Annotated in this window: 42 protein-coding genes and 3 pseudogenes; 25 read left to right on the top strand and 20 right to left on the bottom strand. The window is 66.0% G+C overall.

Annotation, left to right across the window (positions count from 1 at the left end):
* From AC1DWT_RS28055 to AC1DWT_RS28040, 4 genes are all read left to right on the top strand, one after another.
* On the top strand, window positions 1-329 hold a 329-nt coding region (locus AC1DWT_RS28055; protein WP_477923165.1), incomplete at its 5' end, for an isocitrate/isopropylmalate family dehydrogenase.
* A gap of 610 nt (window positions 330-939) precedes the next feature.
* A complete protein-coding gene (locus AC1DWT_RS28050; RefSeq protein WP_061699826.1) occupies window positions 940-1212 on the top strand; it encodes a hypothetical protein in 273 nt (90 codons plus the stop codon).
* 281 nt (window positions 1213-1493) lie between these two features.
* Window positions 1494-1703: a hypothetical protein gene (locus tag AC1DWT_RS28045; protein WP_061699825.1), complete on the top strand. Its 210-nt coding sequence runs from the start codon at window positions 1494-1496 to the stop codon at window positions 1701-1703.
* The gene (locus AC1DWT_RS28040; RefSeq protein WP_197487955.1) at window positions 1700-1858 is read left to right on the top strand and encodes a hypothetical protein; all 159 of its coding nucleotides are present in this window, start codon (window positions 1700-1702) and stop codon (window positions 1856-1858) included. Before AC1DWT_RS28045 ends, AC1DWT_RS28040 begins: the two co-directional genes overlap by 4 nt.
* A 308-nt stretch (window positions 1859-2166) precedes the next feature.
* On the opposite strand, the gene AC1DWT_RS28035 is transcribed toward AC1DWT_RS28040, so the two are convergent.
* The 3 genes from AC1DWT_RS28035 to AC1DWT_RS28025 form a co-directional block, all read right to left on the bottom strand.
* A complete protein-coding gene (locus AC1DWT_RS28035) occupies window positions 2167-3156 on the bottom strand; it encodes an NAD(P)H-quinone oxidoreductase (RefSeq protein ID WP_061699824.1) in 990 nt (329 codons plus the stop codon).
* 3 nt (window positions 3157-3159) lie between these two features.
* Window positions 3160-4818 carry a long-chain-fatty-acid--CoA ligase gene (locus tag AC1DWT_RS28030; RefSeq protein WP_477923162.1) on the bottom strand — a complete coding sequence of 553 codons (1659 nt, stop codon included), beginning with the start codon at window positions 4816-4818 and terminating at the stop codon, window positions 3160-3162.
* Window positions 4819-4913: 95 nt separating this feature from the next.
* Window positions 4914-6284, bottom strand: coding sequence for an MFS transporter (locus tag AC1DWT_RS28025; protein WP_477923161.1), 1371 nt, complete (start codon window positions 6282-6284; stop codon window positions 4914-4916).
* 199 nt (window positions 6285-6483) lie between these two features.
* On the opposite strand from AC1DWT_RS28025, the gene AC1DWT_RS28020 reads away from it, so the two are divergent.
* The 9 genes and pseudogenes from AC1DWT_RS28020 to AC1DWT_RS27980 all read left to right on the top strand — a co-directional run bounded on the left by AC1DWT_RS28020 (window position 6484) and on the right by AC1DWT_RS27980 (window position 13791).
* Window positions 6484-7125, top strand: a complete 642-nt coding sequence (locus AC1DWT_RS28020) for a TetR/AcrR family transcriptional regulator (RefSeq protein WP_317567774.1) — start codon at window positions 6484-6486, stop codon at window positions 7123-7125.
* A 238-nt stretch (window positions 7126-7363) separates the two neighbouring features.
* A complete protein-coding gene (locus AC1DWT_RS28015; protein ID WP_477923158.1) occupies window positions 7364-8173 on the top strand; it encodes an enoyl-CoA hydratase in 810 nt (269 codons plus the stop codon).
* Between the two features lie 46 nt (window positions 8174-8219).
* Entirely contained in the window at window positions 8220-9047 is an 828-nt protein-coding gene (locus AC1DWT_RS28010) for a crotonase/enoyl-CoA hydratase family protein (protein WP_477923157.1), read from the top strand.
* A gap of 47 nt (window positions 9048-9094) precedes the next feature.
* On the top strand, window positions 9095-10264 hold the full coding sequence (locus AC1DWT_RS28005) for an acyl-CoA dehydrogenase family protein (protein WP_477923155.1): 1170 nt from the start codon (window positions 9095-9097) through the stop codon (window positions 10262-10264).
* 10 nt (window positions 10265-10274) lie between these two features.
* Window positions 10275-11423: an acyl-CoA dehydrogenase family protein gene (locus tag AC1DWT_RS28000; RefSeq protein ID WP_477923154.1), complete on the top strand. Its 1149-nt coding sequence runs from the start codon at window positions 10275-10277 to the stop codon at window positions 11421-11423.
* Window positions 11424-11563: 140 nt separating this feature from the next.
* Window positions 11564-11647, top strand: a pseudogene (locus tag AC1DWT_RS27995) (3-hydroxyacyl-CoA dehydrogenase NAD-binding domain-containing protein); the annotation flags it as partial.
* 418 nt (window positions 11648-12065) lie between these two features.
* On the top strand, window positions 12066-12353 hold the full coding sequence (locus tag AC1DWT_RS27990; RefSeq protein ID WP_477923151.1) for a MerR family transcriptional regulator: 288 nt from the start codon (window positions 12066-12068) through the stop codon (window positions 12351-12353).
* Window positions 12354-12745: 392 nt separating this feature from the next.
* Complete coding sequence (locus AC1DWT_RS27985) at window positions 12746-12982, top strand: hypothetical protein (RefSeq protein ID WP_477923149.1); 237 nt, start codon at window positions 12746-12748, stop codon at window positions 12980-12982.
* 119 nt (window positions 12983-13101) lie between these two features.
* Window positions 13102-13791 (top strand): DinB family protein, encoded by a 690-nt coding sequence (locus AC1DWT_RS27980; RefSeq protein ID WP_477923148.1) that lies wholly within the window; start codon window positions 13102-13104, stop codon window positions 13789-13791.
* A 543-nt stretch (window positions 13792-14334) separates the two neighbouring features.
* Here AC1DWT_RS27980 and AC1DWT_RS27975 read toward each other — a convergent pair.
* From AC1DWT_RS27975 to AC1DWT_RS27965, 3 genes are read right to left on the bottom strand one after another with little or no spacing between them, the layout of a single operon-like run.
* Complete coding sequence (locus tag AC1DWT_RS27975; RefSeq protein WP_477923146.1) at window positions 14335-15759, bottom strand: acyl-CoA synthetase; 1425 nt, start codon at window positions 15757-15759, stop codon at window positions 14335-14337.
* 33 nt (window positions 15760-15792) lie between these two features.
* Window positions 15793-16614, bottom strand: coding sequence for an enoyl-CoA hydratase/isomerase family protein (locus tag AC1DWT_RS27970; protein WP_477923144.1), 822 nt, complete (start codon window positions 16612-16614; stop codon window positions 15793-15795).
* Between the two features lie 16 nt (window positions 16615-16630).
* Window positions 16631-17977, bottom strand: coding sequence for an SLC13 family permease (locus AC1DWT_RS27965; RefSeq protein ID WP_477923142.1), 1347 nt, complete (start codon window positions 17975-17977; stop codon window positions 16631-16633).
* Window positions 17978-18146: 169 nt separating this feature from the next.
* Here AC1DWT_RS27965 and AC1DWT_RS27960 point away from each other — a divergent pair, with 169 nt between their 5' ends.
* Window positions 18147-18908: an IclR family transcriptional regulator gene (locus AC1DWT_RS27960; RefSeq protein ID WP_477923140.1), complete on the top strand. Its 762-nt coding sequence runs from the start codon at window positions 18147-18149 to the stop codon at window positions 18906-18908.
* A 617-nt stretch (window positions 18909-19525) separates the two neighbouring features.
* Here AC1DWT_RS27960 and AC1DWT_RS27955 read toward each other — a convergent pair.
* From AC1DWT_RS27955 to AC1DWT_RS27920, 8 genes are all read right to left on the bottom strand, one after another.
* Window positions 19526-19720: a hypothetical protein gene (locus AC1DWT_RS27955; RefSeq protein WP_477923138.1), complete on the bottom strand. Its 195-nt coding sequence runs from the start codon at window positions 19718-19720 to the stop codon at window positions 19526-19528.
* Between the two features lie 280 nt (window positions 19721-20000).
* Window positions 20001-20354 carry a DUF6283 family protein gene (locus AC1DWT_RS27950; RefSeq protein WP_477923137.1) on the bottom strand — a complete coding sequence of 118 codons (354 nt, stop codon included), beginning with the start codon at window positions 20352-20354 and terminating at the stop codon, window positions 20001-20003.
* Window positions 20355-20359: 5 nt separating this feature from the next.
* Window positions 20360-20632: a hypothetical protein gene (locus AC1DWT_RS27945; RefSeq protein WP_477923135.1), complete on the bottom strand. Its 273-nt coding sequence runs from the start codon at window positions 20630-20632 to the stop codon at window positions 20360-20362.
* A 291-nt stretch (window positions 20633-20923) separates the two neighbouring features.
* The gene (locus tag AC1DWT_RS27940; RefSeq protein ID WP_477923133.1) at window positions 20924-21244 is read right to left on the bottom strand and encodes a hypothetical protein; all 321 of its coding nucleotides are present in this window, start codon (window positions 21242-21244) and stop codon (window positions 20924-20926) included.
* A gap of 175 nt (window positions 21245-21419) precedes the next feature.
* Window positions 21420-21749 carry a hypothetical protein gene (locus tag AC1DWT_RS27935; RefSeq protein ID WP_477923131.1) on the bottom strand — a complete coding sequence of 110 codons (330 nt, stop codon included), beginning with the start codon at window positions 21747-21749 and terminating at the stop codon, window positions 21420-21422.
* A gap of 371 nt (window positions 21750-22120) precedes the next feature.
* Window positions 22121-22642 carry a hypothetical protein gene (locus AC1DWT_RS27930; RefSeq protein WP_477923129.1) on the bottom strand — a complete coding sequence of 174 codons (522 nt, stop codon included), beginning with the start codon at window positions 22640-22642 and terminating at the stop codon, window positions 22121-22123.
* Window positions 22639-22899, bottom strand: coding sequence for a hypothetical protein (locus AC1DWT_RS27925; RefSeq protein WP_477923127.1), 261 nt, complete (start codon window positions 22897-22899; stop codon window positions 22639-22641). Before AC1DWT_RS27925 ends, AC1DWT_RS27930 begins: the two co-directional genes overlap by 4 nt.
* Window positions 22892-23923: a hypothetical protein gene (locus AC1DWT_RS27920; RefSeq protein ID WP_477923125.1), complete on the bottom strand. Its 1032-nt coding sequence runs from the start codon at window positions 23921-23923 to the stop codon at window positions 22892-22894. Before AC1DWT_RS27920 ends, AC1DWT_RS27925 begins: the two co-directional genes overlap by 8 nt.
* 464 nt (window positions 23924-24387) lie before the next feature.
* On the opposite strand from AC1DWT_RS27920, the gene AC1DWT_RS27915 reads away from it, so the two are divergent.
* Complete coding sequence (locus AC1DWT_RS27915; protein ID WP_477923123.1) at window positions 24388-24816, top strand: hypothetical protein; 429 nt, start codon at window positions 24388-24390, stop codon at window positions 24814-24816.
* A 275-nt stretch (window positions 24817-25091) separates the two neighbouring features.
* On the opposite strand, the gene AC1DWT_RS27910 is transcribed toward AC1DWT_RS27915, so the two are convergent.
* Both AC1DWT_RS27910 and AC1DWT_RS27905 read right to left on the bottom strand, forming a co-directional pair.
* Window positions 25092-25910 carry an SDR family NAD(P)-dependent oxidoreductase gene (locus AC1DWT_RS27910; protein ID WP_477923121.1) on the bottom strand — a complete coding sequence of 273 codons (819 nt, stop codon included), beginning with the start codon at window positions 25908-25910 and terminating at the stop codon, window positions 25092-25094.
* A 1159-nt stretch (window positions 25911-27069) separates the two neighbouring features.
* Window positions 27070-28068, bottom strand: a complete 999-nt coding sequence (locus tag AC1DWT_RS27905) for an oxidoreductase (RefSeq protein WP_477923119.1) — start codon at window positions 28066-28068, stop codon at window positions 27070-27072.
* 142 nt (window positions 28069-28210) lie between these two features.
* On the opposite strand from AC1DWT_RS27905, the gene AC1DWT_RS27900 reads away from it, so the two are divergent.
* The gene (locus AC1DWT_RS27900) at window positions 28211-30256 is read left to right on the top strand and encodes an acetate--CoA ligase family protein (RefSeq protein WP_477923117.1); all 2046 of its coding nucleotides are present in this window, start codon (window positions 28211-28213) and stop codon (window positions 30254-30256) included.
* A gap of 29 nt (window positions 30257-30285) precedes the next feature.
* Entirely contained in the window at window positions 30286-30687 is a 402-nt protein-coding gene (gene kal / locus AC1DWT_RS27895; protein WP_477923115.1) for a 3-aminobutyryl-CoA ammonia lyase, read from the top strand.
* Window positions 30688-30725: 38 nt separating this feature from the next.
* On the opposite strand, the gene AC1DWT_RS27890 is transcribed toward kal, so the two are convergent.
* Both AC1DWT_RS27890 and AC1DWT_RS27885 read right to left on the bottom strand, forming a co-directional pair.
* Entirely contained in the window at window positions 30726-32285 is a 1560-nt protein-coding gene (locus AC1DWT_RS27890) for a PucR family transcriptional regulator (protein WP_477923166.1), read from the bottom strand.
* 96 nt (window positions 32286-32381) lie between these two features.
* Window positions 32382-33884 (bottom strand): helix-turn-helix domain-containing protein, encoded by a 1503-nt coding sequence (locus AC1DWT_RS27885; RefSeq protein WP_477923113.1) that lies wholly within the window; start codon window positions 33882-33884, stop codon window positions 32382-32384.
* A 131-nt stretch (window positions 33885-34015) separates the two neighbouring features.
* Between AC1DWT_RS27885 and AC1DWT_RS27880 the strand changes: the two genes are divergently transcribed.
* The 8 genes from AC1DWT_RS27880 (at window position 34016) to AC1DWT_RS27845 (ending at window position 42049) form a co-directional block, all read left to right on the top strand.
* Window positions 34016-35494: an APC family permease gene (locus AC1DWT_RS27880; RefSeq protein ID WP_477923111.1), complete on the top strand. Its 1479-nt coding sequence runs from the start codon at window positions 34016-34018 to the stop codon at window positions 35492-35494.
* Complete coding sequence (locus tag AC1DWT_RS27875; RefSeq protein ID WP_477923109.1) at window positions 35491-36183, top strand: SDR family NAD(P)-dependent oxidoreductase; 693 nt, start codon at window positions 35491-35493, stop codon at window positions 36181-36183. The genes AC1DWT_RS27880 and AC1DWT_RS27875 overlap by 4 nt, the downstream gene beginning before the upstream one ends.
* Window positions 36183-36950, top strand: a complete 768-nt coding sequence (locus AC1DWT_RS27870; protein ID WP_477923107.1) for an SDR family NAD(P)-dependent oxidoreductase — start codon at window positions 36183-36185, stop codon at window positions 36948-36950. Before AC1DWT_RS27875 ends, AC1DWT_RS27870 begins: the two co-directional genes overlap by 1 nt.
* A complete protein-coding gene (gene speB / locus AC1DWT_RS27865) occupies window positions 36938-37915 on the top strand; it encodes an agmatinase (RefSeq protein ID WP_477923105.1) in 978 nt (325 codons plus the stop codon). The genes AC1DWT_RS27870 and speB overlap by 13 nt, the downstream gene beginning before the upstream one ends.
* Window positions 37916-37953: 38 nt before the next feature.
* Complete coding sequence (locus AC1DWT_RS27860) at window positions 37954-38826, top strand: polysaccharide deacetylase family protein (protein WP_477923104.1); 873 nt, start codon at window positions 37954-37956, stop codon at window positions 38824-38826.
* Between the two features lie 23 nt (window positions 38827-38849).
* The gene (locus AC1DWT_RS27855; RefSeq protein ID WP_477923102.1) at window positions 38850-40325 is read left to right on the top strand and encodes a sodium:solute symporter family protein; all 1476 of its coding nucleotides are present in this window, start codon (window positions 38850-38852) and stop codon (window positions 40323-40325) included.
* Window positions 40326-40551: 226 nt separating this feature from the next.
* A complete protein-coding gene (locus tag AC1DWT_RS27850; protein ID WP_477923100.1) occupies window positions 40552-40767 on the top strand; it encodes a hypothetical protein in 216 nt (71 codons plus the stop codon).
* Window positions 40768-41515: 748 nt separating this feature from the next.
* The gene (locus AC1DWT_RS27845) at window positions 41516-42049 is read left to right on the top strand and encodes a hypothetical protein (RefSeq protein WP_477923097.1); all 534 of its coding nucleotides are present in this window, start codon (window positions 41516-41518) and stop codon (window positions 42047-42049) included.
* 186 nt (window positions 42050-42235) lie between these two features.
* Here the strand turns inward: AC1DWT_RS27845 and AC1DWT_RS27840 are convergent.
* Window positions 42236-42415, bottom strand: a pseudogene (locus AC1DWT_RS27840) (YidH family protein); the annotation flags it as partial.
* A 129-nt stretch (window positions 42416-42544) separates the two neighbouring features.
* A pseudogene (locus AC1DWT_RS27835) lies at window positions 42545-42853 on the bottom strand (hypothetical protein); the annotation flags it as partial.

Genomic DNA, 42853 nt, shown 5'->3' with positions numbered 1-42853 from the left:
CCATCGGCGTGGCCCCCAGCGGAAACATCAACCCCGAGCGCAAGTTCCCGAGCCTGTTCGAACCGGTCCACGGATCGGCCCCCGACATCGCGGGCAAGGGCATCGCCAACCCGATCGGGCAGATCTGGAGCGCAAGCATGATGCTCGACCACCTCGGCGAGACCGAGGCCGCCACCGCCGTCATGACCGCAGTCGAAGACGTCCTCGCCGCCGGCGGCGACACTCTCACCCCCGACATCGGCGGCACCGCCACCACCCAACTTCTCGGCAACGCGATCCGCCGACAGCTCGAAACCAACACAGCTCGGTCCACTTCCTGGACCGGCTGAAATCCGAGTTCGGACGCCGCACACGATGTACCAGGCCACCGAACCGAATCCGTCACACACCGCGACCTGGGAGCGCCCGTGACGGTATCCGTTCACCCTTGGAAGCCACTACCCATCATTCGCGAGGGACAAGGGCCCCTATTTCTAACAGCCGGGACGACATGTCCCACGTGACCGGCGCACCGATATCGTCACGGACTTCGTCCGGATCGCCAGCGCTAGGGACCTTCCCGAATTCGCGCACCCGGGCAGAGATATTGGATGGGCCCGTCAGCTCCCTGGACGCACGTTCACAAGCCTTAGCTTAGCCCTTGGCATGAGCACCCAGCGAGCCGGAACTGACGCGATCCATCGCGGCTGGGCGGGCGACGCCCCGGTCGAGACGACGACTGCGCCGACCTACCCTCCGCTTCGCCGTCCCAGTCCTGGCCTATCGCACAGACATTCATGGGATATTGCCCCATAATTGTCTGTATGTGCCGATATGGATTCCGCCCTGAACCCCTTCAAACCCGGATCAGCCTGCGGCCCTCGGCGCTGGAGCGGGCCGGGAGCGACACGAATTCGATCTGCTCGTCGCCCGCAGCAAAGGCGCGACTACGACCGCGGCATGGTGGTCCCCGGCCTGCTCGGGGTCGGAACAACCACCCTGCTCAACAATTTGGCCGAGCGCGCCGAGCGGTACTGGTGTTTGATGATTAGCATCGAGGCCCGCCCGAACGAGTCCGGAATGGGGGCGGTTCGTGCCCGACTCGGCTACGAACTCGCGGTCGGCCTGCGCCGCTTCAGCCGCAACCATAAGCTGCACAAGGTCATCGACGTCTATGTGGTCACGGGTAACCGAACAATGTTGCCTTGGGTGGGTGGCACCTCGGGCGAGTGACCTTTCGCGTTCGTAGCCAACGGGGTGAAAGCGGGAGCTGGGTCACGGAATGGGCCGCGCGTATCGCGTTGCCGCCCTCTCCTGCGCGACCGGTGCGCTGTCCATCCGACGTTTGTTCAGATGCCCATACACCGTGGTGCGCGGAACCTTCAGCATGCCTGCGTTCTGGGCGACGGTGTGCTCGTTGAGTCGTTGAGCGAGTTCTCTTCATCCGGGCTGAGCTCTGACGATCGGCCGCTGTCCCTACGGACGCGGGCGGCAGCTCCTCGCGAGAGCGCCCGATGGATACCGATCACCAGTCAGAGACCGCCCGCAGAGCGGGTCCACAGCACACCGAGCACGGGTACGGCACCTACGAATGGGAGCCGCAGCACGGAGTGATCTTCCGCATGGACCTCGACCAGTTCGGCACCGTGGCCGGCGTCCAGATCAGCACGAAGCATCCGCCCCGATGGTTGCCCCAACACCACTCAGGGAGGATGACGCTGTGACTGACCGGACCACCGACGACCTCAAGCGTGAACTCGCCCTGCTTGCGAACGTGCGCGCCTACCTCCGAGACGCGGAAGGGCCGGACTTCTGTATCCCGACCACCGCCCTCGATCAGGTCCTCGACGAACTCCACAGCCACGATCGACGACACTGACCTGCGTCACCCACCTCTTCCGTTCTCAGCGACGATCCGGGTACCGCATCAGCTCTACTCCCTGCCCATCCCACACGGGGGTCGAATCGAGCGGTCCCACCTACCTGAACCTGCGCAAGTCCACCATCTACAGCGGATCGAGCGAAGTCCAGCGTTCGATCATCGCGCGCTCGATCATCGGACCGCGAGAAGAATAGAGAACGGTGAAGCGCTGATGGGGTGGCGGCGCCGAAGGCGTCCTGCTCGTACGCGTTCTATCGGCGCACTGTTGCTGGGAGGCGGACATCGGGTGCCAACCGTTGCTGGTACTACGACACCTTCACGAGTATTTTTCCGATCGTGTCGGGGGCGTCGAGCATCCGGTGCGCGGCAGCTACCTTTCCGATGGGGAGTACCGCGTGCACGACGGGTCGCACGGTCGCCTCGGCGATCATCGGCCACACGTGCTTCACAACGTCGCGGACGATGTCTGCTTTGCCGCTGCGTCCGGTGGTGGGGCGGCTGCGGAGGCTGGTGGAGTGCACGCCGGCGCGTTTGGCCATGAGTTGCGCGAGGTTGAGGGTGCCCTCCCAGCCTCCCTGCAGGCCGATGACCACCAGGCGTCCACCGTCTGCGAGGGCGGTGACGTTGCGGGCGAGATAGGCGGCACCCATGTTGTCCAGGACGACGTCCACGCCGCGTCCGTCCGTGCTGCCTCTGACCGCAGTGACGAAGTCGGTGTCGGTGTAGTTGATCAGAATGTCGGCACCGAAATCTTGGCAGGCTCGAAGTTTTTCCGAATATCCGGCGGTGACGGCGACGCGGGCTCCGAGCGCTGTGGCGACCTGAATCGCGTGGGTGCCGATGCCGCTACCCCCACCGTGGATGAGCACGGTCTCGTCCTGGCGCAGGTGCGCGGTGGTGACGAGGTTGGACCACACCGTGCACGCGGCCTCCGGCAGAGCCGCCGCCGTGTGCAGGTCGACGCCTTCCGGTATCGGCAGCACCTGTGACGCCGGTACCGCCACCCGTTCGGCGTATCCGCCGCCGGATAGCAGGGCGCAGGCGCGGTCCCCGATCTCCCATCCGGTGACCGCGGGTCCGACTTCGCTGATCACACCGGACACTTCCAGCCCGAGGATCTCGCTCGCCCCGGCGGGTGGTGGGTAGTGGCCCTGTCGTTGGTTGATGTCGGCGCGGTTCACGCCGGCGGCGGCGACGTCGATCACCACCTCACCGGCGGCCGGGACAGGGTCGGGATGTTCGGTCCACACCATGACCTCGGGGTCGCCGAACTGGGTCAAAGAGATCGCTTGCATGGGTCAGTGGTGTCCTTCTGATTGGTCAGTCCGGCAACGGTTTTGCGGCGGCGGTGCGTCAAGTTTGTTCTTGGCGATCTTGCCGACCGGCGTGCGGGGAAGTGCGGGAACGAATCGGTACTCGCGGGGCACCTTGTAGCCGACGAGGAAACGGCGGCAGTGCTCGTCCAGCTCCGTCTCCGCGACGGGCCGATCCGGATCGTGCACGAGGTAGGCGCACACCGTCTCGCCGCGATAGGGGTCGGGGACGCCGATGACGGCGGCCTCGAGAATTCCCGGATACCGGGCAAGGACCTGTTCGACCTCGGCCGGATAGACGTTAAAACCGCTGGTGACGATCATCTCCTTCTTGCGGCCGTCGATGTAGAAGTAGCCGTCCTCGTCCATGTGCGCGAGGTCGCCGGTCAGCAACCAGCCCTCGCGCAGCGCGGCGTCGGTGAGTGCGGGCTGGTTCCAGTAGCCGGTCATGACCTGCGGTCCGCGGATGATCATCTCCCCCACCTCCCCCACGGGAAGCGGGGTGGTGTCGTGTCCGTCGCGGTCGACGATCCGGACGTCGGTCAGCGGCATCGGGATTCCGATGCTGCCGACGCGGCGGTCGCTGAAGACGGGATTGAGGTGGGTGGACGGGGATGCCTCGCTGATGCCGAAGCCCTCGATGATCCGGCCGCCGGTCTTGGTTTCGAACTGTTCGAGCTGCTCGAGCGGGAATCCGGCTCCGGCGCTGTTGTAGATGGTGACCTGGTCGAGTCCGGACGCATCGACGCCGGGGGTGCGGCCCATCGCCATGTACATCGTCGGCACACCGGTGAAGACAGCGGGCCGCTGCGATTTGATGACCTCCAATACCGCCTTTGCGTCGAACTCCGGGATGAGGATCTGGTTCATTCCGCCGCGCACCGAGGTCAGCGTGACACAGGTCAGGCCGTACACGTGGCACATCGGCAGCACGTTGACGGTCTTGGCGTTGTCGGGGAGGTCGAACAGTGCGTAGGTAACCGCGAACCGTTGTTCGATGTTGGCGATCAGGTTGCGGTGGGTGAGCATCACGCCCTTGGCCGCACCGGTGGTGCCGCCGGTGTACTGCAGGACCGCGACGTCGGAAGAGTCCACCGCAACGGTCAGCGGTGGGCGCTGAAGGAAGTCGCGGACGGACCCGCAGGCGATGCCCCGCAGCCCCGCCGGATGATTCGGCTCGGTGTCCACCCGGATCACCGGGCGGCCGAGGAACGACTGCCCGTCCCTGGGGGCGCACCGGTCGAGCGTCTCGTCGGTGGTGATGACCATCGATGCGCCGGCGTCGTCGAGGATGCGGCGCATCTCCTCGGCCGGGTACCGGTGGTTGACCTGGACCACGATGCCGCCGGCGATCACCGTCCCGAACAGTGCGAAGACGTACTCGGGGCGGTTGGGAAGGATGATCGCCAGGCGGTCCCCGCGGCCGAAGCCGTGCTCGGCGAGCAGGTGCGCGAAAGCGTGCGACTGCACGGACAACTCGTCGAAGGTCCAGGTGCGGTCTTCGAAGGTCAGTGCGGTCTGGTCGGCATAGCGGTCCCTGCTCGAGTGCAGCAGGTCGATCAGGGACATCCCGGTCGGGATGTCGAGTTCGTCGACCGTGGCCGGGTACAGCGAGGTCCAGGGCTGGTCGTCGAGGGCAGACAATGCGGGTTCTCCTTGCAGGTGGCTCGGCGTGGGCGTGGGGGCCGTTCGCCGCGCGGGTCGTGAGTGTCGAGTGCGGGTGTGGGCTCGGTGGGCGCTCAGGTGTGGGATTCGGCGGCTGCTTCCCGGGCGGTGAGCTTCGCTTGGACGCGCGCCGCGTCCCGGGCGGGATGGACCAGCAGGAAGACGACGAGGCCGCCGACGAGGATGGACAGTCCGAAGATTTGGTAGGCGAGGGAGTATCCGGACAGCGGGTCGGGGGCGCGGTCGACCAGGATGCCGACCAGTGCCGGGGCGATGAGCCCGGACAGGTTCTGCACGGCGAGGAAGATTCCGAGGGTGCTCGACAGCTGGTGTGCCGGGGCGATCTGGGAGACGACGGCGTTCATCATCGGCAGGGCGACGCTGGCGCAGCCGTAGCCGAACACCAACACGGCGACGACCGCGACCGGGACGCCGATGAACGGAAGGCACGCCAGGGCGAGTCCTCCCACCACGAGGAACGCGGTCGTCGTCCACACCCGGGTAACGCGGGAGGAGAAGTTGCGGTCGGCGAGGCGGTCCGTGACGAAGGTGGAGGCGAACATCATCACCAGCGAGGCGATGCTGGGCAGGCCGAACATGAACCCGGAGGACAGCCGTGAGTACCCCAATCCGGCCTCGAAGTACGAGGGGATCCAGGTGATCGACGCGGACACCAGGCCGTACACGGTGAAGGTGCCGATGAGCGCACCGATGAAGGATTTGGTGAGCAGGATGTCCCGCAACGGCAGCCGCACCAGCTGATGCGGGGGTGTTTCGCTGTCGCCGGGGGCGGAAGCGCTATCCGCGTCGCCGGCACGGCGGGCGTAGGGTCCTTCCTTACCGACCAGCAGCCACACCCCACACCACACGAAGCTCACCACCGCCATCGTCAGGAAGCCGGCGTGCCAGCCCCAGGCGGCCACGATGAGCGTGAGAACAGGGGCGGCGGCGATCTTGGCGAACGAGGAGCCGGAGGTCACCAACGCCGAGGGAAAGGCCCGCTTTTCCGGTGGGAACCATTGGAAGACGGCGGTATTGGCCATTGCGGTGGCCGGTCCTTCGGCGGCGCCGAGTGCGATGCGGGTGGCCAGGAGAACGGCGAAGGTACCGGCGATGACGAGCGGGAACTGGATCAGGCCCCAGATCCCGGCGAGGGCGAACAGGATCCATCGAATCTGCACCCGGTCCCCGATCAAACCGACCGCGGCCCCGCTGATGCTGAAGAGGAAGAAGAAGGCGCTGCCGGCGAACCCGATCTGAGCAGAGGTCAGACCGAGTTCCTCCTTGAGCGGTTGAGCGACGACGCCGATCAGCGCCTTGTCCGCCCAGTTGATCGTCGCGAACATGACGATCATGGCGGTGACCGACCATGCCCGCGCGGACGGCCGCAGGGACCGCCCCGTCTCGGTGGGCTTGGGCGGCAGGGATGTCGCGGGAGAAGACATTGAACGAATCCTGTCATCGGAGTGTGGGGTGCGCCCGCTCGAGTTCTCCGACTCAAAAGCTAGCGCTGATAGTTGAAACTATAGACCGCAGAATTCGAGTTTGTGAAGGGGGTCACTCCGGGGAATCCGCCCGGACTCGTGCTTGCGTCCGGCGGGGAGTCGCTCGCGGCCGTCGGGGTGGCGTGACAAGCTGTTAACCATGGGACGACCTCGGGTACCGCTGCTCTCACGTGAGCGCATCGTCGGCGAAGCCATGGCGCTGATCGACGAGGAGGGCGTGGCTGCTCTCTCCACCCGTAAGCTCGCCGCCCGCCTCGGCGTACAGGGGCCCTCGCTGTACAACCATTTCAAGACCATGGACGAGGTGACCGACGCCGTCGTCGACGCCATTCTCGACACCGTCGACATCGAAATCTTCGATACCGCCGGCTGGCGCACCGCGTTGCCGATCTGGGCGCGGAACTACTGGTCTGCGCTGCAGCGCCACCCCGGCATCGTGCCGCTTCTGGCCCGCGGACCTGCAACCCGGCCGACCCAACTGCGCTTGGCCGACGCCTTCTACGGGAGCCTGACCAAGGGTGGCTGGCCGCCGCGCCAGGCCACCGAGGTGGCCATTGCCGTCCGCAACTACATTGCCGGCTCCGCGCTCGGCTCCTACTTCGCCGGCTTCACCGAAGACCCGGCGTTCTACGCCGGTCAGTACCCCCACCTGGGCCAGGCCCACCTGCTGCCGCAGCACTCCGAGCTCGACACCGCCGCCTTCGAGCGGGGCCTGTCCTGCCTGATCGACGGCCTGACGCTGCAGTACTCCGAGATCGTCGGACTCGGCGCCACGCGCTGATCCTCGGCCGCCCTCGGCGGCCCGATTCTCGACCTCTTTTTGCACGGGGGACCGGACTCTCGACTGTCTCCTTCACGCGGGGATTCCCCCGATTCTCGACCCTCTCCTTCGCCCGGGGGTTCCCCTGGGGCCGCCCTGCATGTACCTTTAAACATGCACTGCAAGTTTTAATGCGAGTTGAGGCACGACCCGGCCGGGTCGCCACTCGCCCATCACACATCTTTCAAGGGAGACGAACGTGGCTTACGACTACGTGCTGTACGAGATCGACGGTTCGGTGGCGACCATCTGGCACAACCGTCCGGAGCAGCGCAACGCCGAGAACAGCCAGTTGCTCGACGAGCTCAACGACGCGGTCGTGCGCGCCGGCGGCGACCCGCAGGTGCGTGCGGTGGTCTTCGGCGGCAAGGGCGGGCATTTCTCCGCCGGACACGACCTCAAGGAGGGACAGGTCGAGCGCCAGGACTTCTCCCCCGAGCAGCGGTGGGAGTACGAGTCCCGCTCGTACATGGACTACTGCCTCAACATCTTCAATCTCCCGAAGCCGACCATCGCTCGGGTCGACGGTGCCTGTGTCGCTGGCGGTTTCATGGTCGCGAACATGTGCGACATGATCGTCGCCGCCGACACCGCGTTCTTCGCCGACCCGGTCCTGCACACCATGGGTGTCAGCGCGGTCGAGGTGCTGGTGCACCCGTGGGTGCTCGGGCACCGCAAGGCCCGCGAATTCCTGTTCACCGGGGAACGGCTCTCCGCAGCGGATGCTCTGGCCAGCGGGATGGTCAACCGGGTCGTACCCGTCGACCAGCTCGACGAGGCGGTCGCGACGCTCGCGAACCGGGTGGCACTGGCACCGCCGTTCGCCACCAAGGTGCTCAAGCGGTCCTTGAACCGCACCCTCGAGGTGCAGGGGTTCCATGCCGCCCTCAACGCGCACTTCGACGGACACCAGCTCACCCACTTCAGCGACGAGGCCCGCCGCGCGAAGGCCGACGGCGGATTCTCCAAGTCCATTCAGCGCCACAAGGTGGGCACCTCGGTGCGCTGACCTCACGCACCACGACACCCCCGATTCATCGAAGGAAGGCAGCACCATGTCCAGCACCGAAGCCCCGGCAATCACCGAACTCGCCCTGCCCGCCGATGACCGGGTCGTCACCCGCCACCAGGTCGGTCACGTCTACCTCATCGGCCTCAACCGGGTGCCCAAGCGCAACGCATTCGACCTCGAGATGCGCGCCGAACTCGCGCTCGCATACGGCGAAATGGAGCGCGGCGACGATATCCGGGTCGGGGTGTTCTATGCCCACGGGGACCACTTCACCGGCGGACTGGACATGGCCAAGGTCGGCAACGCACTGCGGGAAGGGCGCGGCGGAATCCCCGAGGGCGGCGTCGACCCTCGCCAGCTCACCGGAATCCAGCGGCGCAAGCCGGTGGTCAGCGCGACCCAGGGCTGGTGCATGACCTTGGGCATCGAGCTGCTACTGGCCACCGACATCCGGGTGGCGGCCGAGGACGCGAAATTCTCCCAGATGGAGATCAGCCGCGGCATCTACCCGTTCGGCGGGGCCACCATCCGATTCCCCCGCGAGGTCGGCTGGGGTAACGCCATGCGGTACATGCTCACCGCCGAACCGTTCGGCGCCGCCGAGGCGCTGCGGATGGGCCTGGTCCAGGAGGTGGTCCCGGTCGGACGCCAACTCCAGCGCGCCTACGAGATCGCGCAGCTCATCGCCGCGCAAGCCCCTCTCGGTGTCTCGACCACGCTGACCGCCGCCCGCCGGGCCGAACGCGACGGTGAACGGATCGCCGCCGAACAACTGGTGCCGGACATGCTGCGACTGCTCGACACCGAGGACGGCGCCGAAGGGGTCGCCTCCTTCCTGCAGCGCCGCCCGGCCGAGTTCACCGGGCGCTGACGCGCAATGACCCCCTCCACACTCCCGCAGGCAGGACAACCAGCCCGATGACCTTGGCACTTTCCGACGACGACACCACCTTCCGCCACCAGCTGCGGCAGTTCTTCCGCACCGAGATTCCCGCCGAGATTCGCCAGCGGGTCGCCGACTTCGAAGAACCCGGCCGCGACGACTTGGTCACCGTGCAACGCATCCTCAACCGCAACGGTCTGGCCGTCCCACACTGGCCCACCGAGTGGGGCGGCCGCGACTGGACGCCGATGCAACTGACCATTTGGCGCAACGAGCTGCAACTGGCCGGTGTGCCCGAACCATTGGCCTTCAACACCAACATGGTCGGACCGGTCATCGCCCAGTTCGGCTCCCAGGAACAGAAGGAGCGATTCCTCCCGGCAACGGCGAACCTCGACATTTGGTGGGCCCAAGGGTTCTCCGAACCCGACGCCGGCTCCGACCTCGCCTCGCTCAAGACCCGGGCAGTCCGCGACGGCGACCACTACATCGTCACCGGCCAGAAGATCTGGACCACCCTGGCGCAGCACGCCGACTGGATCTTCACCCTGGTCCGCACCGACCCCGCCGCCAAGAAGCAGAAGGGCATCTCCTTCCTGCTCATCGACATGACCTCACCGGGGGTAACCGTCCGGCCGATCGAACTGATCGACGGCAGCTGTGAGGTCAACGAGGTCTTCTTCGACGAGGTCCGAGTCCGGGCCACGGGCCTCGTGGGCGAGGAAAACGCCGGCTGGGACTACGCGAAATACCTCCTCGGGCTCGAACGCACCGGAGTGGCGAAAGTCGGCTTCAGCAAACTCAAACTGTCCCAGGCCAAGGCCCACGCCGCCGCCGTCCCCGTGGGGGCCGGGGTGCTGCTCGACGACCCACTGTTCGCGGCCAAGGTCGCCGAACTCGAGAACGAACTGCTGGCACTCGAGATCGTGCAGGCAAAGGTCGCCCTCGATTCCGGCTCCGGCCGACCAAACCCGGTGTCCTCCCTGCTCAAGCTCCGCGGATCCGAGCTGCAGCAGGCGAGCACGGAGCTGCTCATGGACGCGGCCGGAATCGAATCCCTGCCCGTCGACGCCGACTCCACCCATCCCACACCGGGATCGGCACGAGCGGTCCCGGCCTACCTGAACCTGCGCAAATCCACCATCTACAGCGGCTCGAGCGAAGTCCAACGCTCCATCATCGCGCGCTCGATCCTCGGACTGTGAGGCAAAGACCATGAACACTGCACTGACCGACGAACAACAGCTGTTCGCCGCCACAGTCAAGGACCTGCTCGCCCGCCACTACAACCCCGGCTACCGTCAGGCGCTCGCGGCCTCCGAACTCGGGTGGAGCCGACAGATGTGGGGCACCTTCGCCGAGGTCGGGCTACTCGCGCTGACCATCGACGAGGACCACGGGGGCCTCGGCGCCGGACCGGCCGCGGTCGCGGCGGTCATGACCGAAATCGGCCGGGGCCTGGCCCTCGAACCACTGACCGACACCGTTCTCGTTCCGGCGCAGCTGGTCGCCGACACCGGGTCGGCCGCCCAGCTTGCGCAGATACTGCCCGCGCTCGCGGCCGGGACGCTGCTGCTGGCCTTCGCGCACCTCGAGCCGGGCGGAAGCTGGTCCTGCCCGGCGGTCAGCACGAAGGCGGAACACGACGGCGACCAATACCTCGTGCACGGCACGAAGAACGTGGTGCTGCGCGGAGACTGCGCCGACCGGCTGATCGTCAGCGCGGTCACCCCCGAGGACGGAGACCGGCTGGGACTGTTCCTGGTCGACGCCACCGCCGACGGGCTCACCCGCGAGCCCTACACCACCTACGACGGACTGCGCGGCGCGCAGCTCACCCTGACCCGCACCCCCGCCGAGCGGCTCGGCGCCACCGACACCGACACCGACGCCGCGATCCGGCGCGCCGTCATCGGCGGACAACTCGCCGTGTGCGCGGAGGCGGTCGGCATCATGGACCAGGCGCTGGCGCTGACCGTCGAATACCTCAAGACCCGCAAGCAATTCGGTGTGCCACTAGCCAGTTTTCAGGCACTCGCACATCGGGCCGCGGACCTGTACGTCGCGGTCGAAATGGCCCGCGGAATGTGCGACTACGCGACCGCCAAATTCGCCGACGGCGACGCCGACGGCGACGCCGACGAGATCCTCGCATCCCGCCTCAAAGTACAGATCGGTCGCTCCGCCCGTCACATCGGTCAAGAGGCCATTCAAATGCACGGCGGAATCGGAATGACCGCCGAACACGCCATCGGCCAGTACGTCCGCCGGCTCCTGGCCATCGAGCACACCTTCGGCAGCACCGACGAACACCTGCGACTGCTCGCCGCCGGGAGCCGCGATCAGGACCTGATCGAGCTGTAACACCACGCAGCGGTGACGGCCCGTCGGCGGACGCCGCGTGCGGTCCGGCGCATACCTGATCTCTGTGGTGGCTGCCGCTAAGTCCGCCGCCGGACTCTGAGTCGGCGGCGACTCACCGGAAGTTGAGGAGCACAACGCGGCTGAACCTGGGAGTTATCGGCGGCGGCACCATGGGTGCCGGCATCGCGGAAGTCGCCGCCCGTCGAGCGAGCGGCGCCGACGTAGACAGAAAAGTCGGCTGCCGTGTGTGAAATCCCTGGTCAGCCGCTCCAGAATTTCTGTAGTGGCGACTGTAGACATTGAGGGGTGACTGTTGTAGAGTTCCTCTCGTCGCAAGGAAAGAGTTCACGAGGTGCGGGAGAGAATGAACTGCCCGCAGAGCAGTACCGCAAGACCAGGATGTGCCGGGTAAGGGTTGATGTGAGTGTGTAAGGCCCCGGCACGTCCACCGGCGGCCGGGCAGCACGAGGGCCCGACAGCCGAAAGAAGTGCAGTGAACAAGGAAGTGAAACCCGCTCCGGCCCCCGGCGCCTCACGGCGCCGGGGGCCCTGTCCGTTGAAAGGTGTCACCCCATTCCGGAAGATTCGCCCGACCGTGACCCGGCCGGGAAGTTCGACGACGAGGACTACCCGGCCTACAGCATGGGTCACGCCGCCGAGATCCTCGGCGTGACACAGGCATTCCTGCGCAGCCTCGACGCCGCGAAGCTGCTCACCCCCGGACGCTCGGAGGGCGGCCACCGCCGCTACTCCCGATACCAGCTGCGTCTCGCGGCCCGAGCCCGCGAACTGATCGACCAGGGCACCGCACTCGATTCCGCGTGCCGCATCATCATCCTCGAAGACCAACTCGCCGAGGCCCGACGCATCAACACCGAACTCCAGCACACCCACCGCCCCAACTCGGATCCCGGCCCCGCAGCCGGCTGACACACCGCAGCCCCTTCCGAACACCAGTCGAGGTCCAGTCCGCGGAAGCCGCCCATCCCCTCGGCGACCTCCCCTCGAGCCTTCGCGAAAACGCACTATCCGCATCAGCCCACACCACACCATGCGAGGCGGCGGCGCGCGGTCCCGCTCAACCATCCGCTTCCGGCAGGTCAGACGCTTTGCAATCGGGACGATCCGTCGACCACGCCCTGCGGAACCGTGGAGGTCACCGTGTTCCGGGAGATCCTGCGACGCATCGGGGACTGGTTCGCTTGCTACACCATCAGCCACACCACCGACGCGTGCGGATCTTTCACCATCGTCCTCGGGCCTGCTGTCCTGGCTGCATCTGGGGCGACGTCCTGCTCCGGTACCAGCTCTGGCCACGGTCGATGACCCACCCCCCGTTCACGCCGCAGGACCAGACCGCGATGCTGCCGCTGGCGAAGATGGAGGAACGACGACCCGAAGAGACCGTCGACGTCGTCTTCACCCCGGAGGCCGACCGCCAACCTCTCGACGACGCGGACCGGACCGAGCCCGGCCCCAAACCCCAAGTAATCGCTGAACAACCCACAAGGGCAACAACTCCCGGAGCATTTGCCGCTGGGGAACCCCCGCCGCGATGATGGTGGCCTCCTACCGATGGCGCCGGATACCGGTAGCTATTCGACGATCGGTCCGCGCCCGATCCACCGGACCGCGGTCGCCGTCGGTGCCTGTCCGCACTATTGGCAGGGTGGCAATCATGCGGACTGCCGACAAGGACGTACTGGACCTGCTCGACCACGCTTGGGAACGGTTATGGAACCGGATGGCGGGACTGACCGACCGGGAGTGGTCGTGGCGGCCGGATGACGCCGACGACAAGATCACCATTCGGTGGCGGTTGTTTCACATCGCTGAAGTCCTGACCCAATCGCGCAACTGGACGTGGCTCGCGGTCACACCGCCGGAGGCAAAGATCGACAGAGGCGGCGCGGACTGCGCCCAGGATGCCCTGGCCTCGATGGATCTGGCGTACGCCGCCTTCCGCGAGCTCGTCACCTTCGAATCCGTCGACCTGGCCGCGGCGATCGGCCCGGCCGCCGGGCCATACGGCTCGGCCACCCGAAGGACGTATGTCCTGCGCATCGCGGACGAACGGTGCGGAAAGCTACGAGTCCGTTTCTTTATCGGCCGACGAGTATCGCAATCCGCTAGCAACTCGCGGATTGCACACTTAACTCATGGAATCCATCAGATACGAGTGAAATCATGCGCGAGCCCCAAAGCCCGGCGCCCAACGTTATGGCCAGCTGAGATCGGTCGATACCTCGCGCAGCGACCTGAACGAACCTGCGCACACTCCAGTACCGGCCCAGTCCTTCCGTTAGGGGACCTGCCATCACTGCAGGTCAATACCCCATTCTGCCGGATCGGTCGCCGGTCGGACTAATCGTCGTCACCCCGCGGGCGGTGTATCAGCGGCCCGTACTCTTGCCCCATGTCGGCGCTACTCGACGGCGGCGCCGCACCGGCGACAGCCCTCAAAGTCGCGGTCGCCAAGGAATTCGCGGCGCGTCCCCCAACTCGGCGAACAAGCGGATCGTGCTTCGCTATCTCGCACGCGTGTGCTTCGAACTCCTAACCTGTGCACAAGACTTCGAACCACCATGCATATCAATCCATCTCAAACATGCTACACATCAACATCTTTCAAAGACTGCCAGAGTCGGGCGAACCGGGACACCCGCGCGCCCGCCGAACCCCACACCCCGGTGCCGGCGACCCTCCCCGACCCGTCGCCGGCACCCACATCACACGCCAAGGCATGTCATCATCACAGGTCGCCGCCCCATCCCAGACGAAACGGCCCGTACCCGAGCCGGGTGCGGGCCGTCAGCACACCAGCAAACTCAGCGCTGTGCCATGGTGTCCCGGAGCGAGTCCGCCGGCGGATTCGCCGGCTCGGTGAGGGCGGAGGCGGACGAGCACTCCTTCACGACGACACCCTTTCCGCCAGTGCTTGTTCGACAATGCGTTTCTTTTGGACCTTACCCATTGCGTTGCGCGGAAGACTCTCGACGATGCGGATCTCACGCGGTCGCTTGTGCCGTGACAAGTGCACACCGACGTACTCGATCAGTTCCTTTTCGATCTGCCTGCTGTCTCGGCGGTCGTCCGACGGAACGATGTAGGCGACCAGGCGTTCACCGAGATCGGTGTCGGGCAGGCCCACGACGGCGGCTTCCTTGACGGTGGGGTTGTTGAGCAAGCTCGTTTCGATTTCGCCGGCACCGATCCGGTATCCACCCGACTTGATCAGGTCGGTGGAGGCCCGTCCCACGATCCTGTGGCATCCGGACCGGTCTTGCACCGCAAGGTCTCCGGTCATGAACCACCCGTCGTCGGTGAACGAGCGTGCGGTGTCTTCGGGTCGTCCCAGGTACCCGCGGAACAGCGACGGGCCGCGGACTTCGAGCTGCCCGACGGTGTCGCCGTCGGACGGGACGAGCCCACCGTCCTCGCCGCGCAGGCGGGTCTGGGTGCCCGCGACCGGCAGCCCCACCCAGCCTCGCCGCCGCTCGTGGGGGCGGGCGCTGAGGACGAGTTGGGTTTCGCTCATCCCGTATCGCTCGATGGGTGCCTGGCCGGTGAGCTCGACAAGGCGGTCGTAGACCTGAACGGGGAGGGGTGCGCTGCCCGACACCAGGAGCCGGRCAGACCGGAGCGCGCGGGCGGCGTCGGGATCATCGGCGATTCTCGACCAGATTGTGGGGACTGCGAAGTAGAGGGTGCCGTTCGCGGCCGCATACGCGGCGGGCTTGGGGCGGGTGTGCACGACTCGGGAACCGATGCGAAGGGATCCGAGAGTTCCGAGGATCAGTCCGTGGAGATGAAACAGCGGGAGGCCGTGGACGACGACGTCGGCCGCGGTCCAGTCCCAGGTTTCAGCGATGGCGTCGAGGCCTGCGGCGAGTGCGGATGCGGTGAGTTCGACACCTTTCGGGGCACCCGTGGTGCCGGACGTGTAGACGACCAGGGCGGTGTCGGCGCTCACCCGGGATGCGGCACCCGACGCCCGGTTGGCGGCGACGATGGCGTGGACATCGCATCCCTGCGGTGTCGGTCCCACCCAGTGGGTCGCACCCGAGTCGGTGAGAAAGTGGGTCAGTTCCATCGTCCCGGAGTCCGGCGGAATGGGAACGACCGGCACGTTCGCGAGTAGGCAGCCGGTGATGGCGACGATAGTGTCCACCGTGGGTTGGGCGTTCACCGCGACGACACCCACGGTCGGCAGGGTCGCGGCGAGGGCCTGYGCGGAATGCAGGAGATCCGCGCGAGAGATACGCGTATCACCGATGACGAGTGCATCCGGTGAGTCGGGGACAGGGAAGTTCGGCTGCAGAGCGGTCAGGAGCATTGGGTTCCTCATTTGTGATTGGTGGTAGAGGTCTTAGTGGTTCGCGGCGGCCATGGCGTCCGGGAAGATCGGGGCGCGTCGGTTTCTGAAGGCCGCCACACCGATCGCAGAATCCGCGCTGCGCAATGCGGCCCACCGGGTGCGGATAGCGTCGGGCACAGGGCCTCCCATCGAGGCGGCCTCGAGCATTTCCTTCGCGGCACGAACGCTGATCGGTGAGCGGGCGGCGATGACGCGGGCCGTCTCCGCCGCGCGTGCGTCGAGATCCGTGTCGACGACCGTGGTGACGATGCCGAGGACTCTCGCGGTCTCCGCGTCGAGTGTGCTGCCCGTCAGGAGCAACTGTTTGGCCGCCGCGACACCGACGACAGCGATCAGCCGCTCGATCGAGCGGGCCGGGTAGACCAGCCCGAGCTTGGCCGGTGTGATGGCGAAACGTGCGGTCCTGTCACAGATTCGTAGGTCACAGGCCACCGCCAACTGGGCGGCGGCGCCGATGCAGTTCCCGCGGATCGCGGCGATGACCGGTACCGGGCACCGCGCGATGGCCTCCTCCAGTTCGATCATGTCCTCGCCGACACCATCGACGGTCTCGGGGTCGATCTCGCTGATATCCATCCCGGCGCAGAAGTCCGCACCCGAGCCTGTGAGGATGATCGATCGGATGTCCGCCCGGTGTGCGAGCTTCCGGAGATGGTCGAGCAGCTCACCCCGCATCGTGGCGGTGAGCGCGTTGCGGCGGGTGGGATTGTCGAACGTCAGAATCGGTACGGGAGTGTCGAGCGTAAGCGAGACAGTAGGGGACGGCGCGGGCCCGGCACAGTGATCGGAGGTGTCGGTGGTCGACGGTGTCATGGGGATATTTCTCCTGTCAGAGGTAGCCGGGAACAACGAGGAGCGCGCACGTCAGCAGCGGGCCGACGATGATCATCGACATCCCCCACCGCGTCAGGCTCCGGGTCATTCGCGGCTGATCGGATTCATCGGTGGAGGCGACAACGGCAGCGCCGGCGGTGGAAAAGGGTGTGCTGTCCACCAGCGACGACGAGACCGCCAACGCGCAGATCAACCCCGCGGCCGGAAGCTGGCCCTGCGATAGCAGCGGCAACGACAGCGGAATGAGGACACCGAGGATCCCGGTGGTGGACGCGAACGCCGACACAAACGCCCCGGTCACACACAAGGCCAGCGCCGCGAGCAGCGGAGCCTGGATGTGGGCGGCGCCCTCGCTGATCAGATCGATGGCACCCATTTTTTCGAGCACGCCGACGTACGTGATGATCCCCCCTACCAGCAGGACCGTCGACCAGTCGACATTCTTTGCAGCAGAACGGGTTTGCTCCGCGAAGAGAATCGAGACGGTTACCCCGATCCCGAGCGCCATAGCGCCGACGTTGACGTTGACCCCCACCACCGACAACGCCACGACACCGACGATCAGGCCTACCAACGCCACGACGGTGACCCGCTGGAACACGTCGAGGCGGTCGAGCCGATGGGAGGACACCCGCACGGTCTCCGGAGCCAGCACCCGCGTCCCTCCGCCGCCGCGGACGTCGCCGGGTCCAGCGGTCGGGGCCGAGACGGTGCCACCGTGCTCCCCCCGCTCGCACCCGTCCGCCGACGCCCGGTGCCGGCGAAACAGCATCGTCGCGGCGGCGAGCAGCACCAGGTTGACCGCGACGACGAACCCGAAGAACGCGAGGGCATTGATTTCGATACCACTGCGCTGAGCCACACCGACGGTGATGATGCCGAACAAGCTGGTCGGGGCGAAACCGCCGGCGGAACCGCCGGTGATCACCGCCAGACCCATCGGGCGCGGATCACGGCCACGCTGCTGGGCCATCCGCAACGCCAGCGGAGCGAGCACCACGCTGGCGAGCGGGGAACCCAGGCTGCCGATTCCGGCAGCCAGCGCGAAGAACGCCCAGGGCAGCAGGCCGGCCCGCGACCCCGTACGCCGGATCGCACCCTGCACGATCCAATCGAGGGTTCCGTTGCCTCGAGCGATACCGAACAGATAGGTCACACCGAGCAGAAGCAGCAGGATATCCACCGGGAAACCCGCCAGGATCTCCGAGATCGACACCCCGGCCAGCGTCGTTCCCACCCCGAGTGCGGCGGCGAGGGTCAACGCACCCATGTGCACCGGTCGAACAGTGGCCAGCACAAACGCTGACACCAACACCGCGAACGCCGCGATTTGAACAGTCATGTGACACAACCTCCAGGTCGGTTCACTGTGCGAACCGATCGGTTTACTGAATGGACCGCTCAGAGTAGGTTGTGAGGTGTCACACGTCAATGCCGGAGGGCGGTCATCAGCGCCGGACCGCCAGGACGCGACCGTATGCTCGCGAGGTACCCGATTCGATGGAGGTTCGATGGCGACTCAGAGCGTGGCGACCGCACTGCACATCCTCGAAGCCGTTGCGCGACTTCAACCCGTCGGACTGAGCGAACTCACCCGCGAGACCGCCGTCTCGAAGGCCACGGTGCAGCGCTGCCTCGCCACCCTGCGCGACGAACACTGGCTCCGCCAGACCACCGACTCAGGACAGTGGGTACTGACCACCAAAGCCTTCGTCATCGGCGCCCAGGTCCCCGATGCGCAGCGCATACGGGAGATGGCGCTGCGCACCCTCAGCGACCTCCAGGACTACACCAAAGAGAACGTGCACCTCATGGTCCCCGAAGGCCGCACCATGGTGCTCATCGAACGCCTCGACAGCGCTCACCCGGTTCGCGTCTTCCGCCCGATCGGCGGCGCGCGGCCCATGCACGCAACAGCCAACGGCATCGCATACCTTGCCTACCAACCCCCCGCCGTCGCCGAGGAATACATCGCCGCAGGCCTTGAACCCGTCACCGAACACACCACCACCGACCCCGACACGTTCATCGCACTCCTCGAACAAGTACGGCGCCAGGGCTACGCAATCAACGAACAAGGCCTCGAAGACGGAACCACCGCCGTCGCCGCACCAATCCTCGGCCCCGACCAACGATCAATCGCCGCATTCTCGATCTCCGCCCCCAGCATCCGCCTGACCCCCGACCTCTACCCCGACTACGGCCAACGCGCACTCCACGCGAGCAAAGAAATCAGCCACGGCACCGGACCACTCGAAGCGGGACGCACATAACCCACGAACACCACCGCCACATCGAAGACCTCCCCATCCCCATCACAAGCCCAAACACACCTCGCATCAGGGAACGGCAACAGGCCGGGCAACCAATACGAAAAGGTCCAAGGCTCAACAGCAACCCCATATCGAGCACCCGAACGGGCGAGCCCATCCACACCCACCGGCTCGCCGAGCGCCGCCGGGGAAGCCGGGCACCGCACCACCGCGAAACCCGTCAGCTCCCGCGACCTCACCCAGCACATCGCCGAACAATCCGCCGACAGGATGCCCACGCATCCGCAACCGACCGTGCAGCAGTGCCGGCAACGAGAAACGCCGCGGCGTAGCCGGCGCAACGGACGATCATCGACTACGCCCCAGATGCACCACCCCACCAGGACCAGCCCCCACCCACGGGCTCACACTCCCCCACGACGACATCAAAGTCGACACATCCCCTACCCGACGCGCCGGCTCCACCAACGCCACCGCTGTCTCCCTGTGGTGACATCGCCGTCTGATCAGACCATCACGGCCGACCAGCGCCACCGCCCGCGCCCACTATTGGACAAGGCCCGACCACCGATTACGGCAGGTGGGGTCACTCCCACCTGCCACGGCAGCACTGCCGACTACCCCGACATCACATTGAAGTCGTCGAGGAGCGAAGCGATCACCGAATCCCGTGCCCACCCGTCGACATCGAGTGATGCCGAGCGCACCACCGTCAGTGCCGGTGCTGTTCGCCCGCCGATCAGCATCAGCGCGGGTTCGTTTCGTCCGCCCGCCACCCGCGCGAACAGCACATCCGATCGACGCCACCGCACCCACCGTATTCAAACAGGCACGCAGGATGCCCAGCACTGGCACCACCACCAATTCCCGGATCACCCACAGCCGCAGGCATTTACGATCGCCCGGCTTCGACAGCCACACTCAGCCGATCCCCGGCACAGCCCACAGGGCGGCTCCGACATCCCACGAGAGCCATTCCGGTCCGAGCGGCTTGCCGCACCAGCACAACGTGAACGATCACGACCAGAAAACTCCGGAACCGGCACGCCGGCCCGGTTCCGGTCCCTTCGCGGTACACACCCGCCGCCCGAGCTATCCGGGCTGTGTCTCGGTCATCTCCGCATACGAGTCGAACAATGCCGGCCACCCCTCCTGCGGAGCCAACGTCGAAGGATCGAGCCGGCCCTGCACCACCGCGAGCCGAACCCCGAGGTGCTCGGCTCCCGCGACGGCCAGCCACCCCGCACACGCCTCCTCGGCGCCCTCGGGCGACTTGTGGCAGGCGAACATCGCACCCCCGACCTCCACCTCGCGGCCGGGACTACCGGACGTGGCGGCGAGCGCGTCAAACCTCTCGCGGCCGAACCTTCCGGGCGCCACGTCGCGACCGCCACGGGCACTCCGCGCACGGGCGGCGCCGATGCGGTAACCCACCGCGGGTCTCACATCCGTCACCCATCCGACGACGCCACCCCGTCGACTGCCTCAGCCGCCTCGGCCGCGTCCGCCGCCGCATTCAGAACCTCCGCCAACCGGCGCGCGAACGCCGGAGTGAGCTGACCGAGAGCCCCCTCCTGAGTGTAGATGCCGACATACGCCGGGACGGTGCTCATTCCCCGCTGATCCCGCACCTGCCGCGTATACGCCGACACGTCGATGTTCCCGTCACGCAGAATCCAATACGACCGGTTACCGACCCGTCCCGTGGGTTCGTTCACGTTCACTGAAGTTCCTTATCTTGGAGAATGGGCGACATAGTCCTGCGCTTCCTGAGATCACGACGGACAAGCGTGCAGCCTTCTACTCGGTCGACGGCCAACCCCCCTCATGTCCCCACCGCTGAATGGTGTTCGTAGACATCCCCGTCACCCCAGCCACCTCGCGCACCGAACCACCCGCAAGCAGACCCGCCACCACAGCAGCCCGCAACTCCACCTCAGCAGCACCACGCGATTCCAACGCCACGAGAATCCGCTCCCGCTCGGCATCCGGAATCACACCACGCCGCTGAGCCGTCATGCCTTCGGAAGATGAATCACGGTAGCCGGCAGGGCGATCCCCTCCGAGAACTGCGGATCCCCCTGTCCCTGCGTCGCTTCGACCCAGAACAGCAACTCAGTCGAGTCGTCTTCCTGTCGCTCCCACACGCCGCCCTGCTCAGACAGAATCACAGCACCGTTGGGCAGAGTGTCGAGTTCTTCGGCCGAGGCAATGGTGCGGGGTTTGCGATACCCGGCGTCGAGGAACGCGTCGGCGATGTCAGACAGGTTCGCACCGTCGAGCGCTTCCAGCAGATCAGCGATTTCGTCGCGGTCAACGCTCACATCAGGCTCCACCCGCCAAGTGTATCAATCATCGCTACACATTGCCCCTGCGACGCGGCAGACACACCCCATCGCCGACGAAGACTGCGGAAGATGCGGTCCGCCCGTCGCAACGCCCGCCCGTGCGGCGTCACCACCACTACGACTCCCCTGCCTGCCCGCGTTCACCATCGAGGGAAATCGGCTTTCAGCCCTCCGGGCGTTGCGAGGGCGTCGAATCGAACGCATCGAACGCCCGGGACGCCTTCCTCGACTCCCTCACGTAGCGAAGCTGAAAGATCGCCAGAACAAGCGTCCCCACCGCGAAGACGATCGCCAGAAGCCACCACCACCCGCCGAACACGACGAGAAGCCCCACACAGACGCAGGCCGCGCCGAGGAACGCCCACTGCACACGCAGCACCTTCCGAGCCTTCGCACTGGCACGCGCCATCTCGGAAAGATAGAAGTCCTTGTTGAGCTTATTGATGTCAATCCCTCCGTTCGCAATCGGTCCGGTGGTGCCGGACGTGTTCACGACCGGCGTGGACAAAGTGACCGTCACCCATCGCTACCGCCCTCGTCGAGCGCCGACTACAAGCGTAGCGACCGTGGCCGACATCATGCGGTGCCGACGCGCCTGGCAGGGCCGTCAGCGGCCATGCGCCGCGGCGGGCGCGGGGCGCCTCGACCACCGATGGAGCACCCAGGTACCGCCAACACAGGGTGAACACGACCTCAGCGCGGCCGAGCTCTGAGCGCGCAGCCACGCCGGGCCGCGATCTGTATGTACCGCGAGGCTAGTCGACGTATCTCAAGGCGAAACGCGATGCCGACGAGAGGCACTGGCTCGCGGCATTGTGCACTGACAGCAGCGCTTCGACCGAACACCCAGTCAAATACAGTGCGTTACCGACCGGGTATGGGCTCGCGTATGTGGGCTCGAACCAGCGCTCCCAATCGCGCGGCCGGCATCGTCAGTCCCTCGATCCTTTGCTGCCGATCGATCATCGCCACCAGGACATACAACGCCCGTGCAGCGTCCCCGCGTGTTCCGCTCTGCGCAGCATCGAGCTTCCATCCTGTCAGTCGCGCCTTGTGCTCGTGCACGATCGCCATGAGCGAGCAGAGATCGCCGACATCCTTTGCCGCGGAACGACTGTGCCACGCAAGAGCCTTCAGAACGACTACGGCCTCGAGGTCGGGAATCAGCGCATCGAAGGCCAGCGTGTCTCCCCGGTGCAGGCGCGCGTGGACCGACACCTCGACCGGCGGGGCGGCCAACGCCAGACTCAGCCCCGGAAGGGCATCGAAACCATGTTCCCCGACGTACACGGTGTCCATGCGCCGACCGGTCGTCAGCGGCACCAGGAGATCTACGACCAGGGGTGTGTCGTCGCCGGACGGGGCCTGATAGTGATTGCTCTTCACCCGCCGACGCGCGCGAGAAGGTTCGAATGCAGGTCCGCGCCACCAGCGACGACGGCGTCCATGCCCGCATCCGCGTCCGCCGTCACCCGCGCCACCGCCGCCTCGGTGGGATACACGTGGCTGAGAATGTGCACCATGTGACCGCCGATGATGCGGTAGTCCTGCCCGCAGGCGGCGGCAGCGAGATCCGCCAGCGCCCGCAATCCCAGGTCCGCCGCGTTGGAGGCGGCATCGATCCGAACGACGACGTCAGCCACGCCAGGCTCCGTCCAGGATCGCTTCGCGCAGGTGCTCGGCGGCCTCCGCCGCGTCCGGGCCCGGGCTGGCGAGCACATCGTGTAACGCGATGATCGGATCGACCCGCGCCGGGGGCACTGCGTCGACCGCGGTCGGATCGACACGCGCCGTCGGTTGTGCCGCCGCGGCCGCGGTGCGCCACAGGGTCCGGTCCGCCGGCACCGTGACCACCAGTGTGTACTCCGCATCGGCGGCCGGGGTGAAACCGGCCGGCGTGAAGTCCAACAACTCACTGCTGTACAGCCCGGCCATCGCCGGTAACCGCCACGGCGCGTACACATCCGCGGCCACATCACCGGTCAGCACACACCCCACATTGCTTTCAGCGCACCAGGTTGCGGCCGCCTCCGCCTGCCGCACCGCAGGATCGAGTCCGTACCAGTACGTCGACACACCCCCGGGACCCGGATACTCCGCGAGCAACCCATCGAGCGCGTCGGCACGCTGCCCGATCACCCACCCACGGTCGGTGCGCGTCGCGAACCGATGACCCCGCAACACATGCGAGACCGACTGCTGCGTAACCTGCAAAACCGCGGCCAGCTCGACCTGCGTCAACGGCTGCTCGGCCAACAACAGCAACCGTTCAACCGCCCACCGCGTCCACGGCCGACGACCACGCCGCAAAGGCCCCTCCCCAGACCCGGCCTCGGTCGACGCCGCCGCGGTGTGGTCGACACCCCAGATGATCACACGCCCCTCCTCGACCGCCACCAAATCCACCACCCCCTCCGCCGCGAGGTCCCGCAAATACGACGTCGCGCGCGGCATGACAAGCAGAAACCGGTCCTCGCGATTCCCATCACGCAGCCCCTCGACAATGCTCGGGGTCGGCGGCCTCCCAAACACCTTGACCCTCACCGCCACCGTCCCCCCACCAGGCAAAACCAGATCCAGATCAGTCGGCCCACCCGAGACGACCCGAACCTCGGCACGACGCAACAACAGCAACGCACCCGACAACAAACGATCCGCCCGATCCACACCCACCACCTTTGCCCACCCCGCTAAGCTGCGAATACAAACTAAAATACCATCGAGTACTTAAGTTTGTACAAAGCGATACCCGCATCCTGCATATGCGCACACCCCAGCCATCCACCACGAATCAACGCCGGCCCCTCTGCCGGTACCCATACCCACTCCTTCGCGCAGCCCTCAGCCGCGGCGCCTGAACTCGTCCCCTGCGGCCGGCGTCGAATGCACCACCGCCCTGACCATGACAGGAGCCGTCGGCAACTACACAGCCCCCATAACTGTGACGTAAACCCGGATACCAGCCCGCGCAACGCCTCCACGACGCTTCCAGATCCAGAAGTGCATGGCCCGAGCCCCTCCGCCGCAGGAACACTCTCGACCGGTCAACCACGCGAAGCGGAAACTCGATGCGGGACAACCGCTAACGTGAGCACACGTTTACGCACGTCCCCTTGACCAAGGAGCCCGACATGGCCCTGCCGATTCCCTCCGGACGGCGTACCGGCGCCGCTCTCGTGCTGGCCGCTGCAACGGTTCTGATCGGCGCAGCTCCCGCCGGCGCCGACCCCGCCACCCCGCCGATTCCTCGCGGCTCCCTCGTGTTCGTCCACGACGTGCTCGGTCCGCAGGACGCCGGCTTCTGGAACCCCGACGTCCGCGGAACCCGCGTTCTGACTCCCGTCGAGCCCGGGGTGAGCGTGGTGTGCACCAGCGGCTTCGAACCGGTCCCCGGGTGCTCGACACTCGACATGCGCGACTGGTCCTCGCCGCAGCGCTCTCTCGTCTTCGTCGACGTACCCGTGATCGGGCGGCCACCACTGCGCGTGTGGATGGACATCCTCCCCCGCCTGGATGAGGGCGCCCTGGGACAACTGACCGAACACCTCTTCCCTCGTTGACACCGGGCCCTCTCAGGTGCCTGCGAAACACCACCCACGGTCGGTGGGCTACGAGAAGCCCCGTGAGCCAACCGATCGCCGCTCCAACGAGAGCGAATGCGATGATCAGAGAGAGCCGCGGGTAGCCGCCAGCGGGCAACTGGCGGCTCATGGCCGTGGATATCGCGCGGCAGCTGCTCCCCGGCCGGTGGAGCCCGCCGCGAGGGGTGCGTGTCGGCTTCCTCGGCGCGACCAGATTCACAGGCGAACAGTCTCCGAGGTTGTGGGTGGACACCTCATTTCTGGAGACGCTTCGCCGCCGGCAACAATCGTTGATACGCCGGCCCGAGCATCCTGGTCACCACATCGACCACCCGAGCATCCGGGCCCACCAATACCCGCGCCTTGCCCCGTTCCACGCCCTGCAGGATCACCCGTGCCGCCTTGCCGGGATCCGTTCTGGCGATATGTTCCTCGAACGACCGTGCAACCGCGTCACCATCGACGCCCACCGCATGACCGGCCGTGCGAGCGATCGAGGTGCGGATGCCGCCGGGAACGACACACGTCACCTTCACCGGGTGGCCACCGACCTGCATCTCTTGGCGCAGCGACTCCGTGAACCCACGCACCGCGAACTTCGCAGCGTTGTACGCCGAATACCCCGGCGCAGCCATGAGACCGAACGCCGACGACGTGTTCACCACATGCCCACGATCGGACCGCATCACATACGGTAAGAATGCCTTCGTTCCATGCACCACTCCCCAGAAATCGACCGACATCACCCGCTCGATATCCGCGAACTCCGAATCCACGACATCACCCGCGAACAGGATCCCGGCGTTGTTGAACACCGCATCGACCCGGCCGAACCTGTCCCCGACCTCCGCAGCGTGCTCCAGCACCGCGTCCCTGTCCGACACATCCACTCCGGCGGCGAAAACCGAACCCGACACTGCACCACACAGATCCACCGTGTCCTTCACCGCCGAACCGTCCAGATCCGAGAGAGCCAACCGCGCTCCCGCCCGAGCGAGCTGCACGGCAAGCTCACGACCGATCCCGGCGCCGGCACCCGTCACCGCGACGACACGACCCCCGAAGTAACTCACCCAACTTCCCCTCCCGCTCATGGGTCCAGATAGCAATCCCCACGATCGACACCAGAAGATAAGTATGGGGAAGGCTGTGCATGCACATCCTCCGACGTCGGTCCCGGACCGTTGCGCTCGACCCCGAAGCACAATGTGACCATATGCGATTCGCAAACTCAGGCCTCACCATGCTCGCGAGCCGATCTCACCTCGCCTCTAGCCAGTGCGCCGGCAAGTGTTGACCACCGCATCGACGGACCAGGACGCGTCGAACGGTCTCGGCAGCGAAAGACAACGGTTCGCCCCTGCGGTACSGGACAGGTTCGTGTCGATGGCTGTGCGGGTGCGTCACAATGCGGGTCCCTCTCGTGGCGGCTCGAGCGCGACGGAGGCAGCGTGGCAGTGTCGAGCGCGAGAATGACGCGGCCCGCGTCGAGTCGATCCACCGCTGCATACCATTCGGCCAGCGGTGCGGCGAGGCGAGCATGCAGGTCGAAATGACGGCGCCGCCGAGAGAGGTCCCCTCTGCGTTGCCGCAGCAGCTGCTGTGGATCGGGGATCGACAACAGCACCACATCCGCGAATCCGAGACGAGGCAGAGTGAACATTTGCCGGACTGCCGTCAGTTCGTGCTCGAATCGCGTGATCGGTGCCACGCCTACCGCGGCCAGGCACCCCGAATGATCATGACCGCAGGGCGTTGACGGCCCTGTGCTGCTCCAGCCACCGCGGGGACACTTGTCAGAGGACACGGTTCAGGTGGGCGTGCAGGTGTTCGTCGATGAGAACACCGTCGCCGCAGCATCATGGTGGCCGCCGTCATCGCCGATCCGCGGTCTCTGGCGCATGCATGGAAGGTTCTCAACTAACTGCGATTGAAATGGGGCAGAGCGCCTGCATTTCAAATCCGAACGCGATTCCCGCAGGCGGGCAATCTGTTCCGCGCTGGTGAAGTTCGATATGCGGGTGCATCTCTACAACGCCGCAACCCTCACCCGAAAAGGGGCGACCACGCTGTGGTGTGCACGAAAGGAGCTCGTCGTCCGGCACATGGCCCATCGGCACCGGGCGGAAATCGTCGCCGGACTTTTTCGTCTGGGACACAGCAAAGCCGGAACGCCGAGGGGAGGGTGTGCATCGCACACCCTCCCCTCGGCGTAATACTTCCTCGCGGTTGTCAGTCGAGGTAGACGAGTGTTCGCCCCTGCGTTTCCCCGTCGAGGATGTTGTCGAGTGCTCCCGACAGCTCTTTCAGGGTGATCTCCGAGGTGCCGAGGACGTCGAGGTTGCCCGGGCGCAGGTCCGTGCCGAGTTGCTGCCACACGGTCCGACGCAGTCCGATCGGGCACTGAACGGAGTCGATTCCGATCAGACTGACCCCGCGCAAGATGAAGGGAAAGACCGTGGTCGGAAGCTTGACCCCGCCGGTGTTTCCTGACGCAGCGACGCTGGCGTCGTACTTGAGGCTGCTCAGTACGTAGGCCAAGGTGTTGCCACCGACGCAATCGATCGCCCCGGCCCATCGTTCGCGTTGCAGAGGCTTGTCGATCACCGACGTTTCGGCGCGGGTGAGTACCTCGGTGGCGCCGAGTTTGGTCAGCCAGGCCGCGCCGTCCTCCTTGCCCGTCGAGGCCGCGACCTCGTAGCCCTTTGCGGCGAGAATGTTCACCGCGACGCTACCGACGCCGCCGGTGGCACCGGTGACGAGGACCGGTCCGTTGCCGGGTTGCAGACCCTGCACTTCGAGCGCGCGGACACTGAGCGCTGCAGTGAAGCCGGCGGTTCCCAGGCTCATCGCCTGGCGTGCCGTGAGGTCTTCGGGTAGGGGCACGATCCAGTCCGCCGGTACGCGGGCGAACTGACTGTAGCCACCACTGTGCGCCACGCCGAGGTCGTATCCGTGCACGATGACCTCGGTACCGATGTCGAGGCCCGACGATCCTGGATCCACCACCGTGCCAGCAAGATCGATTCCGGGAATCAACGTGTCGAGGCGCGCGACCTTGCCGTTCGCCGAACTGGCGAGGCCGTCCTTGTAGTTCACGCTCGACCAGGCGACTCGGATGACCACGTCGCCCGCCCCGAGGTCGTCGAGGCGCAGGTCGCGAACCTCTCTGGTGGTGTGACCGTCGGCGTGATGAACGACGAATGCACGGAATGAGTCAGTAACTGCCATGAGATCTCCTGTAGTTCTGGGGATTACTGGCAGTCTCACAGCGGCCGACGGGTTCGGGAATGAACAGATCGTCCGGGGCTTCGCTCATCTGGGGACACATTGTCAGTGGTGGAGCTCACCTGTCAGCTCGCACAGTGATCCCATGCTTCTGGACAGACTTTTGCGGCCTCAATCGATCGCGGTGGTGGGCGCCTCCCCTCGCTCGTTCATCGGCAGTGTCGCATTGCGGAACTGCCTCGAACTGGGGTACACCGGGGCGCTCATTCCCGTGGCGCAGAACCACAGTGAGGTCGCCGGACTTGCAGGCGTGCCGTCGCTGAGCGCGATGGACAAGACCCCGGACCTCGCGGTCGTGCAGGTTCGCACCGACCGGATCCTTCCCATCGTTCGGGAAGGCCTCGAGGTCGGCGTCTGCGGATTCGTCATCCCCGGAGCCGGCTACACCGACTCCGGCGCCGATGCCCTCGCCGTCTCCGACGGGTTGGCCGCGCTGCGTCGTGAGTACGAATTCGAGGTGGTGGGTCCCAATTGCATGGGCGTTCTCGACCTCGTCACCCGGGCGGCACCCTATGTCGGAACGGTCACCTCGGACGTTCGTCGTGGCACTGTCGCGGTGGTGGCACAAAGTGGCGCGATCATCGAAGCATTCGTCAATGCCGGCGGCCGGGTGCCGTTGTCGACCGCGGTGTCGTCGGGCAGTGAGGCAGTGACCGGGTTGGCCGACTACCTCGACTTCTTCACCGAAGACGTCCATACGTCATCGGTCCTCGCGTTCATCGAAACACTCACCGACGCCACACGAACCCTTGCCGCTGCCCGCCGGCTGAGTGAGGCGGGCAAAACTCTCGCCGTCTGCATCGTCGGGCATTCGGACACCGCCACCGAAGGCGTGACTGCGCACTCGGGGAAGCTGGCGGCAGGGGCTCGGCTCACGACCGCGGCGTTCCGTCAGGCGGGTGCGTTGATTGCCGACGACCTCGACGAACTCATGGCCTTCGGTGAGCTGCTCGGGGCCGACCGCGGTCGGCCTCGGGGACGCCGCACCCACGTGGTGACGAACTCCGGGGGCGAGGGCAATCTCATCGCCGACATCGCGGATACGGTAGGACTGCAGTTGCCGCTGATGAGCTCGGCCGCAGTGAAAGCGCTGCGGGAACGGTGGCCATTTCTCGGGGTCCGCAACCCACTCGACCCCTGGGGCGCTGACGACTACACGAACATCTACCCCACCGCGATCCACCACGCCGCGCGGGAACCCGGTGACATCTTGCTGGTCGCGATGGACCAACACCGCGCGTCCGGTCCGCATGAACGTGAGCTCGGGCTCGCTCTGGCTCAGTACCTGCACGACACCGACTCCGGGCAGGGAAAGTTTCCGGTACTGCTGAGCCCGGTCAGCGACGAGATCGATCCGGTGTTGGTCGAGTACTGCCGTAAGGCGGCGATTCCGCTGATGCGTGGGGCACGTCCGGGACTGTCCGCGTTGGCGAAACTGGCAACCGGGGTCCAGGATGTCGCGGAGAGCACCTGGCAGCGCCCCCTGGTCGTCCCCGACCTGCCCCCGGGCTTGGCGGTCACCGAGGACCAGGCCCTCGGCCTTTTCGCGTCGATGGGTGTGACGACTCCACGCCGGCTGCGCGTCGACAACCCCGCTGAGGCCGCCACCGCCGCCCGCGTCTTGTCCACCCCGATCGTCCTGAAGGGAATCGCCCCGAACATCACCCACAAAACAGAGCGCGGTTTGGTCACGATCAGCCCGGTCGATGTCGAGCAGGCCGCAGCCGAGATGATCGCAAAGAATCCCGATTTGAACCTCAATTTTCTGGTCGTCGAACAGATTCGGGGTGAGCTCGAGGTGATCGTCGGGTACAAGCGTGACCGTGTCTTCGGGCCCACGATCGTGGTAGGCATCGGCGGGGTGTGGACGGAGTTCCACAACGACGCCGCCGTGCACGTCGGCCCCGTTGACGAGAAGACAGCGGCCCGTCTCCTCGACGAGTCGACCGTCGGCAACATGATGGACGCCGCACGCGGAGGCGCGCTGTACCGGCACGGTGTCCTGATTGCGCTCCGCGCGGTCAGCGACCTAGCCCTCGCGCACCCGAACATCCTCAGTATCGACATCAACCCCCTCATCGTCGGCCGCGATCATGCGACCGCGGTCGACGCCGTCATCGAACGCGCGTGAGCGCATTCACCGAGAAAGGAACAATCACCATGAGCAAGAACAAGGAAATCACCTCGACACTGCGGGTGCGCATCGGACAGGAGGAGGCGCATTACGGCGGTAACCTCGTCGAGGGTGCGCGGATGCTGAAGTTGTTCGGCGACATCATCACCGAGATCGCAGTGATCACCGACGGAGACGAAGGCCTGTTCGTCGGCTACTCCTCGGTCGAGTTCCTGGCCCCGGTCTACGCCGGGGACTTCATCGAAGCCACCGGGCGTGTGGTGAAGATCGGAAACACCAGCCGCACCGTGGAGTTCGAGGCCCGAAAGATCATCGCATCGCGGTACGATCTCGCTCCCAGCGCCGCCGACGTACTCGACGAGCCGGTCGTCGTGGTCCGCGCAACGGGGACCACGGTGATCCCGAAGGAACATTCGCGGGCCCAGTAATCGGCATAGCCGGGCGGCGTCGGCGTGTCCTGTCCCACCTAAAGGTGCTGTCGCGACTCCCAGCCCATCAGGGCGGCGTGCAGCGAGGTGCACACCTCACCGGATCCGAGGTCGACCTCGAGGATCCTCTCGATGGTGGCCAGGCGTTCGTAGAACGATTGGCGTGACAGGCGCGCCGCCCGCGCGGCCTCGGTTTTGTTGGCACGGTGTTCGAGGTAGACCCGCAGCACCGCGGTGAGGTCGGTGCGATGCCGTGCATCGAACTCGAGGAGCGGGGACAGGGTGCGTTCGACGAACGCCTGGAGCCGGGGGTCGTCGGCGAATGTGTAGATCAATCCCCGCAGTCTGATGTCAGGTAGCTGGAAGTACAGCTTGTCCTCGGGGTGTGCGCGCGCAGCTGCGGCGATGTGCAGGGCCTCGGAGAAGGCGCCGCGGACGGCATCGAGTCCGGTGATCGGCTCGGCCATGCCGATCAGCGGTGGCTTCTGCGGCGACAATAGTCGCAGCTGGGTGGCCAGCCTGGTGACCGTCGCCGGTGTCTGTCCGGCCGTGTCGAGGGCGATCAGGATTCCGACGGTGCCGTTGGACAACGTGGTCAGCAAGCCGACGATGCCCGTCGCCTCGAGTGCTCGTGCCACTGTCTGCAGCCGGTCACCGGTCGCGCCGTCCCCGGGGTGTGCGAGTCCGTCGACCACGACCGCGACCAACGCTCGCTTGCCGAGAGATATACCCAGAGATGCTGCGCGTGAGTGTATTTCGCCTTCACTTCGGTACCGGCCATCGATAAGGTCGGTCAGAATCGATCGCTGGGCGTGAATTTCGATGGCGGTGCCGTCGCGTTCGAGGACACGGTTGAGGGTCAAGGCGGTGGCCGCGCGTTCGAGGATCCTCATCTCCTCGCACGTGGCCCGGTGCGCGGGCAGCATGATCAGTCTGCCGAAGACGTCGCCGTTGGCCTCGACGGAGGTGACCGCCCACTCCTCGGGTCCACAGACCGCCGTTCTCGAGCGTGATTGCGCCGCACGAGAGCGCACATCCCACCGTTGCAGCAACATATCGACGGGTTGGCCCGCCGGTTCGTAGGCCAGCACGCGGCGCATCAGGTCCTCGAAGACGACTGGTGCCCCGACCATGTGCGCGGCTTCCCGGACGATGTCGGTCACGCTCGCGCCCTCGACCGATAGTGCGGTGAAGGTGGCGTGGGCGCGTTCGGACAACTGCAGTGCCGCCATCTGCTCGTGCAGGATCTGGGTATGGACCGCCTCGGTGAGGCGGACGAACTCGACAGGCCGGTGGAGCACGATCAGTGGGAGCTGCTGGCGCGTGCAGGCGCGGATCAGGCTGGTCGGTGGGGTGGTGAAACGTCGGCCGAGCTCGATGATCAGACCACTGGCCCCGGCGGTGGCCAGAGCCGCGACGTACTCACGCAGTTCTTCTTCGGTGTCCGCGAGGGCGATACCGGTGGTCAAAATCAGTTCCCCGCCCTGCAGCATCTGCGCGATGTCCGCGAGCTCGCTCACATGGACCCACCGCACCGTGCGGTGTAAGTGCCTTTTGCCGGCAGCAACTTCGGGGCGCCCTGACTGCACGACCGGCATTTTGATGATCTGTTCAATGGTGGGCAGCACGGTCGGGGCTCCAGATGGGTGTCGGCGGCGATCGGGTTGCGGGCCCGGATCGGCCGGTTGTGTTTCTCAGCCGGGTGTACTCAGCAGGTCACGTGCCCGCAGTGCCAGCCACAGCTCGGTGATGTGCGCCGTGGCGGAGAGGTTGCGTCCGGTGATCTCCTCCACCCGACGCATTCGGTAGACCACGGTTTGGCGGTGGACTCCTGTTGCGGCGGCGGCTTGCTGCCAGGAACGGTCATGGGTGAGGAAGATGTCGAGGGTTTTCGTCAGATCACTTCCGTGTTCGGCATCGTAGCGCAACAGTTGGCCCAGGACACGGTCCACCACGACCTGCGCTTCTTCGGTATCTCGCAGGACCGACAACAAGGTGACGTCCGCGTACTTGCTGAGCCGGCTGGGAGCGTTCGCGGCGTCGCGCACCGCCCAGTTCGCTTCGCGAACCGCTGCCGCGGCCCGGGCCGGTGAGCTGAGCGGGTCGCTGATGCCGATTGCCGTATCCGGGCCCAGGCGGCGGTGCAGCACGCTGATCGCGTCTTCGGAGGCGGGAAGGAGTGCGTAGAGCAGGCTGGACCGTTTGAGTAGGAGGTTGGGAATTCGGCGCCGGTCGAGGCTGAGATGGACGTGCTGCTCCCCGGTCTCGCTTCCGCCTCGGGCGGCAACGAGGACGCAGTCGTCCGCGACGAGGTTGCGCTCGGAGAGCTGGCGGAGTGCGTCGTCCTCGTCGAGCCGGTTGTCGAGCAGATGCGCCAACAGTTCCCCACCGATCCGCCGCTCGTGTTCGCGGCGGATGCCGCGTTGGGCGAGCAGGACGGCCGCTGCGGTGGCGATGTGCTGGAGGAGCGCGATATCGGGGGCGGCGGCGCGGTGGGCGTAGGTCAGCAGCACGGTGGGCTCTTCGTCGGGAACTTCCACCACCTGCGCTCTCGTGCCTGCGACTTCGAGATGAACGACCCCGGGGAGGGCGCCGTCGCGTCGGCGCACTTCCGTCAGCAGCGCGTCTCGGAGCCCGTCGGGTATTGCATCGGTGCCGTCGAGAACCGGGCGCCCGGTTTCTGCGTCGAGGACGGCGAGCTTGCACGCGAGATCGCGGGCGAGTTGCGTGAGCGCCCCGTCTCGCGCCGGTTGGGTGACTGATCTGCGGATCATGGTGTAGACCCGTTCGGTGACCGCCATCCGACGGCCCTCGTCCGCGGTAGTGGCGTCGGCGACGGCCCTCCCGATTGCGGCAAATCCCACCGAATAGGGGGCGAAGATGACGGGGAGGGGCAGCGAGTCCGCCGCCGCGGCGGCCGCCGGGTCCAAGGGCGGTGTCGCGGGGTCGATCCCGAGCACGAGACCGCTGATTCCGTTGGCGACCAGGCCTTCGAGGAGGGCGACCTGGTCGGCCGGGGTTGATGGCAGGGTGCGGCCGTTCTTCATGAGTAGTTCGCCGCCGRTCATCCATTCCCACGGCCTGTCCAGGTCCGAGGTCTGCGCCCACGTCACCCGGTTGCCGATGCCCTCCCGGCCGGCCTGCAGCTCGAGGCGCAGGTGCGGTGTGTCCAGCAGATCGCCCACGCTCAGGCTCATGAGCATTTCTCCTACCGAGTTGGATCATCATCTAAATAAGATCGTCAAATTTATACTCTTTGAGTATTCACCCCTGGTTGTTCAGGGACCATAGTTGGGCCTCACCAGGATTTTTTGTGAGGAGCACCACCATGGAATTGGACAATCCGGAGATTGCCGTGCATCACGCCCGCTCCTCTAACCCACCCGAGAGCGAACAACTCAACCGCGGATTCAACTTCCGTTCCGCACTGTCGCTCGCCTTCGCCGACGTTTCTCCCATCGTCGCGTTGTACGCGATCTTCACCCTCGGCCTGTTCGCCGCGGGACCACAATTCTTTTGGGCGTTCCCGATCGTGCTGGTCGGTCAGCTCGCCGTCGCGGCCGTCTTCGGTGAACTGTCGTCGCGATGGCCGTACGCCGGCAGCGTCTATCAGTGGGCGCGACATGTCCGCAGCACCACCTGGGGCTGGACAGCGGCGTGGGCCTACATGTGGGGTCTGACCATCGCCCTGTCCACCCTCGCCTACGCCGCCGCCGGATTCATCATCGAGGTTTTCGGGGTCGCACATCCCAGCCGGTGGATGACCACCACGCTGGCGGTGGCGATCATCGCGATCGGTACCGCAACCAACATGATCGGCCGGCAGATTCTCAAGGTCATGATCATCGCCAGCATCATCTGCGAGGTCGTCGGATCGGTCGGTCTCGGCATCGTCCTGCTCGTGTTCTACCGGGAGAACCCCTTCTCGACGCTGTTCGAGGGGCTACCGAACGGCGGCGCTTGGGCGTCGGGACCGATGCTGCTGGCCATCGCCTACGCCGGCTTCGCGTTCGTCGGGTTCGAATCCGCCGGCTCGATCGCCGAGGAAGTCGACGACCCGGAACGCAATGTGCCCAAGGCGATCATCCTCGGCCTGCTCAGTGTGGGCCTGATCGTGATGTTCTCCAGCGCAGCACTGATTCTGGCGATTCCGAATCTGAACCAGGTGCTCGCCGAACAGTCGAGCGATCCGGTGGCATCGACCCTTCTCGCGCACCTCGGATCGGGCGTGGCCAAGCCGCTGCTGATCATGTTCGTCATCGGATTCGTCTCCAGCTTCCTTGCGGTCCAGGCGGCGGTCTCCCGGTGCATCTGGGGAGCGGCCCGCGACCGCGGACTTCCCGGATCCTCGGTACTCGGCAAACTCGCTGGGCCGGAACGGATGCCGATCAACGCGATCGGTCTGACCGCCCTCGTGGCAGCTCTACTGGTTCTGTTGGCCGGATCGAGCTTCTACAACATTCTCGTCAACTTCACCGTGATCGGCTTCTACATCGCGTTCGGCATCCCGGTCATCGGGGCCGCCCTCGCACACCTGACCGGCAAGTGGTCCCCGGGGCGATTCACTCTCGGCCGGGCGAGCGCGCCGGTGACGTACTTCGCCGCGGTGTGGATCATCTTCCAGACGATCAACGTGGTGTGGCCGCGCACCCAGCCCGGTCAGCCCTGGTACATCAACTGGAGCATGCTGATCACCGCGGTGGGGCTCGGCCTGATCGGCGCCGTGGTCTACCTCAAGGTCAAAGACCGCATCATCGGACCGGTCGGAGACCGCATCACGAGCACTACCGGAAAGGAACCGCAATGACCCGCATCGCAGTGGTCACCGGCGCTGCGTCCGGCATCGGCGCCGCCGTCGCCACCACACTGGCCGACCACGGCTGGACGGTCGCCGGCCTGGACCTCGTGCCGACCCCGCACACCAGCTATCACGTCGTCGCCGACGTCTCCGATTCCGAGAGCGTCACGCAGGCGATCAGATCGGTACAACGTGACGTCGGCCTGATCGACGCCCTGGTCACCGCCGCCGGCCACTACTCCACCGCCCCCGTCTCGGACATCACCGGCGACGCCTGGAACAGGATGCTCCGAGTACACCTGGGCGGCCTGCGCAACGCCGCCCATGCGGTGTTACCGCAGATGCTCGACCGCGGACACGGATCGATCGTCGCGATCTCGTCCGAACTCGCGATCGGGGGTGGCGACGGCGAATCTCATTACGCCGCCGCCAAGGGCGCGGTCATCGGTTTCGTGCGCAGCCTGGCCGCCGAAGTCGCACCGGCCGGAGTGCGGGTCAACTCGATCGCCCCTGGCCCCACCGACACACCGATGCTGGCACCCGATTCGCCGTGGCGGGCAATGGAATATCTCGCCACCCTTCCGGCCCGGCGGTTGTGCCGGCCCGACGAAGTGGCCCGCACCGTCCAGTTCCTCCTCGAGGAAGCCGACTTCTGCACCGGAGAAGTGTTGTCCCCCAACAGCGGAGCCGTGATCTGATGAAAACTCAGCACCAGCAGGGGCGGATAGCACTCGTCACCGGCGCCACCCAGGGCATCGGCCGCTCCATCGCGCAACGCCTCGCCGCCGATGGAGCGCGAGTCGGTGTCAACGGCCGCAGCGAGAACGCGAGCATGAAAGCCGTCGTCGAACAGATCAACGGGTTCCCCGTGCCCGCCGATATGTCGGACCCCGCCACCATCCGGTCCGCGGTGGCCGCGATAGAACGCAGCGAAGGGTCCGTCGACATCCTGGTCTGCAATGCCGCCTACATGTCCATGGGCGCACTCGGCGAACACCCCGAAGAAGACTGGTGGAAGATCGTCGAGACGAACCTCACCGGTACCTTCCACACCATTCAGGCCGTACTGCCCGGCATGCGCCGGCGCGGCCGCGGCAACATCGTCATCGTCACCTCCGAATGGGGGGTCACCGGATGGCCACGCGCCACCGCGTACGCCGCGTCGAAGTCGGGGCTGATCGCCCTCACCAAATCCCTCGGACGTGAACTCGCCCCCGAGAACATCACCGTCAACGCCGTCGCACCCGGTGTCATCGACACCCCCCAACTCGAAGTCGACGCCGCCGACGCCAACATGACCCTCGCCGACATGCACGACCAGTACGCCCACGACATCCCCGTCGGCCGCATCGGCCGACCCGACGAAATCGCGGCTGCTGTCGCACTTCTGGCGCACAAAGAGATCGGCGCCTACGTCGGCCAGACAATTCAGATCAATGGAGGAACAACCCGATGCCGAGCGTGACCAACAACTCCGCCAACACTCAGACCACCGCGCCGGTTGGGCAGGTCGATGGACTCATCGTCCCCCGCTACGCGGGTCATGCGACCTTCGCCCGGCTCCCCCGGATCGAGGACGTCCCCCGCTACGACGTCGCGGTCGTCGGTGTCCCCTTCGACACCGGGGTGACGTACCGCCCCGGTGCCCGGTTCGGCCCCGCACACATCCGCCAGTCCTCCCGCCTGCTGCGCCCCTACAACCCTGCCCTCGATGTCGAGCCGTTCGCACACCAGCAGGTCGTCGACGCCGGCGACATCGCGTTCAACCCCTTCGACATCGACACCGCCGTCGCCCAGATCGAAACCAGCGCCTACGAGCTCATCAAGGACGGTGCCACACTGGTCACCCTCGGCGGTGATCACACCATCGCGTACCCCCTGCTCAAGGCCGTCAACCGGGTGCACGGCCCGGTCGCACTCGTCCACTTCGACGCGCACCTCGATACCTGGGACACCTACTTCGAGACACCTTTGACCCATGGGACCCCGTTCCGCCGCGCCGCCGAGGACGGTCTGTTCGTCTACGGCCACAGCGCCCACGTCGGCATCCGCGGGTCCCTGTACTCACCGAACGATCTCGCATCCGATGCCGAACTCGGCTTCCAGATCGTGCACTGCCGAGAATTCACCCGCCGGCCGATCGACGACATCATCGACCAACTCCGCCAGACCATCGGTGAGACACCGCTGTACGTGTCCATCGACATCGACGTCCTCGACCCCGCGCACGCCCCCGCAACCGGAACCCCCGAGGCCGGCGGGATGACCAGCCGCGAACTGCTCGACATCGTCCGCGGCTTCGACGGACTCAACCTGGTCGGCGCCGACATCGTCGAGGTCTCCCCCGCATACGACCACGCCGAAATCACCGGGGTCGCCGCGGCCAACCTCGCATACGAGTTCACCTCCCTGCTGGCGAAGAAGTCGTGAGCACCAATGCTTCACCGGGAGCACAGAATCGTTAAGACATGACCACACCCGCCGCCTCCGTCCAGTGGCCCCACGGTAAGCAGGCCGCGGCCTGCTTCACCTTCGACGTGGACGCCGAATCAGCCCTACTCGGTGTGTCCATTCAGCACGCGGACCGCATGACCGCGATGTCCCATCAGGCCTACGGACCCCTCGTCGGCGTACCCCGCATCCTCGACCTGCTCCGCCGGCACGAGGTCACCTCGACCTTCTTCGTCCCGGGGTACACCGCCCACCGGTATCCGGATGTCGTTCGCGCGATCGCCGATGCCGGTCACGAGATCGCCCACCACGGCTACCTGCACGAATCGATGGCCGGCCTCACCGCGCAGGAAGAGGCCGCGATCCTCGATCGCGGCCTCGATGCCCTCGAGACCGTCACCGGGCACCGCCCGGTCGGGTATCGGGCCCCGATGTGGGAGTTGAACTGGCACTCCCCCGGGCTGCTCGCCGATCGTGGCTTTCTCTACGACAGCAGCCTCATGGACGCCGAGTATCCCTACGAGCTCGCAGTGACCGGAGGCCGCAGTCTCGTCGAGATCCCGATTCAGTGGGCCCTCGACGACTGGGAACAGTACTGCTACATCCCGGACTTCTCCGGTTCGGGCCTGATCGAAAGCCCACGCAAGGCCGCCGAGATCTGGGGGCTCGAGTTCGAAGGGATCCGTTCGGTCGGAGGATGCTTCATCCTCACCAACCACCCCTTCCTGTCCGGCCGGCCGTCCCGAGCCTTGGTGCTCGAGGAACTGATTCAGCACGTGAGTTCCCAGGAAGACGTCTGGCTTACGTCCATGAGCGCCATCGCCTCACACATCAGAGGACTCGAACTCACGCCACGCTCGATCGCGCGGCCCGATCCAAACGACTTCTGACACCGACACACGACGGGAATCTTGTGGACATAGCAATCATCGTCATCTATTTGGGCGCCATGCTGGCGTTCGGCTGGTGGGGCAAGCGGCGCTCCCACAACTCATCCGACTATCTGGTCGCAGGTAGACGGCTCGGCCCCGTCCTCTACACCAGCACCATGGGCGCCGTGGTCATCGGCGGAGCATCGACGGTCGGCGGCGTGGGACTCGGCTACAAATACGGAATCTCGGGAATGTGGCTCGTCGTGTCCATCTCGGTGGGCGTCCTGATACTGAGCCTGGTCTTCGCTCCCCGCATCCAGAGACTGCGCGTCTACACGGTCGCCGGAATGCTGAAACTGCGCTACGGAATCGACGGCGCCGGCGCCTCCGGGATCGTGATGGCCGCCTACACCCTGATGCTCACCGTCAGTTCCACCATCGCCTATTCGACGATCTTCTCGGTCCTGTTCGGCTTCGGACAGATCTATTCGGTCATTCTCGGCGGGGCCATCGTCGTCTGCTACTCCTCCCTCGGAGGTATGTGGGCCATCACCCTCACCGATATGGTGCAATTCGTCGTCAAGACCCTGGGCATCTTCGCCCTCATGCTGCCGATCACCTGGAACAAAGCCGGAGGATACGACGGCATCGTCGACCGACTCGGCACCCAAGCCTTCGACCTCGGGACCATCGGCGGGGCCACCATCGTTACCTACTTCGTCGTCTACACATTCGGAATCCTCATCGGACAAGACATCTGGCAGCGTGTCTTCACCGCACGCTCACCGCAAGTCGCCCAATGGGGCGGCACCGCCGCAGGCTTCTACTGCCTCCTCTACGGCGTCGCCGGTGCGCTCATCGGAACCGCCGGCGCAGCCCTGCTCCCCGGAATCGAAGCCTCCGATGACGTATATGCCGATATCGCGAACACCATCCTGCCCGTCGGCATCAGCGGACTAGTCCTCGCCGCCGCCGTCGCCGCGATGATGTCGACCGCCTCAGGGGCGCTCATCGCAACCGCGACAGTCTGCCGCCAGGACATCGCCCCACTCCTACGCTCGCTGTTCAAGACACAACCAACGCAGACCTCCGACATCGACCCGGAAGCAGACGTACGAGGAAACCGCCTGTACGTCCTCACCACCGGGATCATCGCCATCGTCCTCGCAGCAATGATCAGGGACGTCGTCGCCGCCATCACCATCGCCTACGACATCCTGGTCGGCGGACTGCTGGTTCCCATCCTCGGCGGACTGGTCTGGAAACGAGCAACCGGCACCGCCGCACTCGCCTCCATGCTTGTCGGCGCCATAGCAACGGTCGCCTCAATGCTCATCATCGGCGACATTCTCGCGACCGAACCCGTCTACTACGGCCTCGGCACCTCACTGATGACATTCATCATCGTCAGCCTCACAACCGCATCGACATCCGACGATGTCCTGCAGGAATGGACCCGCCGGACGACAGGACGCCCGAAAGAACCAAGCGAGCCGGACGAACCCGCCACCGTCTAACGCCGACAAGATGCAACCGAATACGTCTTGAGCCAACAATGTTCGGGTTCGACAGGCATCTGACCGGTCTCGCACCCAACACCCAGCTGGTCGCGACCGCTCTCCACGACCTGCGGCCGCGACCAGCTCCGTGGCGATCAGACAGCGTCGGAAGTGGGCCACTGTCCCACTCTCGTCGCCCACTCTCGTGCATATAGCGAGCTCATAGTCGTACGACATACATTCAGTGGCGACGCTCATTCGGCACCGACGCCACTCCTCCGCGTATGCGATCCGGCCCAACGCAGAAACCGCCGCCGCGTATTCGCTGTCGGTCGACACGGCGAGCAAGTCCCGCAGCCGGCTGTGCGGCTCGAAGACATGCACATTGAGCAGATCCTCGACCGGTCGCCGCTCCACCGACCTGATCGCCACCATCGGCTCCCCCGGTCCCGGCCGGTGAAACCGGGTCCGCAACCCGGCCACCACCACGGCAGCCTCCGCCGCCGACGCCGCACCGTATCGGGCCACCAGTTCATCCAAAAATGTGACTTTGAAAGCATTTTCGGGTTGATCCGTGAGGACCATCCAGGCCACCGCAGCGCCCAACACATCGACCGCACCGTCCCCCCGCGCCCGGCCTTCCAGAAAGGACCGGCCGGCGGCCGCGAGATCCTCCGGAGTCGCCGGATGCGCGATGGTGCGCTCGAACTCCACACCCGCCCGAGCGATCAACGCATCAACCGTTGCCGACGCACTCGGATCCAGGGTCACCGCCCGCTTGGGGCTGCGCCCCCGGAACACTTCCGCACGCCGCCACCACCCCGGTGGAACCCGCCACCCACCATCACTCGACGCCACCCACCACACCCCGCATCATTGAGCCCCGGCCCATCATGATCGTGCCTCACCACACCGACACGCCCCTCACCGACGCGCCCAGGCGCCGAGCGCACGCCCCACAGTCGACGCGTCTGCATGACACTGTGGGGCGGTGTGGAAGCATCCGAACCGGTCTCCGACGCACCGCCATCTACACCGAACGGCACCACCGCCGCGATCACCACCCTTCCGCTCAGGGCGTGCCCTCACCGATGCACGCGGAGCCCTCGGGTACGAAGTCGACCCGATGTCACCAAAACAATGCCAATCAGTCGGTTTTTCCTGCACGATGCACCCAGCACCACCCACCCGACGAACAGGACCACCACATGCGCACGACCGCCCGCACCACACTCCTCGCCGCCGCGGCCATCCCCCTCGCCATCGCAACCGCCGCACCGGCATCAGCGGCCGAAGCCACCGATGTCACCTACGCCTTCAGCGTCACCGGATCGACCGTGACCAACACAATCACCAACAACACCGGCGCCACCATCGGCTGCACCACCTCCCTCGCCGCCGCACCCGGCGGCGTACTCCCACCGCTCGACGACATCATGCGCAGCGGGCAGTCCCTATACCAGCAGGACGCCATACCACCCGGCACCACAACCCAATCGGTCACCGACGTCCCCGACGGCTCCTACGTCGCCCTCGCCTCCTGCGGACGCGAAGGCACCGACCCCGCCATGTGGGTCTCCAACTACCCCGGCATCGAGCAATACCTGGTCCAGTTCCCGATGACCGCCTACACCGTGCAACAAGCCTCCACCGTCGTCACCGTGCCCAGCGTCGACCCCGCACCACCCGCCGCCGCACTCGTCCCCGACCTCAGCGAACTAGGCACCCTTTTCGGCAGTTGAGCTCACCTGCCCGAGCCGGCGGACTCGGCGGGGCCCACCGAACTGTGGGTGCCGCCGCCCCGCACCGCCAGCAGATGCGACATCGATCCTCCTGCTCGGACCATGCGTCACCGTGCGCAGCGCACCCTCGACCTTGTGCCAGCGCGCGTAGGCGAAGACGCTGAGCGCCGCGGAACCCGCGAGCATTCCTATCACCAGCACCGTCTGGACCGTCGGGCCGACCAACTCGGCCCCAAAGGCTTGGAACCCTACGGCGGCCGCGAGAAGCCCTAGCGACGTCCGGATCCAGGCCAGAAACGTCCGCTCGTTCGCGAGGGTGAAACGTGGATCCGGATCTGTACCCACGCGGAAGGCTCGGGTCGCCATCTGCCCGCACGAACCTAACTCGAGAACAGACACGGCGTCAGCAGGCCGGTGAGCGCACGCCAAAGAGGCTGATCCGTGCACGCCCGGGCATCGTCCGGACCGGCACCATGATTGCGGCGTGAAGTCGAGTCAACAGTCTGCGTGTGTCTCGAGTTCCGGCAGCCGATCCGCACCCCAACTGCGGTGGATGTGCCCCACCACGCGATCGAGCTCGCCTCGGGTGACCCCAGCTACTTCGCCTGGCTCCAGTGGATCGAAGTGGAATATGTACAGCCGGGAGGCAAACTGCTCGAACGGTAGCGAAGATTCGCCGAATCTTTCGCCGTGACCTGCGGTGCTCACGACGACGCCGTCACCCCAGTCCTGTCCGCTGTCGTTGTTGGGGTTGTAGAAGTAGACGCGCATCACCTCTTGCGGATCCAAATTGACCCGCAGCAC

This window comes from Rhodococcus sp. P4_B6 (assembly GCF_056402215.1).
Note: the sequence above shows the minus strand (reverse complement) of the source record. Positions and strands in the feature narration are given on the sequence as shown.

What these genes read in the sequence shown, in the direction of transcription:
- kal (WP_477923115.1), top strand. Translation starts at nt 30,286, where the DNA reads ATGAGCAAGAACAAGGAAATCACCTCGACACTGCGGGTGCGCATCGGA.
- AC1DWT_RS27985 (WP_477923149.1), top strand. Translation starts at nt 12,746, where the DNA reads ATGACCCACCCCCCGTTCACGCCGCAGGACCAGACCGCGATGCTGCCG.
- AC1DWT_RS27875 (WP_477923109.1), top strand. Translation starts at nt 35,491, where the DNA reads ATGACCCGCATCGCAGTGGTCACCGGCGCTGCGTCCGGCATCGGCGCC.
- AC1DWT_RS28050 (WP_061699826.1), top strand. Translation starts at nt 940, where the DNA reads ATGGTGGTCCCCGGCCTGCTCGGGGTCGGAACAACCACCCTGCTCAAC.
- AC1DWT_RS28005 (WP_477923155.1), top strand. Translation starts at nt 9,095, where the DNA reads ATGACCTTGGCACTTTCCGACGACGACACCACCTTCCGCCACCAGCTG.
- AC1DWT_RS27890 (WP_477923166.1), bottom strand. Translation starts at nt 32,285, where the DNA reads ATGCCGGTCGTGCAGTCAGGGCGCCCCGAAGTTGCTGCCGGCAAAAGG.
- AC1DWT_RS28000 (WP_477923154.1), top strand. Translation starts at nt 10,275, where the DNA reads ATGAACACTGCACTGACCGACGAACAACAGCTGTTCGCCGCCACAGTC.
- AC1DWT_RS27900 (WP_477923117.1), top strand. Translation starts at nt 28,211, where the DNA reads ATGCTTCTGGACAGACTTTTGCGGCCTCAATCGATCGCGGTGGTGGGC.
- AC1DWT_RS27970 (WP_477923144.1), bottom strand. Translation starts at nt 16,614, where the DNA reads ATGACACCGTCGACCACCGACACCTCCGATCACTGTGCCGGGCCCGCG.
- AC1DWT_RS27990 (WP_477923151.1), top strand. Translation starts at nt 12,066, where the DNA reads ATGGGTCACGCCGCCGAGATCCTCGGCGTGACACAGGCATTCCTGCGC.
- AC1DWT_RS28025 (WP_477923161.1), bottom strand. Translation starts at nt 6,284, where the DNA reads ATGTCTTCTCCCGCGACATCCCTGCCGCCCAAGCCCACCGAGACGGGG.
- AC1DWT_RS27905 (WP_477923119.1), bottom strand. Translation starts at nt 28,068, where the DNA reads ATGGCAGTTACTGACTCATTCCGTGCATTCGTCGTTCATCACGCCGAC.
- AC1DWT_RS27860 (WP_477923104.1), top strand. Translation starts at nt 37,954, where the DNA reads ATGACCACACCCGCCGCCTCCGTCCAGTGGCCCCACGGTAAGCAGGCC.
- AC1DWT_RS27870 (WP_477923107.1), top strand. Translation starts at nt 36,183, where the DNA reads ATGAAAACTCAGCACCAGCAGGGGCGGATAGCACTCGTCACCGGCGCC.
- speB (WP_477923105.1), top strand. Translation starts at nt 36,938, where the DNA reads ATGCCGAGCGTGACCAACAACTCCGCCAACACTCAGACCACCGCGCCG.
- AC1DWT_RS27960 (WP_477923140.1), top strand. Translation starts at nt 18,147, where the DNA reads ATGGCGACTCAGAGCGTGGCGACCGCACTGCACATCCTCGAAGCCGTT.
- AC1DWT_RS28010 (WP_477923157.1), top strand. Translation starts at nt 8,220, where the DNA reads ATGTCCAGCACCGAAGCCCCGGCAATCACCGAACTCGCCCTGCCCGCC.
- AC1DWT_RS28045 (WP_061699825.1), top strand. Translation starts at nt 1,494, where the DNA reads ATGGATACCGATCACCAGTCAGAGACCGCCCGCAGAGCGGGTCCACAG.
- AC1DWT_RS27880 (WP_477923111.1), top strand. Translation starts at nt 34,016, where the DNA reads ATGGAATTGGACAATCCGGAGATTGCCGTGCATCACGCCCGCTCCTCT.
- AC1DWT_RS27845 (WP_477923097.1), top strand. Translation starts at nt 41,516, where the DNA reads ATGCGCACGACCGCCCGCACCACACTCCTCGCCGCCGCGGCCATCCCC.
- AC1DWT_RS27965 (WP_477923142.1), bottom strand. Translation starts at nt 17,977, where the DNA reads ATGACTGTTCAAATCGCGGCGTTCGCGGTGTTGGTGTCAGCGTTTGTG.
- AC1DWT_RS27915 (WP_477923123.1), top strand. Translation starts at nt 24,388, where the DNA reads ATGGCCCTGCCGATTCCCTCCGGACGGCGTACCGGCGCCGCTCTCGTG.
- AC1DWT_RS28020 (WP_317567774.1), top strand. Translation starts at nt 6,484, where the DNA reads ATGGGACGACCTCGGGTACCGCTGCTCTCACGTGAGCGCATCGTCGGC.
- AC1DWT_RS27980 (WP_477923148.1), top strand. Translation starts at nt 13,102, where the DNA reads ATGCGGACTGCCGACAAGGACGTACTGGACCTGCTCGACCACGCTTGG.
- AC1DWT_RS28035 (WP_061699824.1), bottom strand. Translation starts at nt 3,156, where the DNA reads ATGCAAGCGATCTCTTTGACCCAGTTCGGCGACCCCGAGGTCATGGTG.